Origin of the sequence: Mycobacterium sp. (genome assembly GCF_019247635.1) — a bacterium.
Lineage (GTDB): Bacteria > Actinomycetota > Actinomycetes > Mycobacteriales > Mycobacteriaceae > Mycobacterium.
The window spans coordinates 1-52,503 of record NZ_JAFBAR010000034.1 but is presented as its reverse complement, the minus strand read 5'-3'; the positions used below and the strand labels follow the sequence as shown (position 1 = coordinate 52,503).

The window sequence follows — 52,503 nt, the reverse complement described above, 5'->3', positions numbered from 1 at the left end:
CAACCCGGCGGCGGCGACCGGGACGGTAGCCACACTCGCCCATGGCGTGGTGAAGTGCGCGAGCAGGTTGGTCACCACCAGCACTGCGACCACGACGGCCACATCCGCGTAGAGCCGGAACGGCTCGACCATTGCGGGGGATTCGTGCTCGGACATCGTCCGGCCGAGTCTACCTTCGGGTCCGGCCGGCTCAGGCGGCTTTATGGTGGCGACCCGCTTGCGATCGCCACTCAACCGCCGCTGGCCGCCAACCGCCGACGGGCATAGTCCTTGAGCTCGGCCGACAACCCGTCTGCCAGCAGCAGCCGGGGAAGAAGCTGTGGCTGGGTCATGCGGGCGCGAAATGCCAGGCCGATGGTCACGTCGTGGTCGGGACGGTAATCGATGGCGATCGCGTCGCCGGCACGCACCGTCCCGGGCGAGATGACGCGAAAGTAGGCGCCGGGCTTTGCTGCCTGCGTGAACGTCTTGATCCAGTGATTCAGACCCAGGAATGCCACGAACGTGCGGCACGGTGTCCGGGGGGCGGAGACCTCCAATACCAAGCCGTCGGTGCCAACGCGCCAGCGTTCACCGATGCGCGCTCCTGTCACATCGATTCCCGAGGTGGTCAGGTTCTCGCCGAAGATTCCGTCGCTGAGCGTGCGCTGGAGTTGAGCTTCCCAGTGGTCGAGGTCTTCGCGCGCGTACGCGTAGACCGCCTGGTCGTCACCGCCGTGGAGCTTTGGATTACCGATCGTGTCGCCGACCAGTCCGCTGCCAAGGCCACCGTGCATCGGCCCCGGTGCCCGCACCATGACCGCGTGTGTCACCGGCACCTTGTCGATGCCGGTGATTTTCGAGTGCGCGCGCGGATCGGGATTCGCTCGTACTCGAGCGACGTTGACCGCCAACACATTCCCGTCGCTCCCGTCTCTCACTGCCGTTCGTTCCGCTCGCTCAACTCCCAGGTCCAGTTTGCAATCTGCGGGTCGTCCTCGCCGTGCTCACGCGTGTACCGACGCGCGGCCAGGCGGGCATCGGCCATCCGCTGGCGCAGCACCGCGGCCCGGCTGGCCAGCCCTTCGACGCGGTCGATGACGTCCATGACCAAGTGGAAGCGGTCCAGGTCATTGAGCATCACCATGTCGAACGGCGTCGTCGTGGTGCCGCGCTCCTTGAACCCGCGCACATGCATGTGCCCGTGATTGGTCCGGCTGTAGGTGAGGCGGTGGATCAGCCACGGATAGCCGTGATAGGCGAAGATGACCGGCTTGTCGCTGGTGAATAACGCGTCAAACTCCTTGTCGGGCAACCCATGTGGGTGTTCGGAATCCGGCTGCAGGCGCATCAGGTCGACGACGTTGACCACCCGCACCCTGAGATCGGGCAGCTCCCGTCGCAGGATGTCGGCGGCCGCCAGCGTCTCCAGGGTGGGGACGTCCCCGGCGCAGGCCAACACCACCGAAGGCTCAGACCCCGCACATCCCGGGCTGCTGGCCCACTCCCAGATCCCCAGCCCGCGGGTGCAGTGCAGGATCGCTTCGTCCATCGACAGGTACGACAACGCCGGCTGTTTGCCGGCGACGATGACGTTGACGTAGTCCCGGCTGCGCAGGCAGTGGTCGGCCACGGACAGCAGCGTGTTGCCGTCCGGAGGCAGATAGACCCGTACCACTTCGGCGCGCTTGTTGGCCACCAGGTCGATGAATCCGGGGTCCTGATGCGACGCCCCATTGTGGTCTTGGCGCCACACGTGCGAGCTCAGCAGGTAGTTCAGCGACGCGATGGGCTGCCGCCACGGCAGCTCGCGGCTGGTGGAGAGCCATTTCGCGTGCTGGTTGAACATCGAGTCGACGATGTGCACGAACGCCTCGTAACAGTTGAACAGACCGTGGCGGCCGGTCAGCAGATAGCCCTCCAGCCAGCCCTGGCACAGGTGTTCGGACAGCACCTCCATCACTCGGCCGTCCGGGGCCAGGTGGTCATCGTCGGGTCCGGTTTCGGAAAGCCAGACCTTGTCGGTCGACTCGAAGACCGCGGACAGCCTGTTGGAGGCGGTCTCGTCGGGGCCCATGAGCCGGAAGCGGTCGAGGTTGCGGGTGATGACGTCGCGCAGAAAAGTTCCCAGCACGCGGGTGGCCTCATGGGTTTTGGCCGCCGGCTGGGTGACCTCGACCGCATAGTCACGGAAGTCGGGCAAATCCAGGTCGCGCAGCAACAGCCCGCCGTTGGCGTGCGGGTTGTCACTCATCCGGCGCTGGCCTTTCGGCGCCAGCGCGCGCAGTTCGGCTCGCAGCGAGCCGTGCGCGTCGAACAACTCCTCGGGGTGGTAACTGCGCAGCCACTCTTCGAGTTGCGCGCGGTGCTCGGGGTTTTCGTGCGTTGCCGCCAGCGGAACCTGGTGTGACCGCCAGGTCCCCTCCACCTTCTCGCCGTCCACCAGCTTGGGCCCGGTCCAGCCTTTCGGGGTGCGCAGCACGATCATCGGCCACACCGGCCGGTCGGTCCGCTCACCGCTGCGGGCCGCGCGCTGAATGGTCGCGATGTCGTCGAACGCGTCGTCCAACGCGGCCGCCAATTGCCGGTGCACCTCGACGGGTTGCTCGCCGGAGACAGTGATCGGCCGATACCCGTAGCCGCGCAACAACGATTCCAGCTCGGTGTGCGGAATACGCGCCAGCACAGTCGGATTGGCAATCTTGTATCCGTTGAGATGCAGGATCGGGAGCACGGCTCCGTCCACGGCCGGGTTCAGGAATTTGTTGGAGTGCCAGCCGGCGGCCAACGGCCCGGTCTCGGCCTCGCCGTCACCGATCACGCAGGCGACCACCAGGTCGGGATTATCGAAGGCGGCGCCGTACGCATGCACCAGCGCGTAGCCGAGTTCGCCGCCTTCATGGATGGATCCCGGAGTCTGGGCGGCGACATGGCTGGGGATGCCGCCGGGAAAGGAGAACTGGCGGAACAGCTTTCGCAACCCGTCGGTGTTTTCCTCGATCCCGGTGTAGACCTCGCTGTAGGTCCCTTCGAGATAGGCGTTGGCCACCAAACCGGGGCCGCCGTGGCCGGGCCCGGTGATGTAGATGACGTTGGCGTCGCGGTCGCGGATGATTCGGTTGAGGTGCGCGTAGAGGAGGTTGAGCCCGGGCGTGGTGCCCCAATGTCCCAGCAGCCGGGGTTTGACATGCTCGGCCGCCAGCGGCTCGGACAGCAGCGGGTTGTCCAGCAGGTAGATCTGCCCCACGGAAACGTAGTTGGCGGCGCGCCAGTACGCGTCGAGGTGGGTCAGTTCGTCGTCGGAAAGGGCTGCGGGGCTCATCTGGCCGATTCTCCACGCCCCCGGTGAGCGGTGCCCTGCGTGGGTATTACTCTTCGCCCCGCGCCCTGGCCTCGTAGGCCCTGCGCTGTTCGACGTCGACGTCATCGGTGAAAACATGCTCGCCGCCGAGGAGCCGGTTGAGGCCTTCGGCGAGTGCGCGCGGCATGAACCTCTGCGACACCACCATCGCGCCGGCCACCTTGGTGACGCGCACCCGCGGCTTGGGGCGAACCACCAGCCCGACGATCGCGTCGGCGATTTCTGACGGCTCGGCGTTCCTGAATCCTCTGGCTCCCTTGGTGCCCGCGGTCAGTTCGGTGTTGACGAACGACGGCAACACCATCGAGAACTTCACGCCGGCATTGCGGTACTCGAGCCTTGCCGAATCGGTGAATGCGACCACCGCGTGCTTGCTGGCGCAGTAGCTGGCCAGCCCGGCGGCGTAGAGCTCCCCGGCCATCGAAGCGACGTTGATGACGTGTCCGGATCCGCGCGGGAGCATGCGCTGCACCGCCAGCTTGCTGCCCAGGATCACGGCGTAGATGTTGATGTCCAAAATGCGCCGAGTGACTGCATCGGACTCGTCGATGATGCGACCGACGGGCATGATGCCGGCGTTGTTGATCAGGACGTCGATCGGTCCGAGTTGTCGCTCGACCTGGTCGAGAAAGTCAGCGAACGAATCCTTATCGGTGACATCGAGTTTGTCGTACACCTCGAGGCCGAGGTCGGCGCCGGACACCTTCACCATTGCCTCGTCAATGTCACCGATCGCGACCTTGGCGCCCAGTTGGTGCAGCGCGGTCGCGGTGGCCAGTCCGATCCCGCGCGCCCCGCCGGTGATGACAATGACTTTGTCGTGAATTTTGGCCCCGACCGATTCCGTGTCCGCCACGTCCGCGCTCCAATTCTTGACGGGTGTCAACTCAGTAAGCACAGCACTCGAACCCGAGCTGCGCAATAACGCCGTCGATACTGGGACGATGACCGAGGTGCGCCCGGCCGTCCCGAACGACGCATACGCCGTCGCACGGGTGCACGTCCAGTCATGGCAGACGGCATACCGCGGCCTCATCGCCCAGGACTACCTTGACGCGCTGGCTCCTGACGACTTCGCCCGCCGATATACCTTTGGCCGCGTGGGGCTTTGGCCGTCCACGCTGGTTGCGGTCGACGATCCGGAGATCTGCGGCTTCGCCACAATCGGCCTGTGCAGGGACATCGAGTTGCCGAATTTCGGTGAATTGATGGCCCTCTACGTCGCTCCCGCACACGTCGGCACCGGGATCGGGCGCAGGCTCATCAGCGCCGCCCGCGAGCGGCTACGCGGACGGGGTGTCGCGGTCGCTGTGCTGTGGGTGCTGGACGGCAACGTCCGCGCTCGGCGGTTCTACGAACGCGACGGGTGGAGCTTTGACGGCACCCGCAAGACGGCGGTGTTCGGCAACGTGCCGGCGGAAGAGGTGCGCTATCGACGGAGCATGGGGGTCAGCGCAGGGTGAGCCACGCCAGACTGGCGCCGCCGCCCAGGACGCAATAGACGGCGAACGGTGTCAGGGTGCGGGTTTCGAAGTACCTAGTCAGGTAGCGCACCGCGAGATAGGCGCACCCGAAGGAGGCGATGCTGCCTGCCAGCACTTGACCCCCGATTCCGGCCCCCAGCGGCCCGAACAGTTCGGGAATTTTGTAGACGCCGGCGGCCAGGATGATGGGCGTCGCGAGCAGGAAGGAGAAGCGCGCCGAGTCCTCGTGCGAGAGTCCCCGCCACAGGCCCGCGACGATGGCGATGCCGGAGCGGCTGATGCCGGGCAGCAGGGCGAGGATTTGGGCGGATCCGATCAGCACACCCCGGCCCAGCGGCACCTCCGCAAGCCGGTTGTCGACGGCTTCACGGCCGTGTACTTGTTCGAGTTCGGCAGTTTCGGTGGCGGCCCGGCGCCGCAGGACCTCACCCACATACATGGCGATGCCGTTGAGGATCAGGAACACGGCCGCCGGGATGGGCCTGCCGAGCGTGGTGCGAAACAGCCGCTCAAGGGCCAGCCCGGCCAGGCCCACCGGGATGGTGCCGACCACGATCAGCCACGCCAGCCGCTCGTCACGAGTCCGGATTCGGCGATGCCGCAGCGAGGAGACGAAGCCTGCCACGATGCGCAGCCAGTCGCGCCAGAAGAACACCACCAGGGCGGCGGCGGTGGCGACGTGCAGGCCGACGACGAACGCCAGGTAGGGCGATCGCGGGGCGGAGACGTTGAGGTCCTGGGCCCATTGCCCGCCGAGCAACGCCGGCACCAACACCGAATGCCCCAGGCTGGAGACAGGAAACAGTTCGGTGACGCCCTGGGCAGCGCCCACGATCACCGCTTCGAGGTAGCTCAAGTGCGCGCTCATAGTCCTCACGGAGAGTAGCCGGTCAGGTTTGTCCTCGACCCCATGGCCGGCGGCGACCCGAATCGCCGCCGCGATAGGTTCGACTCATGCCCGTTGCCCCCCGGACACCCGTTTTGATCGGTTACGGGCAGGTCAACCACCGCGACGAAATTGACCCGGAAACGCGATCCGTCGAACCGATCGACCTGATGGTCGCGGCCGCCAGGCGGGCTGGTGATTCCGAGACGCTCGAGAGCGTCGACTCCATCCGCGTGGTGAACATCCTGTCGGCGCAGTATCGCGATCCCGGGCTGCTGCTCGGCCAGCGGATCCACGCCAGCGACTTCACCACCCTGTACAGCCGCGTGGGCGGCAACGTGCCGCAGTCGCTGGTCAACCAAGCCTGCCTGGATATCCAGCGGGGCCGGGCCGGCGTGGTGCTGCTGGCCGGCGCCGAAACCTGGCGCACCCGTAGGGGACTGCGCGCCAAAGGCAGCAAGCTGGTGTGGACGACGCAGGACGACTCCGTTCCGATGGCCGACGTGGCCGGCGACGACGTGCCGATGGCCGGCGACGCCGAGATCAGAATCAAGCTGGACCGGCCCGGCTATGTGTATCCGATGTTCGAGCAGGCGTTGCGGATCGCCAACGGCGAGTCGATCGAGGATCACCGGCGACGCATCGGTGAATTGTGGGCGCGCTTCAACGCCGTCGCGGTCGATAATCCGCACGCCTGGATCCGCAACCCGGTGACCGCCGAGGAAATCACCCGCCCCGGCCCGCAGAACCGAATGATCAGCTGGCCCTACACCAAGTTGATGAACTCCAACAACATGGTCGACCAGGGCGCAGCGCTCATCCTGGCGTCGGTGGAGCAGGCAAGGCGACTGCGGGTCCCGGAGGAAAAGTGGGTTTATCCGCACGCGGGCACCGACGCACACGACACCTCCGCCGTCGCCGAGCGCGCCGAACTGCACCGCTCGCCCGCCATACGGATCGCCGGCGCGCGGGCGCTGGAGCTGGCCGGCCGGGCGATCGACGACATCGACTACGTCGACCTGTACTCCTGCTTTCCGTCCGCTGTCCAAGTCGCCGCCGCCGAGCTCGGACTGGCCGTCGACGATCCCGGCCGGCCGCTCACCGTCACCGGAGGTCTGACTTTCGCCGGTGGCCCATGGAGCAACTACGTGCTGCATTCGATCGCCACCATGGCCGAATTGCTGGCGGCCAATCCCGGGCGCCGTGGCCTAATCACCGCGAACGGGGGGTACCTGACCAAGCACAGCTTCGGCGTCTACGGCGCCGAACCGCCGGACGAATTCCGTTGGCAAGACGTGCAATCGCTGGTTGATCAGGAGCCCACCCGCGACGGGTTGGTGGAGTGGGAGGGGATCGGCACCGTCGAATCGTGGACGACGCCGTTCGACCGGGACGGCGAACCGCAGATGGCCTTCGTGGCGGTGCTCACGCCCGACGGTGAGCGCACGCTGGCGCAGCTCACCGCTCGCGCTGCGGTGCAAGCGTCGGTGAGTGAGGATATCGCCGGTAGCAAGGTTGCCGTCGCCGCGGACGGCAGCGCGACGTTGCAGTAGCAGCACGCGCGGCGGCGGTAACGGTCGCGCGGGTTGCAACGACTTGCATATTGTCGATGGTGCGAGGTAGGGGAGGTGACACCAGGTGCAGGTCCTGGTTACCGACGCCACCGGTACCGTCGGGCGGTTCGTCGCGCGACAGCTGATCGCGGCGGGGCACACCGTCAGCGGCATCGCCGAGCGCCCGCACGGCCGTCTGGATCCCCGCGTCCAATTCGTTCGCGCGTCATTGCGCGACCCGGTGCTTCAGGACCTGGCCGCCGAAGCCGACGCGGTGATCCACCTCGCCCCGCTTGACGACACCGCGCCCGGTGGCGCGGGCCTCAGCGGCGTCGCGCATGTGGCCCATGCGGCCGCTCGCACCGGTGCGAGGCTGTTGTATGTCTCTCAGGCGGCGGGGCCGCCGGAGCTGTACCGACCGACTGAGACGTTGGTGTCGACGGGTTGGGCACCGAGCCTGGTCATCCGCGTCGCCCCGCCTGTCGGTCGCCAACTCGACTGGATGGTCTGCCGCACCGTCGCCTCCGTGCTGCGGGCCAAGGTCTCAGAGCGGCCGATGCGGGTGCTGCATCTCGATGATCTGGTCCGCTTCCTGGTGTTGGCGCTTAGCACCGACCGCACCGGGACGGTGGACCTGGCCACCCCGGACACCACCAACGTGATCACCGCGTGGCGGCTGTTGCGTTCCGTCGATCCGCGGTTGCGGCTGCACCGGGTGCACGGCTGGGCAGACCTGATTCCGGAGATGGATATTACTGCGGCACAAGAAGATTGGGGCTTCGAGTACGGCTGGCAGGCGCTGCAGGCGCTCGTCGATACGGGCCGTGGGCTGGTGGGCCGCAGGCTCGGGCCCGCGGGCGCGACCGACTCATCGGGTCAACTGGCGCTGCCCGTGGAGCCGCTGCCGTGGCTCGAGCCCGCCAACGATTTGCCCCTGCGCTCAGCCGCACCCGACGGGATGGAAGGCGAATTCGACGACCGGATCGACCCGAGGTTCCCGGTTTTCAGCGCGACCAGCCTTGCCGAGGCGCTGCCCGGACCGTTGACGCCGATGACGTTGGACGTTCAGTTGAGTGGCCTGCACATGGCCAGTCGCGCGATGGGACGGGTGTTGGCGCTGGGCGACGTGGTCGCCGACGAATGGACGAGCAGGGCCATCGCGGTCTTCGGCCACCGCCCCTACGTCGGGGTGTCGGCGAACCTCGTTGCGGCGGCCCAACTGCCCGGCTGGAACGAAGAGGCCGTGGCCCAGCAAGCCCTGGGTGAGCAACCGCGGGTCGGCGACCTCCTGCCGTTCGGGAAACCACCGCTCGCGGACGGAGCGCTGGGGTCGGTCGCCAAGACGGTCGTCACCGCCCGCTCGTTTGCCTTGATGCGCCATCTCCGGGCCGACACGAGGGCTTATCACACCGCCGCCATGGCAGAGCACCTGGACGCCGAGCAGCTCGCCGAGCTGCCGAACGCCGGCCTGGAAGTACGGATTCGGTTGTTGCGGGACCGGATTCACCAAGGTTGGATCCTCACCGGCCTGTGGGTAATCGACACGGGTGTGCGGGGGTCCGGCGTGTCCGGGCTGGGGGCGATCATGGAAAGCAGCCGCGTCAGTGTCGAAATCGCGGCCCTGGCAACGGTTTTGCGCGCTGATCCGCCACTGTGCGCACTGGCCCGGGAGGGCAACCTGGGCAGTGTCCGTGCGCTGTCACCGCGAGCCGCTGCGGCTGTCGAAGCCGCGGTCGCCCAGGTCGCACACCGCGGTCCAGGGGAAGCCGAGTTGGCCAACCCAACGTTTGGTGACGACCCGGCGCTGCTGCTGGTGGCGGCATCGGAACTGGCGTCGGTGCCGGCCGAACCCGCGCCGACGCCGTCGCTGTCCCAACGGTGGGCCGACAGCGTCCGCGCTTCCCGTGAACTGGCGCACGACACCACGTTGCGCTACACCCACGAGTTCCGGGTGACATTGCGCGAACTGGGGTCGCGCCGCGTCACCGCCGACCTGATCGATACCGTCGCCGACGCGTACTACCTGACCTGCGACGAACTAGTGACCGTGCCTGCCGATGCCCGGTTACGGATCAAACGCCGCCGCACCGAGCGCGAGCGATTCCAGGCTCAGCAACCGCCCGATGTCATCGACCACGCGTGGAATCCGGCCGAATAGCGGTCAAGTCAGCGGCGAAGAGCACCATGAGTCCGTCAAAGCTTTTGTCGCACAATGATTCTGCTGCCTTAGCCTCGGCAAGTCCGCCACCGGCAATGCCCGAATGTGGTCGAGCTGGTCATGATGGGCGCTCGCTTCGCGATCGCGCCGGGTTCAGCCCACGCGGGCGGGGTTAACCGAGAAGTTCCCGCAAAGACAGCGCGTTGCGCACGGCGTGGCCACCCAGGTCGTTGTTGAAGTAGATCCACACGTCGCGTCGCTCGTCGCGCCAGGCGGTGATCCGATCGGCCCACTGTCGCAACTGGCGTGCGGTGTATGAACCGGCGTACATCGCATCGGGATAGGGGCCGTGCATTCGCACGTACACCAGGTCGGTGGTCGCCCGGGGGATGCAGGCCAGCCCGCCACCGCTCATCACCACGTAGGCGGCGCGGTGTCGTGCCAGCGCCGCGTAGACAGCCGGGTCGTTCCAGGACGGGTGGCGCAGCTCCATGGCGACCCGGATCGACGCAGGCACGGCGCTCAAAAACGAGTCCAGGCGGGCGTCATCGCGCTGCTGTTCGGGATGCAGCTGCACCAGCAGCACCCCGCGGCGATCCCCCAGCAGTTGCCAACAGTGCTCGAACCGCTCGATCCACGGTTCGGGCGACGCCAGCCGCCGATAGTGGGTCAGGCCGCGATGCGCCTTTACCGACATGGTGAAGCCGTCCGGCAACCGATCACGCCACCCGGCGAAAGTCGAATCCTTTGGCCAGCGATAGAAACTGGCGTTCAACTCGACGGTGTCGAACACCTCGACATAGCGCGACAACCGGCGCGCGGCGGGCAGGCGGGGTGGGTACAGGACGTCGGTCCAGTGGTTATACGACCACCCGGATGTACCGATCCGCACGGTCACGACTGGATCAGCTGGCTACCTGCCGGCGCACGTCGTCGTCGAGCGACGCCCGCACCAGCGCGGCCGCCAGCCGGGCGTTGGCCGGTCGGGCCAGCGATGTCAGCTTGGCGGGATCGGTGGGCAAATCCATCTGCTTGGCCGCCGCGATGGCACGGTCGTCGAAGTATGGCCGCACCCAGGTCCAGATGTCTTGGACTTCGCGCAGGTAGATGTCGGCGCCGGTATCGCCAATCCCATTGAATCCCTTGAGCATACGTTTGGCCGCGGCGACGTCGTGGTGGCTGCGGTCGGCGAGTGTGCGCAGGTCGCCGGAGTATTCGTCGCGGACTCGTTGGGCGATATCGCGCAGCCTGGTGGCCGAGCTTTCGTCGTACCGGACGTAGTGGGCGCGGCCGAAGGCGCGGATCATGGTGCTGCGATCCGCTGCCAGCACGGCTTTCGGGGTGCGCAGACCCGCGGTGAACAGCTGCCGCGCGGCGCGCATGGCCGTGGCGGCGTCGATCGGCTTGCTGGCCAACATGCACAGCACGAGGAGCTGAAACAGTGGCATCGGTTTGTCCTTGAGGCGGATTCCCGCCTCGGCCGCGTATGTGGTGCCGGCGACGTCAAGCAACCGTTGCACCACTCGGTTGGACTCGTTCATGTCCTGCCGCGTACCCGCCCCGGGGGGCGGCAAACCGCATCGGCTACTTGGGCGGCAGGGCGCGCGCGTAGTCGGTGCCCCTGACGACCCAACTGCGCAGCTGGCGTTTGGTTTTCACGCCGTCGGCACCAACGTGTAGCCAGCCGCGGGCCTGCCGGCCCGACATCACCATCGGTTCCGCATGAGCCCGGGCCAGCAGCGTGTCGGTCTCCTCGGGCGGCACTCGGACCAACAGGCCACCCTTGCCGCTGGCAGCGACGGCCATGTTGCCGCCGATCAGGAATGCCAGCCCACCGAACATGCGTTTCTCCTCGACGCCACGCTCAGCACTGAGGAGTTCGCGGATTCGGTTGGCGAGGTCTTGGTCGTAGGCCACGGGCGGCTGTCAGTCCTCGAGATCCACCCGGATGGTCAGCAAGTCACTACCCATAGTGCGCACCACCGCGCTATTGAGCCGGGGCAGGCTCCGCAGCCGCTCCCTTGCGTCGTCGTCGGGCAGCAACTGCGCGATACCGCTGCGCCATCGGCCGCCGACACGAACCCGTACGGCCGGGTCGGACTTGATGTTGCGGACGTAATCCGAGTGCTCACCATGCTCGGAGACCATCCAGAACTGGTTACCCACCAGGCTCCCGCCCACCGCTGTGCGGCGTCGCTGGCCAGTCTTGCGGCCGATCGTCTCGAGCATGGTCACCGGCAGTTGGCGGCCGATCGGATTGACCACAAGACGCTGAACGCGATGCACTAGTTGCCGTTTGAGGTTCACGCGCTCCATTAAACGCCGACCATGCCGAGCGTGACACCGGGGTCACGCTCGGCGGCGCCAGGTGCCGGCTCAGGCGGCCGCGACCGTCTCGGTGGTGGGTTCCAGCGCTTGGGCGACGATCTCGCCGACGTCGGTCATCGGTCGCAAGTCCAGCGCCGCCAGCACCTCGGCCGGGACGTCATCCAAATCTGGGGCGTTGCGCGCGGGAACGAAAACCGTTGCCAATCCGGCACGTTGGGCGGCCAACAGTTTCTGCTTGACGCCTCCGATCGGCAAGACCCGGCCGTTCAGCGTCACCTCGCCGGTCATGCCGACATCGGAGCGGACCTGGCGTCCGGTGGCCATCGACACCAGCGCGGTCACCATCGTGACGCCTGCGGAGGGACCGTCCTTGGGCACCGCGCCCGCTGGCACGTGGACGTGGATGCGCCGGTCCAGCGCCTTCGGGTCCACGCCCAGCTCCGCGGCGTGCGAACGCACGTAGGACAGGGCGATCTGCGCCGATTCCTTCATGACGTCACCCAGCTGGCCGGTGAGCTGCAGGCCCGGTTCACCGTCGGTCGAGCCAGCTTCGATGTAGAGCACATCGCCGCCCAGCCCCGTGACGGCCAGGCCGGTCGCCACGCCCGGCACCGCCGTGCGCTCGGCCGACTCCGGCGTGAACCGCGGCCGGCCCAGGTATCCGACCAGGTCCGGCTCGTCCAAGATTTTGCGGACCTTCGGGCCGCTGTCGTCCGCCAGCTTGGTGGTCACCTTGCGCAACGCCTTGGCCAGCAGCCGTTCGAATTGCCGCACCCCCGGCTCCCGGGTGTAGTCGGCGGCAATCTTGCGCAGCGCAGCGTCGGTCACCGTGACCTCGTCCTCGCTCAACGCCGCGCGCTCACGCTGCCTCGGCAGTAGGTAGTCGCGCGCGATGGCCACCTTGTCGTCCTCGGTGTAGCCGTCGATAGCCACCAGCTCCATGCGGTCCAGCAGCGCCGACGGGATGTTCTCGATCACGTTGGCGGTGGCCAGGAAAACAACGTCGGACAGGTCGAGGTCCAGATCCAGGTAGTGGTCGCGGAAGGTGTGGTTCTGGGCCGGGTCCAGCACCTCGAGCAGCGCCGCGCTCGGGTCGCCGCGATAGTCCGAGCCGACTTTGTCGATTTCGTCGAGCAGCACAACGGGATTCATCGACCCCGCCTCGCCGATCGCACGCACGACCCGGCCCGGCAGCGCACCGACGTAGGTGCGCCGGTGTCCGCGGATCTCGGCTTCGTCGCGCACGCCGCCCAGGGCGACGCGGACGAACTTACGGCCCAGGGCGCGCGCAACGCTTTCGCCCAGCGATGTCTTGCCGACGCCGGGCGGCCCGGCCAGCACCATCACCGCGCCGGAGCCGCGGCCGCCGACGACCTGCAGACCGCGCTGGGTGCGGCGCGTCCGCACGGCCAGATACTCGACGATGCGGTCCTTCACGTCTTCGAGCCCGTGGTGGTCGGCGTCCAGGATTTCTCGCGCCGCTCCCAGATCGGTCGAATCCTCTGTCTTGACGTTCCACGGCAGGTCGAGCACGGTGTCCAGCCAGGTACGTATCCAGCCGCTTTCCGGACTTTGGTCGCTGGCGCGTTCCAGCTTGCCAACCTCGCGCATTGCGGCCTCGCGCACCTTCTCGGGCAACTCGGCAGCCTCCACGCGGGCCCGGTAGTCCTCGGATCCATCGGGTTCGCCTTCACCCAGTTCCTTCCGGATGGCAGCCAGCTGTTGGCGCAGCAGGAATTCCTTCTGCGTCTTCTCCATGCCCTCTCGCACGTCCTCGGCGATCTTGTCGTTGACCTCGACTTCGGCCAGCTGGTCGCCGGTCCACTCGATCAGAGTGCGGAGGCGACGGCCCACGTCTTCGGTCTCCAGCAACTCCCGCTTCTGCACGTCGGTCAGATACGACGCGTAGCCGGAGGTATCGGCCAACGCTGACGCGTCGGTCAGGCTGTTGACGTAGTCGACGATCTGCCAGGCCTCACGCCGTTGCAGCATGGCCAGCAGCAGCTTCTTGTATTCGGCTGCCAGCGTTTTGATTTCGTCAGTCACCTGCCGCTCGGGGACCTCGGTCACCTCGACCCACAGCGCGGCGCCCGGCCCGCTGGCTCCGGCCCCGATGTGTGCCCGGCGCTCACCGCGCACGACGGCCGCCGTACCGCCGCCGGCGATGCGGCCGACCTGCAGGATCTTCGCGATCACACCGTGGCTCGGGTACCGGTCCTCCAGCCGGGGGGCAATCAACAGTTGCCCCGACTCGCTGGCCTGAGCGGCGTCGATAGCCGCCCGGGCGGCGTCGTCCAGGGCAATCGGCACCACCATCCCGGGCAACACGATCGTGTCGGTAACGAACAAAACCGGCACTGATTTGGCTTCAGCCATCAAATCCTCCAAAGGTTAAGTCTGCTGCGCTCAACCCTGGGCGGATCCGGTTTGTTCCCGACCCTCTTTCGCCGGGGGACGTGGCGCTGGCGTGTCCCCGCCCGCCGACGTCACCCGCGCGTGACGTCGGGTGTCCGGTCCGCCTCGCGCTGGCGGGCACGGAAGGCCTGGACCTTGGCGCGGTTACCGCAGGTGTTCATGCCGCACCAATGTCGGTTCTGGCCGCGCGAGGTGTCGATGTACAGGCGTGTGCAGCCCTGATGAGCGCACCGCTTGACCTTCTCAACGTCAGGTCCGCCCACCAGGTCGAGCAGATCCGCGGCCAGCCCCGCGAGCAGCTGCGACGCCGTGCCCTCTCGGCTGACCGACCCGTCGGCGTGCAGTCGCGGCGTGAGCTGGGGCCGGGATGCGTACTCATTGACCAGGTCGACGTCGGCCGCGGTGGGCCGACCGCCATCGAGGCGGCCAACAACGATCCGATAGATGGCTTCGCGCAGCGCGATCGCGGCTTCCAGTTCGTGCTCGCCGACCTCGATCACCGCGTCCACCACTCCCGCCTGAAGAGCCCAGTCCGACAGCCGCTGCGGCGTGGTCAGCAGTTCCTCGGCCGAACCGCCCCGATATTTCAGAGTGCCCGCGAAGTCCAGGCAGCGCCTGCCGCTCACATACTTAAACGTCATGTAACCACCTTGACAGGTTTCACTATCTCGTGCAACATGTAACTAGCTGAAGCGGTTACATGGTTGATAGCGAGAGGTCGAACGAAAACGGCCCGTAGACCGTCTAAAGCGAGTAACGAGCGAAGTCAAAAAAGTTGAAAGGACTCATAATGATCGCGAAAATGCTTGGCGCTGCTGTCGTTCTCGGCTCCGTTGCCCTGTTGGGAGCAGACCCGGCCAGCGCGGATACGACCCAACCCGCTCCGAACCCGTTCGCCAGCCTCACCTGCAACTGCCAGCAGACGACGCCGGCTTCGGCGGGAGAGCTCGACCGTGGCCTGCTGGACGGGCTCGCCTACGGGCACACCGCAGCCGCACAGTGAGCCTCGCTTAAGGCGGGGGAACCGGGCCCAGCCGACGCAATTGCGTGACGTGCCCGGGCGATAGCTCTTCGAGGCAGGTCACGCCGAGAAGCGCCATCGTCCGGGCCACCCCGGCCGCAAGGATTTCGATCGCGCGGCTCACGCCCGCCTCGCCGCCGGCCATCAGCCCGTAGAGGTAGGCCCGCCCGACCAGCGTGCACCGCGCTCCCAGGGCGACCGCCGCGACAATGTCGGCGCCGGACATGATGCCGGTGTCCAGCAGGATCTCGGTGTGCCTGCCAAGCTCACGCGCGACCGACGGCAACAAGTGGAAAGGCACCGGGGCCCGATCAAGTTGGCGGCCACCATGGTTGGACAACACGATGCCGTCGACGCCACGCTCGACCACGGCGCGGGCGTCATCGAGCGTTTGAATTCCCTTGACGACCACCTTGCCGGGCCACTGCGCCTGGATCCAGGCCAGGTCGTCGAATGTGACGCTGGGATCGAACATGCTGTTCAGGTACTCGCCGACGGTGCCGGGCCAGCGGTCCAGCGACGCGAACGCCAGGGGTTCGGTGGTGAACAGGTCGAACCACCACCGCGGGTGGGGCAGCGCGTCGAGCACCGTGCGCAGCGTCAACGCCGGCGGAATCGACATTCCGTTGCGCACGTCGCGCAACCGCGCGCCCGCGACGGGCACGTCGACCGTGATCAGCAGGGTGTCGAAGCCGGCGTCGGCCGCTCGCTGGACCAGCGCCATCGAGCGGTCGCGGTCTTTCCACATGTAGAGCTGAAACCACTTGCGGCACTGGGGGACAACCGTCGCAAGGTCCTCGATCGCGGTCGTGCTCAGGGTGGATAGCGAGAACGGGATCCCCGCGGCGGCGGCCGCCCGCGCGCCCGCGATCTCGCCTTCGGTGTGCATCAACCGGGTGAATCCGGTCGGCGCGATCCCGAACGGCAACACCACCGGATGGCCGAGCACGTTCCATCCCGTGCACACGTTGGTGACGTCACGCAGGATCGTCGGATGAAACTCGATATCGCGGAACGCCTGGCGAGCGCGCTGCAGCGACAGCTCGTCCTCCGCGGCGCCGTCGGTGTAATCGAATGCGGCCCTGGGCGTGCGGCGTTTGGCGATCCGCCGCAGGTCCTCGATGGTCAACGCGGCGGCAAGCCGGCGTTTGGTGCCGTCGAATTGAGGCGCTTTGAACTGGATCAGCGGCGCCAAGTCGCGGAGCTTCGGCACGCGTCGCTTGACCGCCATTAGTTCCCGCCCTCAACCCTGCTGACCTGCATCATCTACACAGTGTGTAACGGTGGTGATATGGAACCGGCAAGCGACCCCTTCGACCTGAAACGTTTTGTGGATGCGCAGGCCCCGATTTATCCCGCCGTTGTCGACGAGCTGCGCGCCGGGGAGAAACGCGGTCACTGGATGTGGTTTGTCTTCCCACAGCTGCTCGGGCTGGGCAGCAGCCCCACCGCAGTCCAGTACGGCATCACCTGCCTCGAGGAGGCCCGCGCCTATCTGCACCACGATGTGCTCGGGCCGCGGCTGCGCGAATGCGCCCGCCTGGTCAACCAGGTGCACGGCCGCTCGATCGGGGAGATATTCGGTACGCCCGATGACCTCAAGCTGTGCTCGTCGATGACGCTGTTCGCCTGCGCCACCGAGGACAACGCCGACTTCATCGCCGTGCTGACCAGGTACTACTCCGGCGAGCAGGACCCGGTGACGCTCGCACAGCTCAACACCTGACTATTCGGGGCTCAATATCCGCCAGCCGTGCGCCTCGACGACCACCGTGTCGACGACCTCTAGCGGGGGCGCCGCCGATCCAGCGATCACCCGCGCCTGGGTCAGGCCCAGTTCCGCCAGCCGCACCTGCAGTGGCTTTTCGTCGATGTTGAGGGCCACCAGCAGCGCGTCCGGGCCGTGGCTGGTCCGGTAGACGTAGTGCCGATTGTCGAGCCGCAGGGCAGTGCTGGTCGCGGCGTGGAGCCACGGATGCCGGCGACGCAACCCGATCAAGAACTGGTGCAGCGCCCACACCTGAGCCCCCGCGGCGTCCAGCTGCGGCGGGGGAGCGCCGAACTCGGGGCGCACGGCGTCGTCGCCGCCGCGGCGTTCCTCCTTGACCCCCTGGTAGCCCAACTCGTCGCCGGCATACACGCTGGGGACCCCGCCTACGGTCATCTGGATCACCAGCGCATGAGCCACGTGCTCGGGGTGCTCGAGTCGGCTGCTGATGCGCGTGACGTCGTGATTCCCGATGAAGGTCAGCGGGGCAAAGCTGGCCAGAAGCTGGTTGTGCCGCTGCAGCGCCCAGTCCAGCTCGTAGAAGTTGCCGTCGTTGAGGCTGCTCCACGTCGCCTTCCACAGCTCGTATTGGGTGGCCGAGTCGAACCGGGCCGCATCGACCACCGCCGCGTAGTCGCCGTGGATGAGCTCGCCCACAAACCACGCATCCGGATGCCGATCGCGCACCCTCGGTAACGTGCCGGCCCAAAACTCCTGGGGCACAGCATAAGCCGCGTCCAGCCGCCAGCCGTCCGCGCCGCGTTCCAACCAGTGCGCCATCACCTCGACGACGTAGTCGGCCACCTCGGGGTTGTCATGGTTGAGGGCGATGAGCTCGCCGTGCCCTTCAAACGTGTCGAAATGCCCCGGCCGCCCACGAAACCACCGCGCCGACGCGTCGTCGCGCGGCGCCTCCAGGTGGCGCGCGAAATCCGCACCGACGTGGTTGAAGACGCCGTCGAGCAGCACACGCAGCCCGCGACGGCGCGCCTCGGCGACAAGGTAGTCGAAGTCGGCCTCGTCACCGAGGCGGGAATCGATGCGGTAGTGGTCGGTGGTGTCGTAGCCATGCGTGCGCGACGCGAAGATCGGCCCCAGTGCGACCCCGGAGGCCCCGAGGGTGATGGCGTGGTCGAACCAGTCGACGAGGCGGCGCAGTCGGTGTTCGCCGGCGACCGGCGGTTGGCCCGGGGAATCCGGGGGAAATGCGCCGACGAATCCCAGCGGATAGACCTGCCACCAGATCGCGTGCTCGACCCAGGATGCGCTCAACCGTCGGCCCCCTCGTAAGTTCGGCTCTATGGAGAAGGTAATCGCCTTGCTCAGCCGCACCGATCCGGATGACGATTGGTGCGCCCGGCAACGCGGCCCGGTCGCCGAGGAGCTGCTCGGGTTGGGCGTGCCGGGGCTGACCGTCAACGTCCGCGACGGCGCGGTACGCCACTCCCTGATGACGCTGACGACGCTGGATCCGCCGGTCGCCGCGGTGGTCAGCCTGTGGACACAGCAATGCTACGGCGACCAGACGACGGCGGCGCTGCGCCGACTTGGCGCCGAATGTGAACAGTTCGCCGCCTACCTGGTGACCGAGTCGGTCCCGCTCGTTGCTCCGGCCAGCGAACCCGGCGCTCGCACAACGGGTTTGGCGAACATAGCGCTGCTGCGGCGGCCCGCCGAGCTGGATCAGGACACCTGGCTGAACCGTTGGCAGCGCGACCACACCGCGGTGGCCATCGAAACGCAGTCGACGTTCGGGTACACGCAGAACTGGGTGGTACGAGCCCTCACTGCGGTCGCGCCGGGAATCGCGGGCATCGTCGAAGAGTTGTTCCCCGCAGAAGCGGTCACCGACCTCAAGGCGTTCTTCGGTGCCGCCGACGACCAAGACCTGCAGGACCGGCTGACCCGGATGGTTGACAGCACGTCGGCTTTCGGTGCCAACGAGAACATTGACACCGTGCCGACCAGCCGCTACGTCTTCCGGACGCCTTTCTAGAGAGGACCGGCTGATGACGACACTCGACGACGCGGTGGCCCTGGCGGCGGCCGAAAACGGCCTGGCGGTGATTTCCACGGTCCGCGCCGATACGACGGTGCAGGCCTCACTGGTCAATGTCGGGCTGTTGCAACACCCGCAGAGCAGTGCACCGGTTTTGGGCTTCACGACCTACGGCAAGGTCAAGCTCGCCAACTTGCGGGCGCGCCCGCAACTGGCGATCACGTTCCGCAACGGCTGGCAGTGGGCGACCGTCGAGGGCCGCGCCGAACTCGTCGGCCCCGACGACCCGCAGCCCTGGCTGGCGGACGACGACCGGTTGCGGCTATTGCTCCGCGAGGTCTTCACCGCCGCGGGCGGCACGCACGACGACTGGGACGAGTACGACCGGGTGATGACGCGGGAGCGTCGCGCCGTGGTGCTGATCGCGCCAGCCCGCGTCTACAGCAACGGTTAGCCTCGCGCGAAAAGACGCAAAAACCCCAAAACCGCCAGGTTTTGCGGGATTTTGCGTCTGCTCGCCGGGTTACGCTGCAACCCGTGACGCTGCTAATCGACGACGAAAATCGGGTACGTACCCTCACCCTGAACCGGCCCGAAGCCCTTAACGCCTTCAACGAAGCCCTCTACGACGCCACCGCCGATGCGCTGCTGGCCGCCGCCGACGACCCTCAGGTCGCCGTTGTCCTGCTGACCGGCAGCGGGCGCGGCTTCAGCGCCGGCACCGATCTGGCCGAGATGCAGGCGATGATCACCGACCCCGATTTCACGCCCGGCAAGCACGGCTTCCGTGGCCTGATCGACGTGCTCAGCGCGTTCCCCAAACCCCTGATCTGCGCGGTCAACGGTGTCGGCGTGGGGATCGGCGCGACCATCCTCGGCTACGCCGACCTGGCGTTCATGTCGTCGACGGCGCGCCTCAAATGCCCCTTTACCAGCCTGGGCGTTGCGCCGGAAGCGGCGTCGTCGTACCTGCTGCCGCAGCTGGTGGGCCGGCAGAACGCCGCCTGGTTGTTGCTGTCGTCGGAATGGGTCGACGCTCAGGAGGCACTGCGGATGGGACTGGTCTGGCGAGTCTGCGAGCCGGACGCGCTGCTGCCCGAAGCCCGACGACACGCCGAAATCATTGCTGCCCAACCAATTTCAAGCCTGATGGCGGTGAAGCATACGATCGCCGAACCGGTCCGTCCGGAAATCGCGGCCGCGACCGCGCGCGAGAACGCCCACTTCGCCGAGCTGATGGGCACCCATGCCAACGCCGCGGCACTGGCCGCTTTCAACAAACCCGCTAGCTGATCAATTCGGGGGACGGGGCGGGGTCGCATTTGGACGCCGCGATGATCGCCCGCAGCGTCCGCCGGCACCGCCCGCAGTCACCGCCCGCGCCACACGCCGCGGCGACCTCTTTCGATGTCGATGCACCCTGCGCCACGGCCTCGGAGACGGCATGATTGGTGACCCCGACACACAAGCAGACGTACATCAGCACACCCCCCGTCTAGGCATCGAAGTTCTCGACAGCATCGCCGAGCGATCGGGCCGCATGTTAGTGGAGTCTAACCTAACTTGATTAGTGGAGTCTAACCTAACTACCGACACGCGGTCGGCGCCGTCCGGCCGGGCGAAGCCCCGACTCTTGTGCGCTGCACTAGATTCAGAGGCGGCACGGCCAACCGCTGCACTTAGCCCGGTGGCGCTCCAGCCCAGCCCACCTGCCACGGTTCGACACGACAGCCCTTACACCGTAGGAGTGAGCATGCAAGGTGACCCGGACGTTTTGCGCCTGCTCAACGAACAGTTGACCAGCGAGCTAACCGCCATCAACCAGTACTTCCTGCACTCGAAGATGCAGGACAACTGGGGCTTCACCGAGCTGGCCGAGCACACCCGCGCAGAGTCGTTCGACGAGATGCGGCACGCCGAGGCAATCACCGATCGCATCCTGTTGCTGGACGGCTTGCCGAACTACCAGCGCCTCTTTTCACTGCGCATCGGCCAGACGCTGCGCGAGCAATTCGAGGCCGATCTGGCGATCGAGTACGACGTGTTGAACCGCCTCAAGCCAGGGATCATCCTGTGCCGGGAGAAACAGGACACCACCAGCGCCATCTTGCTGGAGAAGATCGTGGCCGACGAGGAACTGCATATCGACTACTTGGAGACACAGCTGGAGCTGATGGAGAAGCTGGGCGAGGAACTCTATTCGGCGCAATGTGTCTCGCGACCACCGAGCTGACAGCGGCGCAAGGCCCATCACACCCGCCGGGGAGGTCGCTCCCCGCGGCGCACTGATCAGTCCGCAGCGCCGCAACCTCGTCTTCGTGGCGATCATGCTCGGCATGCTGCTCGCGGCCCTGGACCAGACGATCGTCGCGACCGCGCTGCCGACCATCGTCGCCGACCTGGGCGATGCCGGTCATCAGTCGTGGGTGGTCACCAGCTACCTGCTGGCTTCGACGATCGTCACAGCGCTGGTGGGCAAGCTCGGGGATCTGTTCGGTCGCAAGCGGGTCTTCCAGGCGGCCGTGGTGTTCTTCGTCGTCGGCTCGGTGGTGTGCGGGCTGGCGCAGTCGATGGCGATGCTGGTCGGAGCCCGTGCACTGCAGGGCATCGGCGGCGGCGGGATCACCGTCACCGCCAGCGCGCTCATCGGAGAGGTCGTCCCGTTGCGCGAGCGCGGCCGCTACCAGGGCATCCTGGGCGCGGTCTTCGGCGTCACCACGGTCATCGGGCCGCTGCTGGGTGGTTATTTCACCGACTACCTGACCTGGCGGTGGGCGTTTTGGATCAACGTGCCCGTCTCGGTGGTGGTGATCCTCGTGGCGGCCGCCGCAATCCCGGCGCTGACCGCTTCCACCAGGCCGTCGATCGACTACGCCGGGATCACGTGCATCGGCCTTGGCGCGGCCGGCCTGACCCTGGCCACCAGCTGGGGCGGCACCCTCTACCCGTGGGGGTCCTCGACGATCGTCGCGCTGATCGTCGGCGCCGTGCTGGCGCTGGGTGCGTTCGTGTGGGTGGAAAGCCGTGCGCCCGAACCGATCCTGCCGATCCGGCTGTTCGGGAATCCGGTGTTCACGGTCTGCTGCGTGCTGGCCTTCGTGGTGGGTTTCGCGATGCTGGGCGCGATGACCTTCCTGCCGACCTACATGCAATACGTCGACGGCGTCTCGGCAACCACCTCGGGTCTACGCACACTCCCGATGGTGCTCGGCATGCTGATCACCTCGACCGGCAGCGGCACCCTGGTGGGGCGAACGGGCCGGTACAAGGTCTTCCCAGTGACCGGCACGGCGCTGATGGCCACCGCATTTCTGTTGATGTCGCGCATGGAGGTGTCGACGCAGCCCGCGGTCCAGTCGCTGTACCTGTTCATCCTGGGCGCCGGCATCGGGCTGTCCATGCAGGTGCTGGTGCTGATCGTGCAGAACACGTCAAATTTCGAAGACCTCGGCGTGGCCACCTCGGGTGTGACGTTCTTCCGCACCATCGGAAGCTCGTTCGGTGCCGCGATCTTCGGTTCCCTGTTCGTGAACTTCCTCAACAAGCGGATGGGGGCCGCGCTGGCGGCCAGCGGCGCACCCGCCGCGGCCGTCAGTTCTCCGGAAGCCCTGCACCGGCAGCCCCATGCGGTGGCCGCGCCGATCGTGCAGGCCTACTCCGAGTCGCTGACGCAGGTTTTCCTGTGCGCGGCGCCGGTCGCGTTGGTCGGGTTGGTCCTGGCGCTGTTCCTGCGCGAGGTGCCGCTGCGCGACATCCACAACAGCGCGGTCGATCTCGGCGACGGGTTCGGCATGCCGAACCAGGAAACACCGGAAAGGCTGCTGGAGAATGCCATCGCGCGCATGATGCGCGGCGAGCCCGGGATGCGACTGCGCAGCATCGCCATGCGCCCCGACTGCCGGCTCGACGTCGCCGGGCTGTGGGGCGTGCTGCGGCTCTACCGATTTGGGCAGATGTACGGGACGGCGCGGCTCACCGATATCGCCGACCACTACGGCCTACCCTTCGAGGTCCTCGAGCCGGTCTTTGCCCGCCTTACCGCCGCCGGCTACGTGCGCCGCGAGGGCGACCAGATGTGGCTGACTCAGGCGGGATCCCAGCAGGTCGATTACGTGCACTCACTGCTGCTGGCCTGGATCGCGGACAAGTTGGAGCGATCACCCGGCTTCGCGACTCGGCCCGACCGCCGCGACGTCCAAGCGGCCCTGGAACACGTCGCGCATCGCGTTCTGGCGCAACGTGATTGGCATGATGAGCCGGCCGCCGTCGCCGCCGCGGGCGGCCGCAATCGGTAGGCGTACCATCACGCCATGAGCCGAATCGGAACATTCGCTGACGATGACGTCTACGGCTGGGCGACGAAATCGCCGGATCTCGGCGCTGCGATCGCCGGGTTCAGCCAGGCGGTCTACACGAAAAACCGGCTGCCGTTGCGCACCAGGGAACTCGCAAGGGCGGTGATCGCCCACGACAACGAGTGCATTGTCTGCCTCAACACGCGCGACGCCGACGGTCCGGCGGCCGGTGTCGACGAAGAGCTGTACTCCAACGCCACGGAGTGGCGCACCTGGCCTGGATACAGCGACCAGGAGCGGCTGGCGGCCGAGTTCGCGCACCGGTTCGCCACCGAGCACACGAAGTTGCGCGACGACGAAGAGTTCTGGGAGCGGTGCAGCGAGCACTTCTCCGAGGAGTTGCTCGCCGACCTGGCGCTGTCGTGCGCGCTGTGGGTCGGCATGGGCCGGATGCTGCGCACCCTGGATATCGGCCAGACCTGCAAGCTGACCCTGCCCAGCCGCAGCTGACCAGAACCAAGTGACCGCCACGCCGCTGGCCGCCGCGGCGATCGCCCAACTCGAGGCCCAGGGCGTCGACACCGTGATCGGTACCGTCGTCAACCCCGCCGGTCTAACGCTGGCCAAGACGGTCCCTATCGGCCGCACCAACACCTTCGCCGAGCCGGGCTTGGGCGCCAGCCCGTCGTGGCACGCGTTCGCCATCGACCAGACTGGCATCGCCTTCACCGACGACATCGGTGTCGTCGGTGACCAGCGGCTGCGCATCGACCTGTCGGCGTTGCGGGTCATCGGCGACGGGCTGGCCTGGGCGCCCGCCGCGTTCTTCGAGCAGGACGGAACACCGGTTCCCACCTGCGGCCGCGGAACGCTTGGCCGCATCGAATCCGCGCTCGCCGAAGCCGGTCTCGAGGCGGTCATTGGCCACGAGATCGAGTTCCTGCTGGTCGATCCCGACGGCGGCCGGCTGCCGTCGGCACTCTGGGCGCAGTACGGCCTTGCCGGTGTGCTCGAGCACGAGCAGTTCGTTCGCGACGTGCTCGGCGCCGCCGCGCTAGCCGACGTCGGGATCGAGCAGTTACATCCCGAGTACGGGACCAACCAGTTCGAGATCTCGCTGACGCCGTTGGCCCCGGTGGCCGCCGCCGACCAGCTGGCGTTGACCCGGATCATCGTCGGCCGCGCCGCCCGCCGGCACGGGCTGCGCGTCAGCGTATCGCCGGCCCCCTTCGCCGACGGCGTGGGATCCGGTGCCCACCAACACTTCTCGCTGACCGACGCGGGGGTCCCATTGTTCTCCCACGGAGCGGGTGTCGAGGGCATGACGGCGGCGGGGGAGAGCGCGGTGGCCGGGCTGCTCGACGGGCTGGGCGATGCTCAGGGCGTGCTGTGCGGATCGATCGTCTCCGGCCTGCGGCTGCGGCCCGGCAACTGGGCGGGGGCATACGCCTGCTGGGGCACCGAGAACCGCGAGGCCGCAGTGCGATTCGTCAAGGGCGGCACCGGTAATCCGCGGGGCGGCAACGTCGAGGTCAAGATCGTCGACCCGTCGTCGAACCCGTACCTCGCGTCGGCGGCGATTCTGGGGTTGGCGCTCCACGGCATCAAGCGCAACGCGGCGTTGCCGCCGCAGACGGCGACGGACCCGGCGAAACTGTCCGAAGCGGACCGCGATCGTGCCGGCATCCGACGCCTGCCCGAGGCCCAGGTCGAGGCGATTGGCGCACTTGACAGTTCGAAGCTGCTGCGCGGTATTCTCGGCGATTCCGCGGTCGACATGGTGGTCGCGGTACGCCGGCTGGAGCACGAGCGCTACCGCGACCTGAGCCCCGAGCAGCTGGCCGACAAGTTTCGAATGGCCTGGAGTTTGTGAGCGCGCTGGCCCACCACATCGGTCAGGTCGCGTTGATCGACCAGCATGTGCACGGCTGCTGGTTGACGGCGGGGGACCGGCGCCGATTCGAGAATGCGCTCAACGAAGCCAACACCGAGCCGCTGGCCGACTTCGATTCCGGATTCGACTCGCAGCTAGGCTTCGCCGTCCGCCGCCATTGCGCCCCCGTCCTCGGTCTGCCCAAACATGTCGAGCCACAGGAATATTGGCGACGTCGAAGCGCGCTCAGCGAGGCCGAGCTGGCCCGGATGTTCCTGCGCGCCGCGGGCGTGAGCGACTGGCTGGTGGACACCGGAATCGGCGATGTCGTCGATATGGCCGGGCTCTCGGGCGGCCGCGCGCACGAAGTGGTTCGCCTCGAGCAGGTTGCCGAACAGGCCGCCGCCGCGCTCGGTGACTACGCGTCGGCGTTCCGGGAGATCCTGCACGACCGGGTGGCCTCGGCGGTGGGTACCAAGACCATCCTGGCCTACCGCGGCGGGTTCGACGGCGACCTGACCGATCCGTCGGGCGCGGAGGTGGCCGAGGCCGCCGGTCGATGGCGTGAGCGCGGTGGTACGCGGTTGGACGATCGGGTGCTGCTGCGGTTCGGGCTGCATCAGGCCTTGCGGATGGGTAAACCGCTGCAGTTCCATGTCGGCTTCGGCGACCGGGACTGCGACCTGCACAAGGTCAATCCGCTGTATCTGCTTGACTTCCTGCGGCAGTCCGGCGACACACCGATTGTGTTGCTGCACTGCTACCCGTATGAGCGCGAGGCGGGGTATCTGGCGCAGGCCTTCAACAACGTCTATGTGGACTGCGGGCTGAGCGTGAACCACCTCGGGGCGCGGGCGCCGGAATTCATCGCGCGGCTCTTGGAGCTGGCGCCTTTCCGCAAAATCCTGTATTCGTCGGATGGATTCGGGCCGGCGGAGCTGCACTACCTGAGTGCGGCGTTGTGGCGCAACGGTATTCATCGGGTGCTCGGCGAATTTGTGGATAACGGAGACTGGTGTGAAATCGACGCGATTCGGGTAGTCGATCTGATCGCACATGACAACTCTGCCCGCGTGTACCACCTTGACGCCGGGCGCCGCTAGGGACAGGATGCGCACATGGGCGCCATAGGGGACGCCATGGAGTGGGCCCGTAACCAGGTCGTGTCGCGGGTACCCAAGGCCGATCTCGACCAACGCGACCCTGACTACATCAGGGATCAGCTGCCGGGAACGTGGCTGCTCGCATCGTTGTACTTCAGGGCGGACGTGCGGGGCATGGACCGAGTCCCCGCCGAGGGCCCGGTGCTCCTGGTCGGCAACCACAGCGGCGGGAACGTGCCTCCCGACACGTTCGTATTCACCCTTGCGTTCTGCTCGTACTTCGGCGTCGAACGGCCCTTCTACCAGCTGGCCCACAACCTCGTCGTCTCGGCACCTCCGCTCGGCTGGCTGCGCAAATTCGGCACCGTCGCGGCCAACCACGAGAACGCCAAACTCGCACTGGCCTCGGGTGCTGCTCTGCTGGTCTATCCCGGCGGGGACTACGAAGTCTTCCGCCCGTCGTGGGAACGCCACAAGGTCGACTTCGGTGGGCGGATGGGTTACGTACGGCTGGCCCGCGAGGCGGGTGTGCCGATCGTTCCCGTCGCAAGCGTCGGCGGCCAGGAAAGCGCGTTGTTCCTCAACCGCGGGCAATGGCTGGCCAAACTGCTCATGGCGGATAGGTTGCTGCGACTCAAGAGCGTCCCGATATCGCTGGCCCTCCCATGGGGACTGAACGTCAGCGACCTGGCCGGTCACATTCCGCTGCCCACCAAGATCGTCATCGAAGTCCAGCACCCGATCGAGGTCGACGGCGATGATGAGGCGGTGCACGACAAGGTGATGGCCAGCCTGCAGGGCGGCGTCGATCGCCTCGCCGCCGAACGTCGATTCCCGGTACTCGGCTGATGCGGGTCGAACGCCATTGCGCCATCAAGGCCGACCGCGAGGCGGTCTGGAAAGTCGTCGGCGACCCGGATCGCTATCCCTCGTTCATGACCAACCTCGAGCGCTGGGAATCCGCCAACGACCAGCGGCGCGGGATCGGTGCCCGCTACACCGTGCACTGGAAAATCGGCTCGGTCCCGGTTGGCGGTGTCATCGAGGTGGTCGAGTGGGACGAGGCCCGCGACGTGGCTTGGGTGGGCATCACCGGCGTCACTCTGCGTGGCCGGATTCGGCTGCGTGACACCGAGAATGGCCAGACGAAGGTGACGTTTCGGCTGTCCTACCAGGCGCCCGGCGGAATATTCGGCTACATCGCGGACCGGATCGCAGTGCGTCAGGTGGGTCGCACGCTGGCCGAAACCCTGAAAAGCCTCAAGGCGATAGTCGAGACTTAGCCGTCGAGACCTAGCCGCTCAGACGAGGTCCGTCGCGTCGACGATCCACGAGGTATCCCCGTTGCCCAGACCCTCGAAGTAACCGGCTGGCGCGAAACCGGTGAGGCTGGTCATGTCCCAATAGTCCTTCCAGAGGGTGATCTTGCCGTCGACCACCTTGTGGACGGTGACGAACCTCAGCACGCCTCGCTCGCCAGTGCTGAACGTCCAGGTCTCCGAGTGCTCGTACATGACGTCGGAGCCGTTGCAGACCAGTACGCCGTCATGATTCTCATAACCGGCCAGCGGCGCGAGGCCGAGCTTGAGCCGCGTGACGATGTCGTCCGGGCCACGCGCCGACACCGCTGGAACCGGCATGTCAACATACAAACAGTCCGGTGCCAGGAAGGTCTTGACCGCATCCCAGTCCCGCCGCGAAAGCGCCTGCCACATCCCGACTACCACATCGCCGAGCGCGACCGTGGAAACGTCTGCCATAGCGGCTAATTAACCCTGTCGACCGACGGGTGTCAATCAGTGGCGTCCCTGCAGGATCGCCTCTATGTTGCGTTCGGCGAGCGCGGTGATCGACATGAACGGGTTGCAGCCAAGGTAGCCGGGAAACAACGAAGCGTCGTTGACGTACAGCTTGTCGTACCCCTTGACGCGGCCGAAGGCGTCCGTTGCAGCCCCCCGAACGACGCCACCCAGCGGGTGAACCGTGTAGGGCGCGAAGACTTTTCCGTTGAAGATGTCGCTGCGGTAGTCCACGCCGTTGCTTTGGGTGATCTTGTCGAACACGAGTTTCGCGCGCGCGGTGAGATGGTCGCTGTAGTCCTGCGGCCAGCCGATGCTGACGGTATCCGATCGCGGGTCGTAGGTGATGTTCGCCCGGTCACCGGTCCTGACCATCACGTAGTAGCCGAGGGTGAACGTCTCGACGGCAAGCGGAATCGAAAACATGCCGGCGTACACCGGGTTGTCGGGATCATCTCGGCCGTCCACGTTGATCATTCCCAGCAGGGACTGCTCGGTCCCTGCCGGATCGCTGGGTTTGAGCCGGTGGGCAACCATGACGTCGCCGTTGTTTCCATAGCCGTGACCGATCTCCGCACTCAGGTCCGACAGCGCCCCGGTGTCGCGGGCCCGCAACAGCAGCTTGTTAGTGCCCAGCACCCCGGCGCTGAGAAATAGTTGATCGCAACCGAATTCGTAGCGCGCGACCTCTTTGCCCCAGCGGTCGATCTCGCGGGCGGAAACGACGTACTCGCCGGAGCGCTCGCGACGAATGTCGGTCACCGCCGTCAACGGTTTCAGCGTGACTTTGTGTGTGGCCAACGCGGCGGCAATGTAGGTCTGGTCGACGCTGCCGAACCGCCCGTAGTTGTTCCCATACTGCTGCTCGAGGGCCAGCGCCGATTTAGGGACTTCGCCCGCCTGTTCCTTCTTCATGTAGTCAAAGGAGTACGCGCTGCCGTTGTAGTCGACCTTGTATCCCGCCGTGGCCGCGTACTGGCGGCCCATCCGCGCGTACTGAAAGCACGGCGCCTGCTCGAACCAGTCCATGTCGCGGTAGTTGATCCGCAACGTCGTGGCCGCACGTTGCATGTACGTGCCCAGGAATTCCCCGGCGTCGATGTCCGGGAACGCGGCCTGCACCTGGGCCGGGGTCGGGATGGCGGCGATGGCTGCGTTGATCATCGATCCGCCGCCGACGCCGATGCCGCGGAACACTGTGTGCGCGCCGAGTTCTACCTTCTCGCAGATGCCGGCCTGCACCGGTTGGGGTGACGGCACGTGCTCGGCCACCATGTCGATGGAGATTCCCTGGTAAGAGGGCACCAGACTCGGCGGGTGTGACGTGAACCAGCCGGCGCGGTTGTCGGGGGGCAGCATCTTGCTGAACCGCTTGCCGTCCTCGTCTGGCCTATCCCACAGCCGACCCTGCTCCAAAATCAGGGTTTCGACACCGGCCTCGCCGAGACGCAGCGCCGAGACGCCGCCGCCGTAGCCGCTGCCCACCACGATCGCCGGATAATGCCGGCGCGCAGACCCGCCCGACCGCCTGGATTCGAAGTCGACAACTCCGGCCCCGAGGGCGCCCGCCGCGGCCGCGAGACCGACGCCCAGCAAACCCCTTCGCGATATGTCTCTCATGTGTGTTGGTCACGCCTCCCCGTTCACAAGTTCGCTGGCAGGACAAAAACCCGATGTATTGCCTATTGATCTTACGTCAAATCTGGGCCGACCGATGGTGGTCAGTTTGGGCTGTTTAGATACTAAAAGTAGGTATATATGGGCATGTCGAAGACTTATTTCGGTCTAGCCGCTGCCAACCCGTCTCCGAGATCGCAATGATCGCGATCGTATGATTGCTCGTTAGTGCTCCGAGACACATCAGTGATTGGTTGTACATCAGGGCGCTGGAGGCGTTAAAGTTTACTGGCATGACGGATCGGAAAGAAAACTAGTATGCCGACTCAGTTGGTCGACCGATCAGCAAACTATGAGACCGGCGCGGCAAGCACGCCGCCGCCGCGCTGGCGAGACCCCAAGAAGGTGTTCTGGCTGATCGGCATAGCCGCCCCGGGCCTGGCGGGGCTGTCCTGGTTGTGCGTGCGCTACATCGGCCCGGCTGGGGTGTGGTGGTGGACTGGCGCGATCGTGGCGTTCGGCCTCATGCCGTTGCTCGACTACCTTGTCGGCCCCAACTCGGACAACCCTCCCGATAGCGCCCTCGAGGGGCTGGAGAATGATCCCTTCTACCGCTGGGCCACCTATCTGTTTCTGCCCATCCAGTACCTCTCCCTCGCGTTCTCCTGCTGGTTGTGGGCGGGCGGGGGCTGGCTCACCATGCATTTCCCCGACCGGGTGGGACTGATGGTGACCACAGGGATCTTTGGTGGCGCCGCCATCAACGCCGCGCACGACCTGGGACACAAGCGGGCCAAGCTGGAGAAACGCCTCAGCAAGATTGCCCTCGCACAGACCTGCTACGGCCAGTTCTACGTCGAGCACAACCGCGGACACCACGTCCGGGTCGCGACCCCGGAAGACCCCGCCAGTTCCCGCATGGGGGAGAGCCTTTACCGTTTCATCCCGCGAGCGGTGACGGGCAGTCTGCGATCCGCCTGGAACCTCGAAGCGAAGCGCCTGGCCCGGATCAACAGGTCCCGCTGGTCTTACCAGAACGACATCCTGCAGGCGTGGCTGCTCAGCGCCGTGTTGTACGTGGTGCTGGCGATCTGGTTCGGCCCCGTGGTCGTGCCGTGGTTGTTCGGGCAGGCGGTCGTCGGCATTTGCCTGCTCGAGACCGTCAACTATCTGGAGCACTACGGGCTGCGGCGGCGGAAGACGGCCGAAGGCCGCTACGAACGGGTGTCGGCCGCGCACAGCTGGAACAGCAACACCGTCGTCGCAAGTCTCATACTCTTCCACCTGCAACGGCACTCGGACCATCACGCCAATCCGCTCCGCAGATACCAGGCGCTGCGGCATTCCGACGAAGCTCCCCAACTGCCGGCCGGGTACGGCTCGATGATAGTGATCGCCATGATCCCGCCCTTGTGGCGGCGGATCATGGACAAGCGGGTGCTCAGGCACTACGGCGGCGACGTTCGCTTGGCGGCGCTGTGTCCGCGCAAAGAAGAACAGCTGCTGCGGCGCTATGGACGCCAATTGCCTCAGCTCACGCCCGACGTGCCAGTTACGACGACACCATCGACCGCGCTTGGCCCAGCGTCACTGGCAGTGTGGACCAGCCGCGTAACACCCGCGTGTCGCGCCTACTTCCGGCCCCGGCGGCCCGCACATTGGGGAATCGATCGAAAAATGTTCGCAGCCCGACTTCGCCCTCAGCGCGCGCAAGCGCTGCCCCCAGGCAGAAGTGTCGTCCGCCCGAGAACGCGAGATGCCTTCCGGCATTGGGGCGTTGGATATTGAAGCGATGCGGCTGCGGAAACACTGCAGGATCTCTGTTAGCCGCGGCCAGGTACACCACCACCAACTCGCCGCGTTTGATGGTCATGCCCGCCATGTCGACGTCCTGTAGGGCCACGCGCGCGGTGAGTTGAACCGGCGAGTCCAATCGCAGGATTTCTTCGACCGCATTCGGCCACAATTCGGGGTGCTGGCGCAGCATCTGCAGGTGCTCCGGATTGTCCAGCAGCATGCGAATTCCGTTGCCCAACAGGTTGACTGTGGTCTCGAACCCGGCGGCCAATACCAGCCCGGCCAGCGCCTCGAGTTCGGTCTCATTGAGATATGTTTCGGCGGAACCGCTTTCGGCTTGCCGGATAACCTGACTCATCAGATCTTCACCAGGGGAACGCCGCAATTGGCGCAGATGTTCTGCCAGCCAGAAGTTGAAGCCGGCGATCCCCCGCTGCACGGTCCGGTACTGGCGCCACGGCAGCCCGATGTCCAGGCTCGGCGCGGCGAGCTCACCGAACTCCAGCACCCGGCTGCGATCCCGTTCGGGCACACCCAGGATGTCGCTGATGATCGCGACCGGAAGCTGGGAGCAATACCGCCCGACGACGTCTATAACGCTGGAAACACCGGACTCGCAGGCGAGTTCGTCCAATAGCTTGGCAGCGGTCAGCTCCACCCGGTCGCGCAACGCGGCGACCGCCCGGGAGGTGAACACCGCCGACACCGTCTTGCGGTAACGCGTGTGGTCCGGCGGCTCCACGGCCAATAAGGACGGGGCCCGCAACGGATGCAGAAAGTCATCGCGGACGCGGCTCTCCAGCCAACGCAGCGGCGCAGGCAGGTTCGATCCCATGTTCACAACCCGGAAGTCATCGGAGCGCAGCAGCTCGTGGGCCAGGCCGTGGTCGACAGTCAGGTAGTTGACCCGGTTGCGCATGAGTGGTCCGCGCGCCCGCAGTTCGTCGTAGAAGGGCACCGGATCGGCGAGCACGCTCGGATCGGCGATCAATCTGGCCTGCAGGTCGCCGCGCATGGCCCCGATCGTGGCCACACCGCGGACGAACCCGTGCAGAGCCAGCCAATGCAATCTCTGCTTCATTGGTACCAGCCTAAGCGCGGGGCTCAACAATCAGCGGTGATCTTGAAGTTCGTCGTCACGACTTTGTCGGGGCTGCTGTTGTTGATGCCGTAGGCGCTGCCGGCGATCGTGTAGGTGCTGTGCACGAGGTCGACGCGTGCTGCACCCACCCCGCCTGCCCAGAAGCTGCCGTTGAACCCATCGACGTTGTGGAACTTCACCCACTGCGGCTGCGCGCCCTCGCCGACGAGCAGCACCACGGCTTGGACCCGGCCGCCGCCGTCGCGGATGTCGATGGTCCGGTATTGCTGGTCCTGCGTACAGGCCGGGGGACTTGTGGTGCGCGTGTTGCTTCCCAGAGTCAGGTGCGCGGGCTTGCGGGGCATCGTCTGGGCGGACCCGCCGCACCCGGAGACGACGGCGGCGACCAGCGCGGTGCCTGCCACTGCGACCATTCGGACCAACCGGTTCTGCACCGTGACCTCCGTCTCTACTGCCGTTCCTGCGTCATCCTGGGTAGCGATTTCACGATCCGACCTCGAACGAACTCGGGGCTGAGGCCCTTCAGCCGGTCGATCCAGCGGATGCTTTCCGGCACGTACCAATGCAACCGCTTCGGGTGATGGTAGGCCTGCCAGGCCGCCTGGGCCACGCTGTTCGCGGACATCAGGCGCAACATGCCCTTTTTGGGCGCGGCGGCGCGGAGCTCCTCGCGGGACAACCTGGTCACGCCGCCGTCGGAGTGCTGGGGCGTGGAGGTGAGGATCGGGGTGTCGATCAGGCCGGGCAGAACGTCGGCGACCCGCACGCCGTGCCGCTGCCACTCCACGCTCAGCGCCTCGGTCAACCCCTTCACTGCATGCTTCGTCGCCGAGTACACCGCGATGCGCGGCATGCCGTAGGTGCCCGACGATGACGACGTCGAGAACATCAGGCTGCCCGGGTTCTTCTTGAGATAGGGCAGCGCGCCATAGGCACCGATCAGCACAGCCTTGAAGTTCACGTCGACGACGCGCATGGCGTCGTCGTACGGGACGTCCTCGAACCACCCGCCCTGGGCGATGCCGGCGTTGTTCCACATCATGTCGAGCCCGCCGCCGCTATTGCCAGAGCAAAAGTCGGCCAGAGCGGCGTCGAAAGCGGCCTTGTCCGTGACATCGACCGTCCGAAGCCACAACCGGTCATCGCCGAGTTCCTCGGCCAGCGTGGCGAGCCCGTCCTCGTTGCGGTCGACCGCGCCGACGCGCCAGTCCCTGACGTGGAAGAGCTTCACCCCCTCGCGGCCCATGCCGCTGCCGGCGCCGGTAATGAAGACGGATTTCACGCCGTCTCGGCCACATCTTTGATGCGGTTCAGCGTCTTTGTCATGTCCCGGATATTGCGCCGCTTGCGCAGAAAACCACCGAATACCCAATACACGTTGACGAACGGCGAGGGACTGAGCCGAAACGACTCGGTCACGTCCGTGCCGTCGGTCGCCGGAGCCAGCCGGTAATGCCAGTTGTTCACGGCTCGATCGCCCACCAGGACCGTGAAGCCGAATTCGCGGCCCGGTTCGCAGGCGGTCACCTTACACGTCGTCCAGTACACCGGCCCGATCTCGTTTCGCCGGACGTGACCGCGGAATCGGGCACCCAGCGCGGGGCCGGTGGCCCCGCCCAGCCACTCCGCTTCGAACGTCTCCGGGGAGAACCGTCCGGTGTTGCGGACGTCTGAAATCAACTCCCAGATCTTGTCCGCGGGCGCCTTCATATGGACCGTCGCCGAACCTTCCATTGCCCGATCCAAACACATTCCCGCGCTTGGTCATAGACCTTTCGGCAGGGCTATAGCTGCTAGAAAGCCGCTATAAAGCTGCTAGGAAGGTGCCCGCTGGCCGCTAGTGCGGGACCGCCACCCCAATCAGCCCGTTGATCATCTGCTTGATGCCCTGCGCCGGGTGTGAATACCAAGCGATCGGAAGGCCCGACTCCGAGCCGCACTTCGGCCATGGCTCCAGCCCATCTTCGGCGAAAACCCGGTCGGCAACGGTGATTTGCTGCTCTCGGGAGTTGGCCGCCGGGTTGCCGACGCCGCCGAATTGGGACCAGGTGGCCGGCTTGAATTGCAGCCCACCGTATTCGCCGTTTCCAGTGTTGGCCGCCCAGTTGCCACCGGACTCGCATTGCGCGATCGCGTCCCAGTTGGGAGCGGGGGCGGCGTTGGCGACGCCGGCCGACAGGGTGATCGATGCTGCAACGAATCCTGCGACGGTGAGGGTCTTGGTGAAGGAGTTGCGCAAGTTTGTCATGTGTTGGATTTCGACCGGTGTGGCCAAAGCGTTACCGATTCGAATGGCTTGCGAGATAAGAAGTTTATGGCATTTAAATCAGCACGTCAGGGCGCAGAAGAAAAACGTTCTACAAGAAATTCTTAGGCACAGTACGACTGCGTGGCGGCTAGCAGCGCTCGTTGATACAGGTCCTCGAGTTGCCGCGCCCGCGCCACGCCGGCCCTGGCGTCGTCGAGCTGGGTGTCACATGCGGGCGAGTGCAGCAGCTCCCAATTCATGGCGATCTGGGTGACCATCGTCTGGTTGAGGCCATCGATCACCGACCGCGAGGCGGACAGATCCGGTGGCGCCGCTGGCGCGCTGGCCGGGTCGAGCTTCCAGTCCGAGAACCTGCTGTATTCGATCGCCTCGGTGGCCTGGATCTGGTCACCGAAGACGCGGGCGACGTAATCCGGGTCGATGTGCTCTGCGGTGGCCTGCGCGCGCAACTTGGTGAGTTCCTGCCGGACGCGGACTAAATCCTCGATATCCCCGTGCGAGGTCCATTTTGCGGCGGCGACGGATTCGGCGACCTGCAGCCGCTGCGCGGCGGCATCGACCAACGCGTTCAACGGGCCGGAGATGTCGGCGCCCACCGGCGGTGCCGTCAGCACTGTGAGAAGAAGCCCGAAAACGGCTACTGCGCTTGACGACGTTGTCGTCAAGCGCAGTAGCAACAGATTCCGGCGGATGGGCCGCTAGCCGGACGACGCACCCAAGGAGCTCTGCAGGTCACCCTTCATCGCGTTGAGCTGCGCACCCCAGTACTCCCAGCTGTGCGTGCCGTTGGCGTTGAAGTTCCACACCGCGTTGTGGCCACCGGCCGCGTTGTAGGCATCCTGGAACTTCAGGTTGCTGCTGCGCACGAAGTTCTCCAGGAACTCGGCGGGCATGTTGGCCCCGCCCAACTCCGACGGCGTCCCGTTACCGCAGTAGACCCACAGCCGAGTGTTATTGCCCACCAGCTTCGGGATCTGCACCGTCGGGTCGTTGCGCTGCCACGCCGGGTCACTCGACGGGCCCCACATGTCGTTGGCCTTGTAGCCGCCGGCGTCACCCATCGCCAAGCCGATCAACGTCGGCCCCATGCCGCTGGAGGGGTCCATCAGCGCCGACAGCGAGCCCGCGTAGATGAACTGGTTGGGGTGGTAGGCGGCCAGGATCATCGCCGACGAGCCGGCCATCGAGATGCCGACCGCGGCGCTGCCGGTCGACTTGACACTCTTCTGCGAGGCCAGGTAGCTCGGCAGCTCGGTGGTCAGGAACGTTTCCCACTTATACGTAGAGCAGCCGGCCTTGCCGCAGGCCTGGTTGTACCAGTCGCTGTAGAAGCTGGACTGCCCACCGACCGGCATGACGACCGACAGGCCCGACTGGTAGTACCACTCGAACGCCGGGGTGTTGATGTCCCAACCGTTGTAGTCGTCCTGGGCCCGCAACCCGTCGAGTAGGTAGACCGCGGGAGACCCGCTGCCACCGCTTTGGAACTGGACCTTGATGTTGCGACCCATTCCCGCCGATGGCACCTGCAGGTACTCGACCGGCAGACCCGGCCTGGAGAAGGCGTTGGCGGTAGCCGCACCGCCGGCGAGTCCGATCAGGCCGGGGAGGCTCGCGGCCACTGCCGCGCCCACCATGAGGCGGCGCCCCCAGGCCCGCATCTTCCCGCTCACTTCTGTCATACCTATGCCCCTTGTCCGCATGTGGTCGTATGCCTTGGCAGAACTTACCGTGTGAATAGGCCAAATGTCGATCTGGAAGCGAAATCGTCTCAGTTGTGTATCGGTTACCGCCAGCAATACAGCAACTGTGCTATGTGGGCCGCGACCGGTTGCACCGGCCAGCCCCCGAAGCCTCCACGCAGACGCACACAGCCTGGCCTTTTGAGCCGATACGCAGCGAGAAGCCGACGCCATATGCAGTTGTGCATTCACCGTAGCTAATCAAAGCAAGGAGCCCGATTCCGACACGCCGTAGCGCGCTAGCAATCTGTTGATGGTTTACCCGTCCGCCAATGCGGCCGGGTACCAAAGATCGGAATTGCAGCGCCCCACGGGCGCCCATCCGGCCGGTTGTGGAGCGGGGCAGCCGAATTTGGCTTGACCGCGTAGGCTCTGTCGAAGCAAGCCGACGGAGACGAAGCTATCCCGGTCCGTTTCGGCGCTCACGGACAACCGCACCAGGGCATCCCCAGGTGCGTCAAGGTCGGGCGAGCCATCAGGGCCGGGAACGATTGAGGTGCGAATTTTGGACGCGGTACTCGGGCTATCAGTGACGCCGACCACGCTGGGGTGGGTCCTCGCCGAGGGCCACGGCGCAGATGGCACCATCCTGGACCACCGCGAGCTGGCCCTCCGTGGCGGCGGCGGAATCCACGCCGTGAGCACCGCGGAGCAGGTGGCGGCTGAGGTATTGCGGGCACAGGCGGTGGCGACGGCCTCCGAACATCGACTACGTGTCATCGGAGTGACCTGGAACGACGACGCGTCTGCCCAGGCCGCGCTGCTGCAGGAGTCTTTGACCGACGCCGGCTTCGACAACGTGGTACCGGTTCGGCTGCTCGAAGCGGTCGAAACGCTGGCACAAGCCATCGCACCCGTGATCGGTTACGAACAGACCGCGGTCTGCATTCTCGAGCATGACTGGGCAACCGTCGTCATGGTCGACACTCGTGACGGCCAGACGCAAACCGCCGTCAAGCACGTGCGCGGCGGATTCGACGGGCTGACGTCCTGGCTGACCGGGATGTTCGACCGCAACGCCTGGCGCCCCGCCGGAGTGGTGGTCGTCGGTTCCGACAACGACATCCACGCGTTCTCATGGCAACTCGAAAAGGCGCTGCCGGTACCGGTTTTCGCGCAGAGCATGGCGCAAGTGACGGTCGCTCGGGGCGCGGCGCTGGCGGCCGCTCGCAGCACCGAATTCACCGACGAGCAGCTGGTGGCGGAAACCACCCCCGAACCCGCCGTCGAGCCGGCACGCACGCGGCGGTTGTCGTACGCCGGGGCAGTGACCGCTCTAGCCGCCGGCGCGGTGACTTTCGTCGCCTCGTTCTCGCTCGCCGTGGGTATCCAGTTGGCCCCGAACAAAGATTCCGAAACGGCAAAGCATGCGCACACGTCGACCCCCCCGGTGGCGCAGGGGGCCGCGCCGAGTGCGCCGGAGCCGGCTCGGGCCGCGCCGGGTGAACAATCGCCGGAAGGCGTCGCCCCCGGCGAAGACGAGCAACAGGGGCCGCAACCGGATCCGGGCCGGCAACCGTTCCTGACCCGCGTGCTCGAGCACATACCGGGCGGGGCCGGCGTCCCCACGTCGCCGGCACCCGCGCAGCCCTAGGCCATCTCGCTGGGCCTGAGGACGGCGGTGAAGCTCACCGTCACTTCGTCGGCGACCCGCATCGAGCCCATCAGCAGTGAATACGGTCTGATGCCGTAATCGGATTGCCGAACCCGGGATTCGGCGGACATCCGCCAGGACTCATCGAGACCCTCAGTGCGCAAGTCGATTACGTGCTCTCGCGACTTTCGACCGATCTGCAGCGTCCCGATGAGGCGGTATCCGCCGACGGTGTTCGCGATCGTGTCGGCGCTGAACCGGATCTCGGGAAATCGGTTGGCGGACAGCGACTTGAGCGCATTGGAGCGCACCAGGGCCCGCTCGGCGGCGGACAGCCCCTTGACGCCACCCTCGCCATGCACGACGGCCAGCGAATCCACCTCGACCGCTAGCTCCGCCGAAACAGGTTGACCACCAGCCCAATTCACCGTGGCCTGCCACCGGGTCATCTCGATGGTGAGACGGTGACCCATGCGCGCGGCGCGGCCCGCGACGCCGGTCCGCAGGATCAACTCACCGTCGGATTGGTCCAGCGCCCACACCGTGTCGGTTTTCGGATCGTTCACATGATGAGGACTGTGCGGTAGTGCGCTCGTCCCTGCTCCAGCGTCGCGTAGCCCTCGGCCGCCTGCGCCAGCGGTAGTTCCTCGATCCAGGCCCGCACACCCGACAGGACCGCGAAATGCAGGGTCTCTTCGATGTCCTTCGCGGTGCCGGAGGGATGGCCGACGACGCTGAGCCCAGGGGTTATCAGTTGCACGGGACTGATCGGCAGCGGCTCGGGCGTGACGCCGATGGTGACCAGTTCGCCTTGTGGCAGCAGCCCACCGATCGTGTCGGCCATGGCCTTGGAGTTCCCCGCCGTGCCCAGCACCACCACCGCCCCACCCAGGGCACGTATTGCGTGCGCGACGTCACCGTCGGTGGTGTCTATGTAGTGGTGGGCGCCGAGTTTTTGGGCGTCCTCGGCTTTGGCGGTGCCACGATTGAGCGCGATGGTCTCGAATCCCATGGCCCGAGAGAACTGGATCCCCAGATGACCGAGCCCGCCGACGCCGAGGATCGCGATGCGGTCGCCGGGCACGGCTTTGGTGTGGCGCAGCGCGTTGTAGGTAGTAACGCCGGCGCAGCCCATCGGGGCGGCTTCGGCATCGGAGAGTTCGGCCGGAATCCGGGCCAGCGCGTTGGCGGGCACCGTCACCGATTCCGCATACCCGCCGGGATATTGCCAGCTTGGGACCTTGCCGTTCGCGCAGTGAATGAAGATGCCCTTACGACACGGGTCGCAGTGGTTGCAGTTCCCGCCGAACCAGCCGACGGCGACGCGATCGCCAACCGCGAATTCCTCGACACCGGCGCCGAGTTCCGCTATGGTCCCGGCGATTTCATGTCCGGGGGTCAACGGCCAGGACATGCCGGGAAAGCCGCCATTGACAAAGTGGACGTCGGTCCCGCAGACACCGCACGCATTGACCTTCAGGCGTACCTCTGCGCGATCCGGGGAACGCGTTTCGACGTCTGCCAGCTCCAACGCCGCGCCCGCGGACCGCACCTGGACAGCTCGATGAGTGGCCATGCCACCTTGCCGTTCTCAGTGTGCGACAGGGCATTTGGCCCCGTCGCCGTGGTAATTGACCTGCCAGTGCTTGATGCCGTTGAGCCACCCCGACCGCAACCGTTCGGGCTTGCCGACCGGTTCCAGGTCGGGCATGGCGTCGGCGATCGCGTTGAACATCAGGTCAATTGTCATCCGCGCCAGGTTGGCCCCGATGCAGTAGTGCGCGCCCGTGCCGCCAAATCCCACGTGCGGGTTGGGATTACGCAGAATGTTGAAGGTGAATGGATCGTCGAACACATCCTCGTCGAAATTGGCCGAGCGATAAACCATGACGACCCGCTGGCCCTTCTTGATCTGTACGCCGGACAACTCGTAGTCCTCCAGCGCCGTGCGCTGGAACGACGTGACCGGCGTTGCCCAGCGGACGATCTCATCGGCGGTGGTGGCTGGACGCTCCCGCTTGTACAGCGCCCACTGGTCGGGGAAATCGGTGAAGGCCATCATGCCCTGGGTGATGGAGTTGCGGGTGGTCTCGTTGCCGGCGACGGCCAGCAGGATGACGAAGAACCCCAACTCGTCGTCGGACAGCTTGTGGCCGTCGACATCCGCCTCGATCAGCTTGGTCACGATGTCCGGCCCGGGGTTCTGCGCCCTGTCGGCGGCCATCTGCATCGCATAGGTGATCAGCTCGACCGAGGCACCCATGGCGTCGTTGCGAGCGAACTCGGGATCCTGGTCGCCCACCATCTGATTGGACCAGTGGAACAGTTTCATCCGGTCGTCCTGGGGAACACCAAGCAGCCCCGCGATCGCCTGCAGCGGCAGTTCGCAGGACACCTGCTCAACGAAGTCACCCGAACCCTCGGCGGCCGCGGACTCGACGATGCGCCGGGCGCGATCGTTGAGATCGTCGCGCAAGCGCTCGACGGCCCGGGGCGTAAAGCCGCGGGAGATGATCTTGCGCAGGTGAGTGTGCTGCGGCGCGTCCATGTTGAGCAACACGAACTTGCCCGTGTCGATCTGGTCGCGCACCGTGCCCTCTTTGTAACGAGGCAGGGCCGTCTTCTGCAGGCTGGAGAAGATATCGCTGCGCAGCGATATCTCCTTGACATCCTTGTGCTTGGACACCACCCAGAAGCCGCCGTCGTCGAACCCGCCCGTACCGGGGGGTTGCTCGTTCCACCAGATCGGCGCGGTCCGCCGCAATTCGGCCAACTCTTCGACCGGGAGGCGCTCGGCGTGGATGTCAGGGTCGGTGAAATCGAACCCGGGCGGCAGGTTGGGGGTTGGCTTGGCCTTTGGTTCGGCGGTTGTCATGACGCACTCCTCGCTACACCAGATCTGTTTGTTCTAGTGGTCGTCTCGTGCCAATAAACCATTGCTACACCACGGTTGGGAAGCATTTGCAACATGTTCTAGTGCGATGAGTTTTGGACGCGCGGCCGGTCCGCATAGAAACCCCACCGGACGACTGGGAAGAACCACTAATGCGCATCGTTGTGCGGGACTTTCAGCCTGGACGGAGTCGTGCAAGCGTCAACCCGGGGGGTGCGCGCGGCAATCAACCTTGTGGCCCACAACACAATCGTTATGCTTTGGTGCAGGTCACCGGGTGGGACCGGGTGACACCTATACAGAGGGCGAAACATGATTCGTGAGCTACTCACCGCCAGCGCGATCACTGGTCTCGCGGCCGGCGTCGCGCCGGTCGCCAGCGCCGACCCGGGGCACTGGGAGGGCGACGTGCCCGGGATGAACTACTACGCCTTGCTGGGTGCGCCGTGCGACAACTACGAGCGGTTCATCTTCGGACGCGGTCCCAGCGGCCAGGCCGAAGCCTGCCACTTCCCGCCCCCCAACCAGTTCCCGGCTGCCACCACCGGCTACTGGGTGATCTCGTACCCGCTCTACGGCGTGCAGCAGAACGGCGCGGCGTGCCCGAACGCGCAGTCGGCGGCGCAGACGCCCGACGGGTTGCCGATGCTGTGCCTGGGCGCGCAGGGATGGCAACCGGGCTGGTTCACCGGGGCAGGGTTCTTCCCGCCCGAAGGCTGAGCGGGCGAGCGGACGAGCTTATGACCACGCCGTCAGAACCGATCCCGCGGTGGTTGCGGTTGGTGCTGGCGTCCGATCGTGCCGGTTCGGCGTGGTACATCGGGACCGGATTCTTCTTCGCGCCGGTGCTCGCCGTCCTGTCACCGTGGCCGACCGTCACCGCCGTCCTGTGGACGGTCATCGCGCTGACAGGCTTGTGGCTGGGCCTGCTCGGAATCGCGATGGCCGTCGGCTTAGCGCGGGTAATGCGGTCCGGTGCGCAGATACCCGAGCAGTACTGGCGCACCCTAATCGACTACTGATCTCTTAAGGTCATACCAAAGGTCCCGCTACACCGTTATCAACACTGAGGAGACTCCGATGGGCTTCAATCCGAAAGATGCCGTGGACGCGGTCAAGGACATCGCTATTAATACCGTCGAAAAGTCCTCGGACATCGTCGAAAACGTCACCGCAATCATCCGCGGCGATATCGCGGGCGGCGCCAGCGGCATCGTTCAGAGTTCTGTTGACATCGCCACCGACGCCGTCGACCGCGTCAAGGAAGTGTTCACCGGCCGCGACGACGAAGAACTGGCGTAACTAGACGCTGGCGGCGGCGTTCAGCTCGTCCAACCGCGTCGTCGCCTCGAGGTACTCCTGCACCCACCGTTCGATGACCGTCGCCGTCTTCTCCACCTTGCTGAACTGGCCGACCACCTGACCGACCGGGTTGAACGCCACGTCGACGCTCTCGTTCGGGTATCTGTTCGTGGCCCGCACCGCCATGCCGGAAACCATGTACTGCAACGGCATTCCGAGGGGCTTCGGGTTGTCGGGACGCTCCCAGGCTTCCGTCCAGTCGTTGCGCAGCATCCGGGCCGGCTTACCGGTGAACGAACGGCTCCGGACGGTGTCGCGGCTGCCCGCCTTGACGTAGGCGGCCTGCTGAACCGGGGTGTTCGAGGACTCCTCGACCATCAGCCACTGCGAGCCGGTCCATGCCCCTTGAGCACCCAGCGCCAGGGCGGCCGCGATCTGCTGGCCGCTGCCGATCCCACCGGCCGCGAGGACGGGTACCGGGGCCACTTCCTTGACGACCTGGGGCCACAACACAATTGAGCCCACCTCGCCGCAGTGTCCGCCGGCCTCGCCACCCTGGGCGATGATGACGTCGACGCCGGCGTCGGCGTGCTTACGCGCCTGCGATGGCGAGCCGCACAGGGCGGCGACCTTGCGGCCCTCGTCGTGGATGTGCTGGATCATCTCGGCCGGGGGAGTGCCGAGCGCGTTGGCGATCATCGTCATCTTGGGATGCTTGAGCGCCACCTCGACCTGCGGGGTGGCGGTCGCCTCGGTCCAGCCGAGGAGTTGCAGACTGTCCTGGTCGCTGTCGTCGATGGGGACACCGTGATCGGCGAGGATCTTTTTCGCGAAATCCAGATGGTCCTGGGGCACCATCGCGCGCAGCGTGTTGGCGAGCTCCTCGGCCGACTGGTGTGAGTCCATGCCTTCGTACTTGTTCGGAATGACGATGTCGACGCCATAGGGGTGGTCGCCGATGTTCTCGTCGATCCAGTTCAGTTCGATCTCGAGCTGTTCGGGGGTGAAGCCGACGGCTCCGAGCACGCCGAAGCCGCCGGCCTTGCTGACGGCGACGACGACATCCCGGCAATGGGTGAAGGCAAAAATTGGAAACTCGATGCCAAGCTCGTCGCAAATGGCGGTGTGCATGCCTGCTCCTGGGCGCTCGCAGAATTGAAACGTGTTCTAGTTTAGTACGGGCGCCGTTTGCATGGCCAGCGAGGTCCGGCGAGTGACAACTACGAGCCGTCACACAGTGGCGCCGTGCACGACCCACAGTATGAGGAACGCGAGCATGCCGGCGGCGCAAACGAGGTGGTCGCGAAAGATCGACCGGGTCAAGCGGGACTGTTCTGGTGGGCTGTCGGTGCGTTTCCCGAGGCGCACCGCCGCCGGGACCGTATGGACCATTGCCAGCACCACCGGGACGCCGGCGAGGATTGCCGACGTTAGCAACAGCCAGCCGGGATCGTTGTGCTTGGTGGACTGAAAGCCCAACGCGCCCAGAAGGATAACCATCACGAGAGCGATCAGACGGCCCATCGGCCGGGAGGTGGTCGTCGCACGATGGTAGTAGCCGGCAATGGAGGCCAGCACCGGTTCGGGTAGTTCATCTCGGTGCCTTAGCACCTGCACGTCGAAAATCAGGTCCATCCACAGCACCGCGAGCAGGAACGCGCTGCACGCCGTCAATATGGGAGTCACGACGGTCACCTCCGAATCGGTGTCCGGCTGCTTCGCTGAATCCCCGCAGGTTAGAACAGGTTCTACCCGACCGGGCGCTCGGGTAGCCGCACCCGTCATGCAACGCGTGCACGAGGAGTCGCACTGATCAGTGGCGCCGCCCGGCGTATGGGCGCCTCACCCTTGATCCGGTTGGGCGCCGAGGGTAGCGTTGTGCTGCAATTACGAACCTCGTCGTAGCGTAATTACCTCAACCCGAGAAAGGATCGGATGCGCAGCGTTTACGCCGGCCGGCCCTTCACGACGCCCACGCCGCAGATCGCGGCGGCACTGGAGGATGTGAGCATTCCGACGCTGCTGTTGTCGCTGGTCCACCTCACCGGTGATCCGCGTTTCATCCGCGACTTCAAGCAGGCCGGTTTGTTTCTCAACGAGGTGCAGGGGTTCATGTCCGAGGAGGACAAGGCCCGGGCCCGCGCCGAGGCGGTCCTGATAATCGCCGACTATCGGGACCGCGGCTGCCCGGAGCCCGCGCCGCTGAGCACCGAACTAATACGAGAAATGCTGGATTGGGCGGCCTGCGAGCACGTTCCCGACGACTACCTGACCCTGATCGGCGAGGAGATGGACCTCGACGGCATCGACCCGCGCCGCCCGCCGGCCCTGCCCGCGGAGCGCACCTCCCAGCTTCCGGTGCTGGTCGTCGGCTGCGGCGAATCCGGCATCCTGGCCGGGATCCGCCTCAAACAAGCCAACATTCCCTTCACCATCGTGGAGAAGAACGCCGGACCAGGCGGAACCTGGTGGGAGAACACCTATCCCGGCGCCCGCGTCGACGTCGCAAACCATTTCTATTGCTATAGCTTCGAACCCAACAACCGCTGGACCCACTTCTTCGCCGAGCAGCCCGAGCTTCGCGACTATTTCACCGCGGTGATGAACAAGCACGGGCTCACCGAGCACGTGCGGTGGAACACCGAAGTTGTCTCCGCCGAGTGGAACGACGACGACGGCAGGTGGACTGTTGCGCTGCAGGGCCTCGACGGCCAGGCGAGCACGGTGCGCGCCCGTGCTGTCATCACCGCGGTCGGGCAGCTGAACCGGCCGTATATCCCCGCATTCGACGGGGCCGACACGTTCCGGGGACCGTCGTTTCACTCGGCCGCGTGGGATCACTGCGTCGACGTGACCGGCAAGCGCGTGGCGCTGATCGGGGCCGGCGCCAGCGGCTTCCAGATCGCACCCGCGATAGCCGACAAAGTCGAGCGCCTCACCATCTTTCAACGGACCGCGCAGTGGATGTTCCCGAATCCGATGTATCACGACGAAGTCGGCGACGGCGTGCGCTGGGCCATGGACCACCTGCCGTTCTACGGGCGCTGGTATCGATTCCTCGTGCTGTGGCCCGGCTCCGACAAGGGGCTCGACGCCGCGCGCGCCGACCCGGGCTACAGAGCTCAGGACGGCGATCAAAACTACGCCGTCAGCGACATCAACGCCGCCGCGCGGATGATGTTCGCGCAGTGGATCACCAGCCAGGTCGGCGAGGGCCCGGACTCCCATGAGCTGTTGGCCAAGGTGCTGCCCGACTATCCCGCCACCGGCAAACGGACGCTGCAGGACAACGGCAGCTGGTTGCAAACGCTGCGGCGGGACAATGTCGAATTGGTGCGCACTCCGATCGAACGGATCACCCAGGGCGGCGTCGTCACCGAAGACGGCGTGACGCACGACGCCGATATCATCGTCTACGCCACCGGATTCCGGCACACCGATGTGCTGTGGCCGCTGAAGATACTCGGCCGCAACGGAATTGACCTACACCAGGTGTGGGGGAGCCGTCCGCACGCGTACCTCGGCATCACCGTTCCGGGATTTCCCAATCTGTTCGTCCTCTATGGCCCCGGCACGCATCTGGCCCACGGCGGCAGCCTGATCTTCCAGTCCGAACTCCAGATGCGCTATGTCGACCAGTGTCTCGAACGGCTGGCAGATCCCGGTACACATTCGATGGAGCCGACGCCCGCTGCCACCGCCGAGTGGCATCGGCGGACCCAGGCCGAGATCAAGAAAATGGTGTGGTCGCACCCGGCGGTCAAGCACTCCTATTTCAAGAACGCCGACGGTGAGATCCACACCGTTAGCCCGTGGCGACTCAACGAGTACTGGGCCGCGGTCCGTGAGCCGGACTGGTCGCAGTTCGTTGTACGACAAGGGAAGTGAGCAGTTTGCGATGCGCGCTGTAGTAATCGACGGATCTGCCAGCATCCGGGTCGACACCCGCCCCGATCCGGAACTTCCCGGTCCGGACGGCGCGGTCGTCTCGGTAAACGCCGCCGGCATCTGCGGGTCCGATCTACATTTCTACGAGGGCGACTACCCCTTCATTGAGCCGGTTTCGCTCGGCCACGAAGCGGTGGGCACGGTGGTGGAGGTCGGGCCGGACGTGCGTTCGGTGTCAGTTGGCGACGTGGTCTTGGTGTCGTCGGTCGCCGGCTGCGGCACGTGCCCGGGCTGCGCCACCCGTGATCCCGTCTTGTGCTTCTCCGGCCTGCGGATCTTCGGCGGCGGTGCGCTCGGTGGCGCGCAGGCCGACCTGCTCGCGGTGCCCGCCGCCGACTTCCAGCTGCTCACCATCCCCGAAGGGATCACCACCGAGCAGGCGCTGCTGCTCACCGACAACCTGGCCACCGGGTGGGCGGCCGTCCAGCGAGCCGACGTCCCCTTCGGTGGCACCGTCGCCATTATCGGGCTCGGCGCGGTCGGCCTGTGTGCCCTGCGAAGCGCCTTCGCCCAAGGCGCCGCAACGGTTTTCGCGGTAGACCGTGTCGAGGGCCGGTTGCGGCGCGCCGCCGAGTGGGGCGCGACGCCGATGCCGTCGCCCGCGGCTGAGGCCGTCCTGGCCGCGACGGGCGGCCGGGGCGCGGACTCGGTAATCGATGCCGTCGCCACGGATGCCTCGCTGACCGACGCGCTCGACGCTGTGCGGCCCGGCGGCACCGTCTCGGTCGTCGGTGTGCACGATCTGCAGCCGTTTCCCTTTCCCGCGCTGGGCTGCCTCATTCGCAGCATCACGGTGCGATGGACTACGGCGCCGGTCCAGCGCACCTGGCCAGAACTGATTCCTCTGCTTCAGTCGGGAAGGCTGGATGTCGACGGGATCTTCACCACGACAATGCCATTGGATGAAGCGGCCAAGGCATACGCGTCCGCACACGCCCGGTCGGGTGACGTCGTGAAGATCCTGTTGAAGCCCTAGTCCTGTTCCCGACGGACGCGCCTGGCGAGGTAATGCTGCGCCCGAGGCCGCCTGCCGCTCGAATTGAGGCACAACACCGGCCATCCGTGCGCGGCGGCTGCAGCGGCCAGGCCCGAACGCGGGTTCACCGGCCGCGGACAGCCCACGATCGTCATCGCCGCCGCGTCCTCGTCGCCGTCGGCGTAGAAGTAACTTCGTTGCAGCGCAACGTCATTCTCGACGCTGAATTGCTCCACCGCGGCGGCCTTGGTCTTTCCCCACACGATGGGCCTGACGATCCCGCCGGTCAGCTGTCCGTGCTCGTCGAGTTCGAAGTGGTTGCACTGCACATTGGCGATGCCGAGAAAGCGGGCCACGGGGACGGCCTGGATGGATAGCGCCGAGGAACTCAGCACCACGGTGTGCCCACGTTCCTGGTGTGCGCGCACGACTTCACGCATGTGCGAATAGAGCCGTGGGGCAATGCGTTCTACGAACAGGCGCTCACCCAGCTCGTCGAGCTCGGCGATCGACTGACCGCGCAGATAGCCAGCGGCCCGCACGATAAGGTGCTCGAACTCGAGCCGACCGAGGCGATACCGAACCGCTGCCTCGAACACGCCGAGGAGTTCGCCCATCCCGGCCTGCCGGCGCCGGATCCGATCGCCGACGTGAACTGCCGCCGTGAACCCGTCAACCAGGGTGCCATCCAGATCGAAGAACGCGCCGACTCCCGGGCCGGGTAAGCTCGCGTCGATCTCCGCGATGGCGTCGGCGGGCGAGAGGTTCACGACCGTGTCGCCGTAATGTATTGCGAGCGCATGAAACCGTCGATTTTGACGTCCACGTCCGGCGGACTCATCCCATAGCCCGCCTGTAGGTCCAGTGTGTTGCGGACGGGTTCGACATCCCACCCATGCGCGGCCAGCCAGTGTGCGGGGTCGGTCTTGGTCTCGTAGGTCAGCGCCGAGAAGTCCACGGCGCCCGACTTGTTGACGCCGGGGTGCGCAGCTTCCAGGGCGCTGAGTTTGTCGTGGTCCAGGCGCGAACCCAGTGCGCCGATAGCGATTTGGCTGCCTGGCGCGCAAAGATCGGTGATCTGGGTGAACAGCGCGCTCTGGGCGTCGTCGGTCAGATAGGGCAATATTCCCTCCACCGACCAGGCGCTGCGGCTGTGCCGGTCGAATCCGGCAGCCTTGAGCGGCGCGGGCCAGTGGGTGCGCAGATCGGCTGCGATGTCGATCCTTCGGGCTTTGGGCGTGGCGCCGTGTTCGCTGAGCACGCGAGCCTTGAATTCCAGGACTTTCGGTAGGTCGACTTCGAAAATCGTTGTCCCGTCTGGCCAGTCGAGTCGATACGCCCGGGAATCCAAGCCGGCGGCAACGATCACCGCCTGCCGGATGCCCGCGGCGCTCGCGGAGCTGAAGAAGTCGTCGAAGAACCGTGTTTGCACGCCGTAGAGCCGGGGGAAGGCGTTCTCGTCCTCGGTAACACCCGGGTTGCCAAGCGCACCCATTAGATACGGATCGTGCGACGCGGCGACGAAGTATTTCGCGTATTCGTCCCGGACCAGTGGTTGCGTGCTGACGGCGTGCAGCGCACGCCACCCCGCGACCAGCAGCGCCGTGTAGCCCACGCCGCTGACAATGTCCCAGTCGTCGTCGTCAGTACGAAGCGACCCATACTCAGGCGACGCGGATTTGGCAGCCATGGGTCCTTCCCGTCCGTGCGCAGCAATACCTAGTCGACGTAACCAAAGTACGCGCGGGGACGGGCTCAAAGTTCCAGAAACACCGTCACCGGGCCGTCGTTTATCAATTCGACATGCATGTGAGCGCCGAAAACACCCGTCTCGACCGGGGCACCCAGCCCTCGCAACGCGTCGGCGAACGCCGCCACCAGCGGTTCGGCGACCGTGCCCGGGGCGGCCGCGTTCCACGATGGACGTCGCCCCTTCGCGGTGTCGGCGTAGAGGGTGAACTGGCTGATCACCAGGATCGGGGCGGCGACGTCGGCCGCGGATCGCTCGTCGGCCAGAATGCGCAGATTCCAGAGCTTTTCGGCGAGGCGGCGCGCCGTGGTTTCATCATCGGTATGGGTGACCCCGACGAGGGCGAGTAGCCCCTGGCCTTCGGGTTCGATAGCGCCGACCACCTGACCATCGACCGACACCTTGGCCGCTGAAACCCGTTGCACCAGAACCCGCACGGGCAATCAGGCTACGCTCTGGGGATGTCTGTGCTGGTCGCTTTTTCGGTAACCCCGCTGGGGGTGGGTGACGGGGTTGGCGAGATCGTCGCCGAAGCGGTTCGGGTGGTTCGCGATTCGGGGCTGCCCAACAAGACGGATGCGATGTTCACCACGATCGAGGGCGAAACCTGGGAAGAGGTGATGACGGTGGTGCAGCGCGCCGTGGAAGCTGTCGCGGCCCGCGCGCCGCGGGTCAGCGCCGTGATCAAGGCGGACTGGCGTGCCGGGGTTAGCAACGCGATGACGCGCAAGGTCGAGTCCGTCGAGCGTTATCTGTCCGACGGCTGAGCCCGCACCGCTGCGGCGAACACCTGCTCGGCGGGTCCCTATGCGGCGCCGGGGCCACGCGGCCGATGCCACGGCGGTAACGGCGGCAACGGCGGGGCCGCCGGCACCGGCAGCACGAACGGCAGTGGCGGTACCGGCGGCAAGGCCGGTAACTTCACCGACGGCGGCACGCCGAACGGCGCTGCGGGATCACCGGGCACGCCCGGCACTAACGGCTGAGACCGGCCGCGGCAGGTATCACCGTGGACGGCCAGCGACCGGGCCAACCCAGCCCGGCCGGCCTTGTCCCACCTGGTAGGTGATGTCCATGTCGCCGCATTTGGCGTAGCGAGTCCTCGGAGTTCGAGGCGCCTGTGCCACGGCCTCCGGGTAAGCCATGCGTAGGCTCGTCCCGGTGAGCGCACGCGCGGGCATCGTGGTCACGGGAACCGAAGTCCTTACCGGACGCGTCCAAGACAGAAACGGCCCGTGGATCGCCGACCGGCTGCTGGAGCTAGGCGTCGAACTGGCGCACATCACCATCTGCGGCGACCGCCCAGCCGATATCGAGGCACAGCTACGTTTTATGGCCGACCAGGGCGTCGACCTGATCGTCACCAGCGGTGGCCTGGGCCCGACGGCCGACGACATGACCGTCGAGGTGGTGGCCCGCGTCTGCGGGCGCGCACTGGTGCTCGACGAGGAAGTCGAGAACAAGATCGCCAATATCCTCAAAAAGCTGATGGCGCACTTTGATACGACAAACTTCGAGGCAGTTCGCGCGGCCAATCGCAAGCAGGCCATGATCCCCGCCGGTGCGCAGGTGCTCGACCCGGTCGGTACGGCGCCGGGCGTCGTCGTGCCCGGCAAGCCGACCGTGATCGTGCTGCCGGGACCGCCGCGGGAGCTACAGCCCATGTGGCACAACGCAATCGAGACACCCGCGGCCCACCAGGCGATCGCCGGCCGAACGATCTATCGGCAGGAGACGATCCGGATGTTCGGGCTGCCCGAGTCCGGGCTGGCCGAGACGCTGCGCGCCGCCGAAGCATCCGTTCCCGGCTTCGACGCCTTGGAGATCACCACCTGCCTGCGGCGCGGTGAGATCGAGATGGTCACCCGCTACGAGCCGGCTGCCGCGAAGGTCTACGCGCAACTGACGCAGCTACTCCGCGATAAGCACGGGGACCAGCTCTACTCCGAAGACGGCGCTACCGTCGACGATCAACTCGCACAGCTCCTCGCCGGCCGCTGGCTCGCGACAGCGGAATCCTGCACCGCTGGACTGGTGGCGGCGCGACTCACCGATCGGCCCGGGTCGTCGGGGTACGTGGCCGGCGGCGTGGTGTCCTACTCCAACGAGGCCAAAGCCGAGCTGCTGGGCGTCGACCCGGCCCTGATCGAACAGCACGGTGCGGTGTCCGAGCCGGTCGCCGAGGCGATGGCGACGGGCGCGCTGCAACGCTTCGGCGCCGACACCGCCGTCGCCGTCACCGGAATCGCCGGACCGGGCGGGGGTACGCCCGAAAAGCCGGTCGGGACAGTCTGTTTCACTGTCAAGCTGGCAGACGGCCCGACCCTCACCCGGACGTTGCGGCTGCCCGGGAACCGGTCAGACGTCCGGGAACGTTCGACGACGGTGGCGATGCACCTGCTACGGCGGACGCTCAGCGGCGCACAACGCGCGTGACTCACGTGGCTTCGGTTGGGGGTACGAACTCGGTAAAACCCGGACATCTCCGATGCCGATCGCCATACTGACCGGTGACGGGGGGGTCGGGGCAATCACGTCGGAGAAGGGCAGGCCAATGGACGGCAGTGGCGGCCAGGGCGGGCGAGGCGGGGCCGGTGGCGCAGGTGGAGCTGGTGGGGCCGGCGGAGCTGGTGGCGCAGGCGGGGCTGGCGGGCAAGGCGGGGCGGGCGGCTGGGGTGAGGTTGGCGGCCAAGGTGGCGACGGCGGGCGGGGTGGCGACGGCGGCGCAGGCGGAGCTCCCGGCGCCGGAGGTCAACCCGGCGAAGGCGGCCAGGGCGGTGCCGCCGGCGCGCCCGGTCCAGGCGGAACCCCCGGCCAACCCGGCCAACCCGGCCAGCCAGGAGAACCGGGCCAGCCAGGAGAACCGGGCGAAGCGGATTAACCGGGCGCAGGGGGTCAGATTGCGGTGATGCAGAGGACTTCGTCGAGGCTGGCGGTGCGCAGTCCGGCGGCGGCCGCGCGCCGCTCTAGATCGGGTATTGGGTCCAGCTCGAGGGCGGGCATGCCGCCGGCTCGGTCCAGGCGCGCGGTATCGAACATGGCCGGGCCGTTGGCGATGGATTCGGTCAGCACATAGCGGCCGGCATCAGGGCTGTGGCCTACCGCGGTCTCGGGTGCGCTGGTGGCGGTCAGCGTGAGCGCATCGAGGTAGTTGATGGCTACCTGAAACACCCCTGGCTCGGCCGCGAGCACACCGGTCAGCCGGGTGATCAGGTTCTCGGGGGCAAAAAACCGCCAGCCCTGGCCCAGATGCAGCCAAAACGGTGCATGGATCTGAGCGCGGATCTGGGCCAGCAGGGCAGCGGGCCCACCTGCAGGGTCAGGATCAACGAACTCCACGAACGCGTACCGCTGGGCCAGCAGGGCGCGGTCCCCGGCGGACAACCCGACATCGAGCACCAGGAAACGCCCCACCCGCGACACATCCAGACAGCACTGCACAAACGAGTTCAGCGTGTGTTCGGTGGCCTCCCGCTCGGGCCCAGCGATCA

54 protein-coding genes and 4 pseudogenes are annotated in these 52,503 nt (G+C 66.3%); 25 read left to right on the top strand and 33 right to left on the bottom strand.

What is annotated here, in order from left to right:
• The 4 genes and pseudogenes from JO236_RS05600 to JO236_RS05585 form a co-directional block, all read right to left on the bottom strand.
• Window positions 1-156: pseudogene (locus JO236_RS05600) on the bottom strand (CPBP family intramembrane glutamate endopeptidase); the annotation flags it as partial.
• A 74-nt stretch (window positions 157-230) separates the two neighbouring features.
• Entirely contained in the window at window positions 231-896 is a 666-nt protein-coding gene (locus JO236_RS05595; protein ID WP_293325878.1) for an MOSC domain-containing protein, read from the bottom strand.
• Window positions 897-916: 20 nt separating this feature from the next.
• Window positions 917-3,301 carry a phosphoketolase gene (locus JO236_RS05590; RefSeq protein WP_293325870.1) on the bottom strand — a complete coding sequence of 795 codons (2,385 nt, stop codon included), beginning with the start codon at window positions 3,299-3,301 and terminating at the stop codon, window positions 917-919.
• A gap of 46 nt (window positions 3,302-3,347) precedes the next feature.
• Window positions 3,348-4,196, bottom strand: a complete 849-nt coding sequence (locus JO236_RS05585) for an SDR family oxidoreductase (protein WP_293325867.1) — start codon at window positions 4,194-4,196, stop codon at window positions 3,348-3,350.
• Between the two features lie 88 nt (window positions 4,197-4,284).
• Here JO236_RS05585 and JO236_RS05580 point away from each other — a divergent pair, with 88 nt between their 5' ends.
• The gene (locus JO236_RS05580) at window positions 4,285-4,803 is read left to right on the top strand and encodes a GNAT family N-acetyltransferase (RefSeq protein ID WP_293325864.1); all 519 of its coding nucleotides are present in this window, start codon (window positions 4,285-4,287) and stop codon (window positions 4,801-4,803) included.
• Here the strand turns inward: JO236_RS05580 and JO236_RS05575 are convergent.
• Window positions 4,790-5,692, bottom strand: coding sequence for an undecaprenyl-diphosphate phosphatase (locus tag JO236_RS05575; protein WP_293325863.1), 903 nt, complete (start codon window positions 5,690-5,692; stop codon window positions 4,790-4,792). The genes JO236_RS05580 and JO236_RS05575 overlap by 14 nt on opposite strands.
• An 86-nt stretch (window positions 5,693-5,778) precedes the next feature.
• Here JO236_RS05575 and JO236_RS05570 point away from each other — a divergent pair, with 86 nt between their 5' ends.
• On the top strand, window positions 5,779-7,263 hold the full coding sequence (locus JO236_RS05570; protein ID WP_293325861.1) for an acetyl-CoA acetyltransferase: 1,485 nt from the start codon (window positions 5,779-5,781) through the stop codon (window positions 7,261-7,263).
• A gap of 85 nt (window positions 7,264-7,348) precedes the next feature.
• A complete protein-coding gene (locus tag JO236_RS05565; protein ID WP_293325859.1) occupies window positions 7,349-9,421 on the top strand; it encodes an NAD-dependent epimerase/dehydratase family protein in 2,073 nt (690 codons plus the stop codon).
• A gap of 172 nt (window positions 9,422-9,593) precedes the next feature.
• Here JO236_RS05565 and JO236_RS05560 read toward each other — a convergent pair whose 3' ends face one another.
• The 6 genes from JO236_RS05560 to JO236_RS05535 all read right to left on the bottom strand — a co-directional run bounded on the left by JO236_RS05560 (window position 9,594) and on the right by JO236_RS05535 (window position 14,805).
• Window positions 9,594-10,319, bottom strand: a complete 726-nt coding sequence (locus tag JO236_RS05560; RefSeq protein ID WP_293325857.1) for a DUF72 domain-containing protein — start codon at window positions 10,317-10,319, stop codon at window positions 9,594-9,596.
• 7 nt (window positions 10,320-10,326) lie between these two features.
• Window positions 10,327-10,962 (bottom strand): endonuclease, encoded by a 636-nt coding sequence (locus JO236_RS05555; RefSeq protein WP_293325855.1) that lies wholly within the window; start codon window positions 10,960-10,962, stop codon window positions 10,327-10,329.
• Window positions 10,963-11,005: 43 nt separating this feature from the next.
• Window positions 11,006-11,338, bottom strand: coding sequence for a TfoX/Sxy family protein (locus JO236_RS05550; protein WP_293325853.1), 333 nt, complete (start codon window positions 11,336-11,338; stop codon window positions 11,006-11,008).
• Window positions 11,339-11,347: 9 nt separating this feature from the next.
• Window positions 11,348-11,737: a nitroreductase family deazaflavin-dependent oxidoreductase gene (locus JO236_RS05545; protein ID WP_293325850.1), complete on the bottom strand. Its 390-nt coding sequence runs from the start codon at window positions 11,735-11,737 to the stop codon at window positions 11,348-11,350.
• Between the two features lie 60 nt (window positions 11,738-11,797).
• On the bottom strand, window positions 11,798-14,125 hold the full coding sequence (gene lon / locus JO236_RS05540; RefSeq protein ID WP_293325848.1) for an endopeptidase La: 2,328 nt from the start codon (window positions 14,123-14,125) through the stop codon (window positions 11,798-11,800).
• Window positions 14,126-14,235: 110 nt separating this feature from the next.
• Window positions 14,236-14,805, bottom strand: coding sequence for a CGNR zinc finger domain-containing protein (locus JO236_RS05535; RefSeq protein WP_293325845.1), 570 nt, complete (start codon window positions 14,803-14,805; stop codon window positions 14,236-14,238).
• Between the two features lie 149 nt (window positions 14,806-14,954).
• Here JO236_RS05535 and JO236_RS05530 point away from each other — a divergent pair, with 149 nt between their 5' ends.
• Window positions 14,955-15,167 carry a hypothetical protein gene (locus JO236_RS05530; RefSeq protein ID WP_293325842.1) on the top strand — a complete coding sequence of 71 codons (213 nt, stop codon included), beginning with the start codon at window positions 14,955-14,957 and terminating at the stop codon, window positions 15,165-15,167.
• A gap of 7 nt (window positions 15,168-15,174) precedes the next feature.
• Here JO236_RS05530 and JO236_RS05525 read toward each other — a convergent pair whose 3' ends face one another.
• Window positions 15,175-16,416 carry an alpha-hydroxy acid oxidase gene (locus JO236_RS05525; RefSeq protein ID WP_293325840.1) on the bottom strand — a complete coding sequence of 414 codons (1,242 nt, stop codon included), beginning with the start codon at window positions 16,414-16,416 and terminating at the stop codon, window positions 15,175-15,177.
• Between the two features lie 60 nt (window positions 16,417-16,476).
• Between JO236_RS05525 and JO236_RS05520 the strand changes: the two genes are divergently transcribed.
• Window positions 16,477-16,911, top strand: coding sequence for a DUF1810 domain-containing protein (locus JO236_RS05520; protein WP_293325837.1), 435 nt, complete (start codon window positions 16,477-16,479; stop codon window positions 16,909-16,911).
• On the opposite strand, the gene JO236_RS05515 is transcribed toward JO236_RS05520, so the two are convergent.
• The gene (locus JO236_RS05515) at window positions 16,912-18,225 is read right to left on the bottom strand and encodes an alpha-amylase family protein (protein ID WP_293325835.1); all 1,314 of its coding nucleotides are present in this window, start codon (window positions 18,223-18,225) and stop codon (window positions 16,912-16,914) included. It abuts the gene before it with no gap.
• 28 nt (window positions 18,226-18,253) lie between these two features.
• Here JO236_RS05515 and JO236_RS05510 point away from each other — a divergent pair, with 28 nt between their 5' ends.
• The 3 genes from JO236_RS05510 (at window position 18,254) to JO236_RS05500 (ending at window position 20,245) form a co-directional block, all read left to right on the top strand.
• A complete protein-coding gene (locus JO236_RS05510; RefSeq protein WP_293325833.1) occupies window positions 18,254-18,949 on the top strand; it encodes a hypothetical protein in 696 nt (231 codons plus the stop codon).
• A gap of 13 nt (window positions 18,950-18,962) precedes the next feature.
• A complete protein-coding gene (locus JO236_RS05505) occupies window positions 18,963-19,406 on the top strand; it encodes a TIGR03618 family F420-dependent PPOX class oxidoreductase (protein WP_293325830.1) in 444 nt (147 codons plus the stop codon).
• 83 nt (window positions 19,407-19,489) lie between these two features.
• Window positions 19,490-20,245, top strand: coding sequence for an enoyl-CoA hydratase/isomerase family protein (locus tag JO236_RS05500; protein WP_293325827.1), 756 nt, complete (start codon window positions 19,490-19,492; stop codon window positions 20,243-20,245).
• Here JO236_RS05500 and JO236_RS05495 read toward each other — a convergent pair.
• Entirely contained in the window at window positions 20,238-20,432 is a 195-nt protein-coding gene (locus JO236_RS05495; RefSeq protein ID WP_293325824.1) for a (2Fe-2S)-binding protein, read from the bottom strand. The two genes, JO236_RS05500 and JO236_RS05495, sit on opposite strands and share 8 nt — an antisense overlap.
• A 273-nt stretch (window positions 20,433-20,705) precedes the next feature.
• Here JO236_RS05495 and bfr point away from each other — a divergent pair, with 273 nt between their 5' ends.
• Genes bfr through JO236_RS05460 form a run of 7 tightly spaced genes read left to right on the top strand, consistent with a single transcriptional unit; the run spans window position 20,706 to window position 27,506 of the window.
• A complete protein-coding gene (gene bfr, locus JO236_RS05490; RefSeq protein ID WP_293325821.1) occupies window positions 20,706-21,185 on the top strand; it encodes a bacterioferritin in 480 nt (159 codons plus the stop codon).
• Between the two features lie 16 nt (window positions 21,186-21,201).
• Window positions 21,202-23,247, top strand: coding sequence for an MDR family MFS transporter (locus JO236_RS05485; RefSeq protein WP_293325875.1), 2,046 nt, complete (start codon window positions 21,202-21,204; stop codon window positions 23,245-23,247).
• Between the two features lie 15 nt (window positions 23,248-23,262).
• The gene (locus JO236_RS05480) at window positions 23,263-23,757 is read left to right on the top strand and encodes a carboxymuconolactone decarboxylase family protein (RefSeq protein WP_293325819.1); all 495 of its coding nucleotides are present in this window, start codon (window positions 23,263-23,265) and stop codon (window positions 23,755-23,757) included.
• A 10-nt stretch (window positions 23,758-23,767) separates the two neighbouring features.
• The gene (locus tag JO236_RS05475) at window positions 23,768-25,120 is read left to right on the top strand and encodes a glutamine synthetase family protein (protein WP_293325816.1); all 1,353 of its coding nucleotides are present in this window, start codon (window positions 23,768-23,770) and stop codon (window positions 25,118-25,120) included.
• Complete coding sequence (locus JO236_RS05470) at window positions 25,117-26,223, top strand: amidohydrolase family protein (protein ID WP_293325814.1); 1,107 nt, start codon at window positions 25,117-25,119, stop codon at window positions 26,221-26,223. The genes JO236_RS05475 and JO236_RS05470 overlap by 4 nt, the downstream gene beginning before the upstream one ends.
• Before the next feature lie 15 nt (window positions 26,224-26,238).
• Entirely contained in the window at window positions 26,239-27,072 is an 834-nt protein-coding gene (locus JO236_RS05465) for a 1-acyl-sn-glycerol-3-phosphate acyltransferase (RefSeq protein ID WP_293325812.1), read from the top strand.
• Window positions 27,072-27,506 carry an SRPBCC family protein gene (locus tag JO236_RS05460; protein WP_293325809.1) on the top strand — a complete coding sequence of 145 codons (435 nt, stop codon included), beginning with the start codon at window positions 27,072-27,074 and terminating at the stop codon, window positions 27,504-27,506. Before JO236_RS05465 ends, JO236_RS05460 begins: the two co-directional genes overlap by 1 nt.
• A gap of 18 nt (window positions 27,507-27,524) precedes the next feature.
• On the opposite strand, the gene JO236_RS05455 is transcribed toward JO236_RS05460, so the two are convergent.
• Together JO236_RS05455 and JO236_RS05450 are read right to left on the bottom strand one after the other, a co-directional pair.
• A complete protein-coding gene (locus JO236_RS05455) occupies window positions 27,525-27,983 on the bottom strand; it encodes a nuclear transport factor 2 family protein (protein ID WP_293325807.1) in 459 nt (152 codons plus the stop codon).
• A gap of 36 nt (window positions 27,984-28,019) precedes the next feature.
• The gene (locus JO236_RS05450; RefSeq protein WP_293325804.1) at window positions 28,020-29,642 is read right to left on the bottom strand and encodes a GMC oxidoreductase; all 1,623 of its coding nucleotides are present in this window, start codon (window positions 29,640-29,642) and stop codon (window positions 28,020-28,022) included.
• Between the two features lie 315 nt (window positions 29,643-29,957).
• On the opposite strand from JO236_RS05450, the pseudogene JO236_RS05445 reads away from it, so the two are divergent.
• Window positions 29,958-31,157: pseudogene (locus JO236_RS05445) on the top strand (alkane 1-monooxygenase); the annotation flags it as partial.
• A gap of 34 nt (window positions 31,158-31,191) precedes the next feature.
• Here the strand turns inward: JO236_RS05445 and JO236_RS05440 are convergent.
• The 7 genes from JO236_RS05440 to ag85B form a co-directional block, all read right to left on the bottom strand.
• Entirely contained in the window at window positions 31,192-32,517 is a 1,326-nt protein-coding gene (locus JO236_RS05440; protein WP_293325801.1) for a cytochrome P450, read from the bottom strand.
• Between the two features lie 23 nt (window positions 32,518-32,540).
• Complete coding sequence (locus JO236_RS05435; RefSeq protein ID WP_293325798.1) at window positions 32,541-32,972, bottom strand: lipoprotein LpqH; 432 nt, start codon at window positions 32,970-32,972, stop codon at window positions 32,541-32,543.
• A gap of 14 nt (window positions 32,973-32,986) precedes the next feature.
• Entirely contained in the window at window positions 32,987-33,820 is an 834-nt protein-coding gene (locus JO236_RS05430; RefSeq protein WP_293325795.1) for an SDR family oxidoreductase, read from the bottom strand.
• On the bottom strand, window positions 33,817-34,290 hold the full coding sequence (locus JO236_RS05425; RefSeq protein WP_293325792.1) for an SRPBCC family protein: 474 nt from the start codon (window positions 34,288-34,290) through the stop codon (window positions 33,817-33,819). The genes JO236_RS05430 and JO236_RS05425 overlap by 4 nt, the downstream gene beginning before the upstream one ends.
• An 85-nt stretch (window positions 34,291-34,375) precedes the next feature.
• On the bottom strand, window positions 34,376-34,786 hold the full coding sequence (gene rpfC, locus JO236_RS05420) for a resuscitation-promoting factor RpfC (protein WP_293325789.1): 411 nt from the start codon (window positions 34,784-34,786) through the stop codon (window positions 34,376-34,378).
• 122 nt (window positions 34,787-34,908) lie between these two features.
• Complete coding sequence (locus tag JO236_RS05415) at window positions 34,909-35,484, bottom strand: chorismate mutase (protein ID WP_416362162.1); 576 nt, start codon at window positions 35,482-35,484, stop codon at window positions 34,909-34,911.
• A 21-nt stretch (window positions 35,485-35,505) separates the two neighbouring features.
• Entirely contained in the window at window positions 35,506-36,489 is a 984-nt protein-coding gene (ag85B, locus tag JO236_RS05410) for a diacylglycerol acyltransferase/mycolyltransferase Ag85B (protein WP_293325787.1), read from the bottom strand.
• Between the two features lie 565 nt (window positions 36,490-37,054).
• Between ag85B and JO236_RS05405 the strand changes: the two genes are divergently transcribed.
• On the top strand, window positions 37,055-38,143 hold the full coding sequence (locus JO236_RS05405; protein WP_293325784.1) for a hypothetical protein: 1,089 nt from the start codon (window positions 37,055-37,057) through the stop codon (window positions 38,141-38,143).
• On the opposite strand, the gene JO236_RS05400 is transcribed toward JO236_RS05405, so the two are convergent.
• The 3 genes from JO236_RS05400 to JO236_RS05390 are packed head-to-tail and all read right to left on the bottom strand — an operon-like array spanning window position 38,140 to window position 41,018.
• Entirely contained in the window at window positions 38,140-38,709 is a 570-nt protein-coding gene (locus JO236_RS05400) for a YceI family protein (protein ID WP_293325781.1), read from the bottom strand. The genes JO236_RS05405 and JO236_RS05400 overlap by 4 nt on opposite strands.
• Window positions 38,706-39,719, bottom strand: a complete 1,014-nt coding sequence (locus tag JO236_RS05395; RefSeq protein WP_293325779.1) for an alcohol dehydrogenase catalytic domain-containing protein — start codon at window positions 39,717-39,719, stop codon at window positions 38,706-38,708. Before JO236_RS05395 ends, JO236_RS05400 begins: the two co-directional genes overlap by 4 nt.
• A 15-nt stretch (window positions 39,720-39,734) precedes the next feature.
• Window positions 39,735-41,018 (bottom strand): cytochrome P450, encoded by a 1,284-nt coding sequence (locus JO236_RS05390; RefSeq protein ID WP_293325776.1) that lies wholly within the window; start codon window positions 41,016-41,018, stop codon window positions 39,735-39,737.
• A gap of 330 nt (window positions 41,019-41,348) precedes the next feature.
• Here JO236_RS05390 and JO236_RS05385 point away from each other — a divergent pair, with 330 nt between their 5' ends.
• From JO236_RS05385 to JO236_RS05375, 3 genes are read left to right on the top strand one after another with little or no spacing between them, the layout of a single operon-like run.
• A complete protein-coding gene (locus JO236_RS05385; protein ID WP_293325774.1) occupies window positions 41,349-41,756 on the top strand; it encodes a hypothetical protein in 408 nt (135 codons plus the stop codon).
• Window positions 41,757-41,776: 20 nt separating this feature from the next.
• The gene (locus tag JO236_RS05380) at window positions 41,777-42,058 is read left to right on the top strand and encodes a hypothetical protein (RefSeq protein WP_293325771.1); all 282 of its coding nucleotides are present in this window, start codon (window positions 41,777-41,779) and stop codon (window positions 42,056-42,058) included.
• A 58-nt stretch (window positions 42,059-42,116) separates the two neighbouring features.
• The gene (locus tag JO236_RS05375) at window positions 42,117-42,338 is read left to right on the top strand and encodes a hypothetical protein (protein ID WP_293325768.1); all 222 of its coding nucleotides are present in this window, start codon (window positions 42,117-42,119) and stop codon (window positions 42,336-42,338) included.
• Here the strand turns inward: JO236_RS05375 and JO236_RS05370 are convergent, their stop codons facing one another.
• Window positions 42,339-43,469, bottom strand: a complete 1,131-nt coding sequence (locus tag JO236_RS05370) for a nitronate monooxygenase (RefSeq protein ID WP_293325766.1) — start codon at window positions 43,467-43,469, stop codon at window positions 42,339-42,341. It abuts the gene before it with no gap.
• Between the two features lie 99 nt (window positions 43,470-43,568).
• Window positions 43,569-44,024, bottom strand: a complete 456-nt coding sequence (locus JO236_RS05365; protein WP_293325763.1) for a hypothetical protein — start codon at window positions 44,022-44,024, stop codon at window positions 43,569-43,571.
• 249 nt (window positions 44,025-44,273) lie between these two features.
• Here JO236_RS05365 and JO236_RS05360 point away from each other — a divergent pair, with 249 nt between their 5' ends.
• Window positions 44,274-46,226 carry a flavin-containing monooxygenase gene (locus JO236_RS05360; protein ID WP_293325760.1) on the top strand — a complete coding sequence of 651 codons (1,953 nt, stop codon included), beginning with the start codon at window positions 44,274-44,276 and terminating at the stop codon, window positions 46,224-46,226.
• Window positions 46,227-46,236: 10 nt separating this feature from the next.
• Entirely contained in the window at window positions 46,237-47,262 is a 1,026-nt protein-coding gene (locus JO236_RS05355; protein WP_293325757.1) for a zinc-binding dehydrogenase, read from the top strand.
• Here the strand turns inward: JO236_RS05355 and JO236_RS05350 are convergent.
• From JO236_RS05350 to dtd, 3 genes are all read right to left on the bottom strand, one after another.
• Window positions 47,259-48,032, bottom strand: a complete 774-nt coding sequence (locus tag JO236_RS05350) for an HAD-IB family hydrolase (RefSeq protein ID WP_293325755.1) — start codon at window positions 48,030-48,032, stop codon at window positions 47,259-47,261. The two genes, JO236_RS05355 and JO236_RS05350, sit on opposite strands and share 4 nt — an antisense overlap.
• On the bottom strand, window positions 48,029-48,952 hold the full coding sequence (locus JO236_RS05345; RefSeq protein ID WP_293325751.1) for a class I SAM-dependent methyltransferase: 924 nt from the start codon (window positions 48,950-48,952) through the stop codon (window positions 48,029-48,031). The genes JO236_RS05350 and JO236_RS05345 overlap by 4 nt, the downstream gene beginning before the upstream one ends.
• Window positions 48,953-49,017: 65 nt before the next feature.
• Window positions 49,018-49,449, bottom strand: a complete 432-nt coding sequence (gene dtd / locus JO236_RS05340) for a D-aminoacyl-tRNA deacylase (RefSeq protein WP_293325749.1) — start codon at window positions 49,447-49,449, stop codon at window positions 49,018-49,020.
• Window positions 49,450-49,473: 24 nt separating this feature from the next.
• Here dtd and JO236_RS05335 point away from each other — a divergent pair, with 24 nt between their 5' ends.
• Window positions 49,474-49,779 carry an MTH1187 family thiamine-binding protein gene (locus JO236_RS05335; protein WP_293325747.1) on the top strand — a complete coding sequence of 102 codons (306 nt, stop codon included), beginning with the start codon at window positions 49,474-49,476 and terminating at the stop codon, window positions 49,777-49,779.
• A 288-nt stretch (window positions 49,780-50,067) separates the two neighbouring features.
• Here JO236_RS05335 and JO236_RS05330 read toward each other — a convergent pair.
• Window positions 50,068-50,139 (bottom strand): annotated as a pseudogene (locus tag JO236_RS05330) (hypothetical protein); the annotation flags it as partial.
• 16 nt (window positions 50,140-50,155) lie between these two features.
• Between JO236_RS05330 and JO236_RS05325 the strand changes: the two are divergent.
• On the top strand, window positions 50,156-51,448 hold the full coding sequence (locus JO236_RS05325; protein WP_293325745.1) for a competence/damage-inducible protein A: 1,293 nt from the start codon (window positions 50,156-50,158) through the stop codon (window positions 51,446-51,448).
• Window positions 51,449-51,615: 167 nt separating this feature from the next.
• Window positions 51,616-51,921: a hypothetical protein gene (locus JO236_RS05320; protein WP_293325743.1), complete on the top strand. Its 306-nt coding sequence runs from the start codon at window positions 51,616-51,618 to the stop codon at window positions 51,919-51,921.
• Here JO236_RS05320 and JO236_RS05315 read toward each other — a convergent pair.
• Window positions 51,908-52,503: pseudogene (locus tag JO236_RS05315) on the bottom strand (glycosyl transferase); the annotation flags it as partial. The gene JO236_RS05320 and the pseudogene JO236_RS05315 overlap by 14 nt on opposite strands.

Bases quoted from the DNA above. Each gene is read 5' to 3' on its own strand.
- JO236_RS05370 (WP_293325766.1), bottom strand. From the start codon at position 43,469: ATGCACACCGCCATTTGCGACGAGCTTGGCATCGAGTTTCCAATTTTT.
- JO236_RS05525 (WP_293325840.1), bottom strand. From the start codon at position 16,416: ATGGCGGTCAAGCGACGCGTGCCGAAGCTCCGCGACTTGGCGCCGCTG.
- JO236_RS05325 (WP_293325745.1), top strand. From the start codon at position 50,156: ATGCGTAGGCTCGTCCCGGTGAGCGCACGCGCGGGCATCGTGGTCACG.
- JO236_RS05575 (WP_293325863.1), bottom strand. From the start codon at position 5,692: ATGAGCGCGCACTTGAGCTACCTCGAAGCGGTGATCGTGGGCGCTGCC.
- lon (WP_293325848.1), bottom strand. From the start codon at position 14,125: ATGGCTGAAGCCAAATCAGTGCCGGTTTTGTTCGTTACCGACACGATC.
- JO236_RS05520 (WP_293325837.1), top strand. From the start codon at position 16,477: ATGGAACCGGCAAGCGACCCCTTCGACCTGAAACGTTTTGTGGATGCG.
- JO236_RS05355 (WP_293325757.1), top strand. From the start codon at position 46,237: ATGCGCGCTGTAGTAATCGACGGATCTGCCAGCATCCGGGTCGACACC.
- JO236_RS05390 (WP_293325776.1), bottom strand. From the start codon at position 41,018: ATGACAACCGCCGAACCAAAGGCCAAGCCAACCCCCAACCTGCCGCCC.
- JO236_RS05385 (WP_293325774.1), top strand. From the start codon at position 41,349: ATGATTCGTGAGCTACTCACCGCCAGCGCGATCACTGGTCTCGCGGCC.
- JO236_RS05460 (WP_293325809.1), top strand. From the start codon at position 27,072: ATGCGGGTCGAACGCCATTGCGCCATCAAGGCCGACCGCGAGGCGGTC.
- JO236_RS05360 (WP_293325760.1), top strand. From the start codon at position 44,274: ATGCGCAGCGTTTACGCCGGCCGGCCCTTCACGACGCCCACGCCGCAG.
- JO236_RS05335 (WP_293325747.1), top strand. From the start codon at position 49,474: ATGTCTGTGCTGGTCGCTTTTTCGGTAACCCCGCTGGGGGTGGGTGAC.
- JO236_RS05580 (WP_293325864.1), top strand. From the start codon at position 4,285: ATGACCGAGGTGCGCCCGGCCGTCCCGAACGACGCATACGCCGTCGCA.
- JO236_RS05535 (WP_293325845.1), bottom strand. From the start codon at position 14,805: ATGACGTTTAAGTATGTGAGCGGCAGGCGCTGCCTGGACTTCGCGGGC.
- JO236_RS05510 (WP_293325833.1), top strand. From the start codon at position 18,254: ATGGAGAAGGTAATCGCCTTGCTCAGCCGCACCGATCCGGATGACGAT.
- JO236_RS05545 (WP_293325850.1), bottom strand. From the start codon at position 11,737: ATGGAGCGCGTGAACCTCAAACGGCAACTAGTGCATCGCGTTCAGCGT.
- JO236_RS05395 (WP_293325779.1), bottom strand. From the start codon at position 39,719: ATGGCCACTCATCGAGCTGTCCAGGTGCGGTCCGCGGGCGCGGCGTTG.
- JO236_RS05380 (WP_293325771.1), top strand. From the start codon at position 41,777: ATGACCACGCCGTCAGAACCGATCCCGCGGTGGTTGCGGTTGGTGCTG.
- JO236_RS05555 (WP_293325855.1), bottom strand. From the start codon at position 10,962: ATGAACGAGTCCAACCGAGTGGTGCAACGGTTGCTTGACGTCGCCGGC.
- JO236_RS05530 (WP_293325842.1), top strand. From the start codon at position 14,955: ATGATCGCGAAAATGCTTGGCGCTGCTGTCGTTCTCGGCTCCGTTGCC.
- JO236_RS05590 (WP_293325870.1), bottom strand. From the start codon at position 3,301: ATGAGCCCCGCAGCCCTTTCCGACGACGAACTGACCCACCTCGACGCG.
- JO236_RS05375 (WP_293325768.1), top strand. From the start codon at position 42,117: ATGGGCTTCAATCCGAAAGATGCCGTGGACGCGGTCAAGGACATCGCT.
- JO236_RS05505 (WP_293325830.1), top strand. From the start codon at position 18,963: ATGACGACACTCGACGACGCGGTGGCCCTGGCGGCGGCCGAAAACGGC.
- JO236_RS05570 (WP_293325861.1), top strand. From the start codon at position 5,779: ATGCCCGTTGCCCCCCGGACACCCGTTTTGATCGGTTACGGGCAGGTC.
- JO236_RS05465 (WP_293325812.1), top strand. From the start codon at position 26,239: ATGGGCGCCATAGGGGACGCCATGGAGTGGGCCCGTAACCAGGTCGTG.
- ag85B (WP_293325787.1), bottom strand. From the start codon at position 36,489: ATGACAGAAGTGAGCGGGAAGATGCGGGCCTGGGGGCGCCGCCTCATG.
- JO236_RS05345 (WP_293325751.1), bottom strand. From the start codon at position 48,952: ATGGCTGCCAAATCCGCGTCGCCTGAGTATGGGTCGCTTCGTACTGAC.
- JO236_RS05455 (WP_293325807.1), bottom strand. From the start codon at position 27,983: ATGGCAGACGTTTCCACGGTCGCGCTCGGCGATGTGGTAGTCGGGATG.
- JO236_RS05495 (WP_293325824.1), bottom strand. From the start codon at position 20,432: ATGTACGTCTGCTTGTGTGTCGGGGTCACCAATCATGCCGTCTCCGAG.
- JO236_RS05440 (WP_293325801.1), bottom strand. From the start codon at position 32,517: ATGAAGCAGAGATTGCATTGGCTGGCTCTGCACGGGTTCGTCCGCGGT.
- JO236_RS05480 (WP_293325819.1), top strand. From the start codon at position 23,263: ATGAGCCGAATCGGAACATTCGCTGACGATGACGTCTACGGCTGGGCG.
- bfr (WP_293325821.1), top strand. From the start codon at position 20,706: ATGCAAGGTGACCCGGACGTTTTGCGCCTGCTCAACGAACAGTTGACC.
- JO236_RS05450 (WP_293325804.1), bottom strand. From the start codon at position 29,642: ATGAGAGACATATCGCGAAGGGGTTTGCTGGGCGTCGGTCTCGCGGCC.
- rpfC (WP_293325789.1), bottom strand. From the start codon at position 34,786: ATGACAAACTTGCGCAACTCCTTCACCAAGACCCTCACCGTCGCAGGA.
- JO236_RS05425 (WP_293325792.1), bottom strand. From the start codon at position 34,290: ATGTGTTTGGATCGGGCAATGGAAGGTTCGGCGACGGTCCATATGAAG.